We start from the raw sequence: 54,176 nt of genomic DNA, 5'->3' as shown, positions 1-54,176 counted from the left end.
AAACAGGGGAAAACATGTCAGGGAATTCCATGTCGATCATCAGCAGCTTGAGCCCCCGCGCTGTCTCCGCACCCGAGAGCGGGATCGTCGAGATCATCAATCACGCTCGCGGGCGGGAAGGCTTGATTCCGCTCTGGGCCGGCGAGGGAGACCTGCCGAGCCCGGATTTCATCAACCGCGCCGCGACCGGGGCGCTGATGGCCGGCGAGACGTTCTACACCTATCAGCGCGGCATTCCGGAGCTTCGCCAGGCGCTTTCGGACTACTATGCCCGGCACTTCTCCGTCGCGCTGCCGGTGGAGCATTTCTATGTGACCGGCTCCGGCATGCACGCGATCATGCTCGCCGTGCAGGCGGTCACCTCGCCGGGTGACGAAATGATCTATCTCTCGCCCACCTGGCCGAACATCATCTCCGCGATCGACATCTCCGGAGCCCGTTCGGTCGGCCTGCCGCTCGATTTCGTCGGCGGCCGCTGGTCGCTCGACCTCGCCAGGCTGGAAGCGAAAATCACGCCGAAGACCAAGGGCCTGTTCATCAACACGCCGGCCAACCCGACGGGCTGGACCGCCACGCCCGACGATCTCAGGAACATCCTGGCGCTCGCCCGCAAGCACGGCCTCTGGATCGTCGCCGACGAGATCTATGCCCGCTACTACTATGGCGGCGCGGCACGCGCGCCCTCCTTCCTCGACATCATGGAGGAGGGGGACCGGATCATCTTCGCCAATTCCTTCTCCAAGAACTGGTCGATGACGGGCTGGCGGGTCGGCTGGCTGGTCGCTCCGCCGGAAATGGGCCAGGTGATCGAAAACCTGGTGCAATATTCCAATTCCGGGGTCGCGCAGTTCCTGCAGCGCGGCGCCGTGGTGGCGTTGAACCAGGGCGACGACTTCGTCCAGGCGAATATCGACCGGGCGACCAGGGCGCGCGATATCCTCTGCGACGCCCTGATCGCTACCAACCGGGTCGAAACCCTGAAGCCCGATGGAGCTCTTTACGCCTTCGTCAAGGTGGACGGCATCACCGACAGCCGCAGGGCGGCGCTCGACATCGTCAACAAGATCGGCGTGGCACTGGCGCCGGGCTCGGCTTTCGGCAAGGGCGGCGAGCTTTTCCTGCGTGCCTGCTTCCTGCGCGATGCCGGGCAGGTCGAAGAGGCGGCTGCGCGCCTGTCCGGCTATATCCACCGTCTCTGAGCCTCTTCGGAACAGGATCGATAGGATTTTAGCGAATTTCTCAAGACCACGTTTGCCCTGATCGGAGATAAACCCGGCGGAGGCCGCGCCGGGTAAGCATTGTTGAAGTTCAGCCGTGTTTTCCTCCTGCCAACGATAAAAGGCAGGGAAGTGTGACATGGCGGTTCTGGTGACGGGTGGCGCTGGCTATATCGGCAGCCACATGGCCTGGGCCTTGCTCGACGCGGGCGAGGACGTCGTCGTTCTCGACCGGCTCTCGACCGGTTTCCGGTGGGCTGTGCCGGCCGATGCGCGTTTCTATCTGGGGGATGTCGGCGACCGCGCTATCCTCAAGCAGATCTTCGCCGAGAACGATATCGATGCGATCCTGCATTTCGCGGGTTCGATCGTCGTGCCGCAATCGATGGCCCAGCCCTTGGATTACTACGAGAACAACACCGGCAATACGCGCCTGCTGGCGGCGGCGGCGGTCGAAGCGGGCATCCGCCATTTCGTCTTCTCGTCCACCGCTGCAGTCTATGGCGACCAGAAGGACGATACCCCGGTTCTTGAAAGCACGCCGCCGCATCCGAAGAATCCCTATGGCCAGTCCAAGCTGATGTCGGAGATGATGCTGCGCGATGCCGCCCTGGCCCACGACTTCCGCTTCGTGGCGCTGCGTTACTTCAATGTCGCCGGCGCCGATCCGCTCGGCCGCGCCGGGCTGTCCACCGAGGGCGCCACGCATCTCATCAAGATCGCCTGCGAGGCCGAACTCGGCAAGCGGCGCGGCGTCGATGTCTACGGCACGGATTATCCGACGCCGGACGGCACCGGTATCCGCGACTATATCCATGTCACCGATCTCGTGAACGCGCATCTGAATGCGTTGAGCTATCTGCGCCGCGGCGGCGAACCCCTGATCGCCAATTGCGGCTATGGCCGCGGCTATTCGGTCCTCGAAGTGCTGGAAGCCGTGATGCGCGTCGGCGGGCGCAAGTTCGAAATCCGTTACGGGCCGCGCCGGCCCGGCGATGCAGCGAGCGTTGTCGCCAATTCGACGCTCGCCCGCCGGCTGCTCGACTGGAAGCCACGGCACGACGATCTCGATCTCATCGTCGAGACGGCGATCGCCTGGGAGAGGGGGCTGGCGGCACGCAAGGCCGAAGACCTCAAGTCCTTGCAGCACCGCCTCGCTTCGGTGCGCTTCTGACCTCCGCATCACAAAAGAATTTCAAGGGAACATCCTCCATTCCTTTCGGTTGGGTCGGTGTAGGCAAAACCAAACCGGCCGGCCAAGCCGGCCATGGAGGAATCCAGATGCATTCCAAGCTTATTACCGTAACCATTCTTTCCCTGGGTCTTGCGACGGGCGCTCTCGCCCAGACGGGCACCGGAAGCGGAGGAAGCAGTGGAAGCAGCGGAAGTGGTTCGCTGAACACCAATCCCGGCGCCCCCGATACCGGCGGCGACAGCAACGGGATGAACAACAACCGGGTTATCGATCCCAACCCAACCAACAGCACGACCGGCGGAGCGACCACGGACACCCGCACCAACTGCGCACCGAACATGCAGACGCAGGGTTCCGCCACCACTCCGGATGCCACGGGCAGCGCTTCGGCCCCCGCCGGCACTGCCGGCGCCAACACCAACGGTCAGTCGACCAACTGCTGAGGCAGCAGACCGGATTGCAAGAAGGCCGGCATCGTCCGGCCTTTTTCGTGTCCGGTCGCCCGGTCATTCGGTCGCATGGTGTCCTTGAAGGTTTAGCGGTAGACGAGCGACGTTTCGATACCGGTTTTCCATGCGACGTTTCCTCCTCTCCGCTTGTCTTGCGCTCCTGCCTCTGGCCGCCGGCGCTGAAAACATGCCCGCCCGCCAGAACGCGACATCTGCTCCCAAACTGGTCGAGCCGCGTCTGAATGGGGCGCGCTCGGAAAATGCGGGCCGCCCGCGGGTGGCGCTGACCTTCGATGCCTGCATGGGACAGGCGGACGAGCGGATCCTGTCGGTTCTTGTCCGGGAACGAATTCCGGCGACGATTTTCGTGACGGCCCGCTGGCTGAAGAAAAACCCGCAGGCGACGGCGGTCTTCCTGCGGAACCTCGATCTCTTCGAAATCGAGAACCATGGCCGCAACCATGTGCCTGCGGTCGATGCGCCGGCGCTGATCTACGGTATCGCCGCGGCCGGCTCGGCGGAGGCGGTGCGTCAGGAGGTCGTGGGCGGCGCGGAGGCCATGCTGGCTGCGGGTTTTGCAGCACCCCATTGGTTCCGCGGTTCGACCGCGAAATACGATCTCTCGGCAATCCGCCAGATCCGCGCCATGGGATACAGGATCGCCGGTTACTCGCTGAACGGCGACGGCGGCTCCCTGCTGGGCGCCGCCGTTTCGGAAAGGCGGATCGCCGCCGCCAAAGACGGCGATGTGGTGATCGCGCATATCAACCAGCCGACCCATGCGGCGGGTGAAGGCGTTGCCCGCGCCCTGCTTGCGCTGAAACGGAAGGGTGTGGAATTCGTGCGCCTTTCGGACGTGGACGACGTGGGCGACGAGGATACGACGCAATGACGGCTTGAGGAGCCGCCACGGCCTGCGTCCGGATGCCGGAAATACAGAGCCGAAGAAGGGAGAGCCGTGCCGGCCCTCCCTTCCCGATCAAGCCGGGATCGGATTTAGCGGACGATCTGCACGACTGTCCGGGTATCCGGATCGACGATCACCCGCTGCTGGTTCACGACGGCATAGGCGTATTCCGGGGCCTCCGGAACCGGCGTGAGCATGACGGTCGAAGGCACCGGTTTGCCGACGACGATCCTCTCCTGTACCACGACCGGGTCCGCCGGCATCGGAGCCTGTTCGACATAGCTTACGACACGCTGCGGCGGCGGATCGATGGCCGTGCCGGCGATGGCGCCCACGACGCCGCCGACCGCAGCACCCACCGGGCCGCCGACGATCGCGCCGGTGACGGCACCGCCGGCCGCACCGTTGACTGTGCCCTGCTGGGCGGAAGCAGCGGGGGCGAGGATGCCGAGGGCCGCGGCGGAAAGAATGATGATCTTGGTCTTCATGATGCTTCTCCTTTCAAGACTGGATGAGACGAGCGCGTGGGTTCACGCCGTCTCGCCGAATGGATCGAGGCGATTATTTCGTGACGGGTTGAGGCACCTCGACCTTGGGCAGGCTCACGTCGATATCGACGTTGCGGGTTCCGAGGTAACCGCCTTCGAAGAGGATGAGCCCGCCTGCGATGATGACGATCAGCAGGATGGCCGCGACGGCCCAGCCGCCGCTGCCGCCACCCGCATTGATCACCGTCGGTTCTCGGTCACTCATGGGTTTTACTCCTCTGGCTGGGGCATCAGCCGGCCAGGACATAGACGACCTCGTGGGTCGACGGTTCGACGATGATGATCCGGCCGTCCGCAAGGACGAAATATTCGTAGCCGCGATAGGCCGGCACGATTTCGACGATGCGCGGCGGCAGAGGATGAAGCTCTACCGTCGTCGGCACGGCCGCGCCGACGTTCACCTCGACGTCGACATCCACGGGCTCGACCCGGTTTTCGACGAAGACATTGCGGATTTCGGTCTGCTGTTCGGTCGAGATGTCGATGCTGCCGGTGGTTTCGCCCGACGGACGATCGCTGGCAGCCTGATCCGGGTTCTGCCGCTCCGCGCCGTCGTTCTGGCGGGCGCTGTCGCGCGTTGCCGACGGGTTGCGCGCATCCGTTCCCGAACCCGAGCCGCTGTCTGCGGCCGTCGAGCCGTCGGACTGATCCGACCGACCGGTCGGCTGCTGCGCGGTATCGTCGGTCTGCGGCTTCGCGCCAGGATCCGTGCTCTCGCGCTGGGCGTTCGTCGAGCCGTTGCCGGTGCTGGCATTAGGCTGCTGTTGCGCCGCGCCTCCCATATCCTGGGACGGCTGGGCCTGGTTTGCACCCGGCGTCATGGCGCCCGAGGAGCCTTGGCCACCGGAAGAGCCCTGACGGGGCAGGATGGGTGCGGCGGAACCGGCGCCGCCCTGGCTCCCCTGCGGCGCTTCATTTTGAGCGATAGCCGGCACGGCCGAGAGCGTCGATCCTGCAAGAAGCGCAATCGCGAGCGTCTGTTTCATCAGCGGTTTCATGATGTTTCCTCTACTGTTCTTGTCTCGCTTGCGAAGCTCTGCATGAGCCGCAATGCCTCCCTCGAACATCCCCGGAGAAGGCGCGTTCCGCCGTTTGGGCTTCAGTCCCGCCCGGGCCGGACTTCAGGCCGGCATTCTTTTGGGCATTTGGTCCGATGGAGGGGCGCAAAGGTCCAGGGGGGCTGGAATCGCGGAACCGTGAACGTAGAATACGGTTGATCCTGAAAGCTTTTCAGGAGGTTCGTCATGAGCGTCGGCGTTTTCCGGACCAAATGGTTTTTCAATCTCCGCCGTGGCCATGCCGCCGTGATGAGCGCAACCGAGACGCTCGCCACCTGACGGACTTACGGAAGCCGGATTCCTGCGCGATCATCGGTCCCTTTCAGCGCAGAACCTGCCCGCCGATCGTCGTGTCGATCGGCGGGCCTTTTGACCCGGAGCGGAACCATCGAGGAAATGTCCGGTTTTCCTCAGGAGATGGAGAGACGCGACAGATGCAGAACATCGCTACGTCGGGAGAACAGGATGCCTACACGTAGAATGCTTCTATTGGGCGGCGCGTTTACAGCGGTCGTCGCAGCCGTAACGCCCTTCAAGGTGGTGATCGATGCGGATGGCCTGCTACAGATCGCCTCGCCGACCGCTGCTGCCCAGGAGAGCGGCAGCTCCGGTAACGGTGGAGGCAATGGCGGCAGCGGGAGTTCCGCCGGAAACGGCGCCGGCAGCAGTGGCGGAAACAGCAGCGGTAGCGGCAGCAGCAACGGCGGCGGCAACTCCAACAGCGAAGGCGCCGGTGCCGGCAGCGGAAATGGAAGCGGCGCTGGGACCGGCGGAACCGGCGGTACAGATACGGACGGCAGCGATGCAGGCGGTGCCGGTACGGATGGAACGGATGCCGGCGGCGCAGGGACCGGCAATGCAGGCTCCGGCGCATCCGGAAACGGCAGCGATCCAGAGGCCGGTTCCGATACGGGCACCGACGCCGATGCGGATCCGGACGCAGATACTGGCGCCGAGGCTGGAAAGGGCTCTCCGGACGAAACCGGCAAGGGCTCCGTCTCGCGGTCGACCGGTCCCTCCTTGCGGGGTCGGCCCGCGGCACGCGCGGCTCCGGATGTCGAAGTCGACACGCGCGGGTCGTCGATCACCGTCCGCCATCGTAACGGCACCACGGAAAGGATCTCCCAGGGCCGTTACGAGATGCGCGATTCCCGCTCGCGAACCATCGTCAACCGGACGGCGACCCCTTCCGACGCCTCAAGATTGCGCTCGTTCGGCCGCTGACCGTTGATCGGCGGCATCGCGAAGGACGAGCGCCGCTTCCGTCCGGTTGGAGACCTTCAGCTTCGACAGGATGCGGGTCATGTGGTGCTTGACCGTTTTTTCGTGCAGATCGAGCTCGCGTGCGACACGCTTGTTGCTGAGACCTGACGCAACGAGGCGCAGCACGTCCTGTTCGCGATCGGTGAGCTCGGCCATCGGATCGGGCTTTTCCGCGGCCTCGACGGAAGCCGAAAGGCCGGCGATCAGCCGGGCCGACAGGGCAGGCGAGACATAGCTTTCGCCGGAGGCGACCGCCCTGACGATCTCCGCAAGGCCCCTCGAACCGACCCCCTTGAGCACGTAGCCCTTCGCACCGAGCTTGAGCGCCTTGGCGATGTCGTCGCTTGCTTCCGAAACCGTCAGCATGACGATCTTGAGATCGGGGCAATGCTCGAGCGCTTCGCCGATGGCTTCCAGGCCGTTTCCCGGCATGGAGATATCCATCAGCATGACGTCGGGGCACAGGTCCCGCACGATGCGGATCGCGTCGTCCCGGGATCCGCCTTCGCCGACGATTTCGAAATCCTCGATTTCGCCGAAGCTGCGGGTGACTCCCTCCCGGAACAGGGGATGGTCGTCCACGACCGCTATCTTGATGGCTGTCATTAGGCCTGCTCCATTTCCTGCACGTTCAGGGACATCCTCACCGTGGTTCCGTCTTTCGATGTGGAAATGTCGAACGTGCCGCCAAGGCTTTCGATCCGTTCCCTGAGGCCCGCGAGCCCCAGGCCCTCCGGGCGCACGGATGTGGGGTCGAAACCCGGGCCCCGATCGGCGACTTCGATGACGACATGGCCGTCGTCGAAGGTCTGCCGGACGCTCTGGTCGATGCCTCCGCCGTGCCGGAAACCGTTGTTGAGAGCTTCCTGCACGAACCGGTAGATGCTGATCTTGGCGGAAGGCGAGAGCGGTTGGGAAGCGTTGGACATCGATAGCGCGACATCGAGCCCCGTCCGCTGGCGATGCGCGTTGACGGCCCGCTCCAGGACGTCCGGCAGCTCGGCGGTTTCGATCTGCGGCAGCACCAGGCCGCTGCATATGCTGCGGATCTCGTCCATCGCCTCGTCCAGCCGCGATTTGATCGTCGAGACCTCCTTTTCGCGCGCCTTGGGCGGGGTCTTCGGATCGGTGAGCAGCCTGCTGTCCACCCGCAGCGCCGCATAGGCGACAAGCTGTGCGGGTCCGTCGTGCAGGTCCGCCCCGAGCCGGCGCAGGTAGCTTTCGTTGAGCGCCGTGGCGCGCTGCGAAGCACGCTGCGCCCGCGCATGGAGCGCCCTGTTCTGGGACAGGAGCTCGGAGAGTTCGGCGACGCGCTGCGTCAACGCCTGCCGCTGGCTGTCGATCGTCCGGCTGCCGCGGAAGACGATGGCGGACAGGATGAGGAAGAAGGCGAGCGTGGCTCCTGCCACCGCAAGCCAGCTTCGGAGCTGCGCCTGATGAAGGCTCTGCTGGAAATCGTCCGCGACCTCATAGAATTCCGAGACGGCGACTACCTCGCCTGACCAGGGCTGAAGGATGGGATTGTAGATTTCGAGAAGCGGGCTGTCCGTCGATTGTCCGGCTTCGCTTTCCAGATTGTCGGGGAGGCCGAACTGGGCGACCATCTGTCCGGAAAACGCCGTCTTCAGGTCGTCGCCCGGCTCGAATTGTTTGCCGACCATGCTCTTGTCGGTGGCGTAGAGAATGGTCCCGTCCTGGCGCCAGAGCCTGAAGGAGACGACCTTGCCGCCGAGCGCGCCCTGTCCGAATGTTTCGTCGAGCGCCCGGGTCGTCACGTCGTCGAGCGTCTTGTTGGTCTTCATATCGGGAAGCAGCGGCGCGATGATGCTGTCGACGTAGAGTGCGGTCGAGGCGGCCGAATTGCGGGTGACCGCCGCCTCGATGAGGCTGGTCACATAGGCGCCTATCAGCATCATGGCCGCGATGGAGACCAGTCCGCCCGCAATCAGGAATTGCCTGGCGAGCGATTGATTGTTCCATCGATCAAGAATTCCGCTCATCCGCACGAGAACCTGCAGTCGATTTCCGAAACCCGCGCAAAGCGCGCCGATGCCCGGCAACGCACAGAAGGGACAACCGTTGCATGAGCGGCTAAGATTATCTGCATCGTGGCAGCAATGAGACACGGGCGGAACGGAGGTCTGCGATCCGGCGCGGCTTTCGGGAAGGTTATCGCCGGGAAAGAATGGTGCTGCTAGAGAGATTTGAACTCTCGGCCTCTCCCTTACCAAGGGAGTGCTCTACCCCTGAGCTATAGCAGCTTTCGGCCGGCGCGAAGTCACCGCGTCGTCGGCAGCGGCCTATTGCCATAGCTTCACCGGGAGCGCAAGCCGCAAATTCCAAGTTCTTCGCCATGAACGGGGAAAACACCGCCTCCGCTTCCGCCGGAACGGCTTTTTGGTTATGGAAGGCTATGGCGAACGACGACAAGCTGCACGATCCTGAGGCCGAAGGCGAGAGCGAGACCCGCGGCGCCCGCGCCCGCAGGGCGGCCGAGGCGCGCGAGGCGCAGCGGAAGGCCCGTGCCGCGGCCAAGCTTCGCGAAAATCTCATGCGCCGAAAGACGCAGGCCCGCGCCCGCCGGGCCGGTGAAGCCGATTCCACGGAAGGATTGCCTGCCGCAAAAACGGACGAATCGTCGTAACTTATGCGCCAGGGCAGGCATTTCAGCCAACATTGAAGCTGCGGCGGATTTCGTTTAAAGACGCGTCCTTTCGCGCTCGCAGAAGGAAGAGTGACAACGTATGGATCGCATCAGAATTTCCGGCGGCAATGAACTTAAGGGCACCATTCCGATTTCGGGAGCGAAGAACGCCGCGCTGCCTTTGATGATCGCGTCCCTTTTGACGAGCGACACGCTGACGCTCGAAAACGTGCCGCATCTCGCCGATGTCGAGCTCCTGATGCGCATCCTCGGCAACCACGGCGTCGATATCGCCGTCAACGGCCGGCGCGAACGCCAGGAAGACGGCTATTCCCGCACCATCCATTTCACCTGCCGCACCATCGTCGATACGACGGCACCTTACGAACTGGTCTCGAAGATGCGGGCGAGCTTCTGGGTCATCGGGCCGCTCGTCGCCCGTGAGGGCAGGGCCCGCGTCTCGCTGCCGGGCGGCTGCGCCATCGGCACGCGTCCGGTCGACCTCTTTCTCGAAGGGTTGCAGGCGCTCGGCGCCGAAATCGAGATCGACGGCGGTTACGTCAACGTCACGGCCCCGCGGGGCGGACTCGTCGGTGCCCGCTACGTTTTCCCCAAGGTTTCGGTCGGCGCCACCCATGTGATGATGATGGCGGCGACGCTCGCCAAGGGCACCACGGTGATCGAGAACGCCGCCCGCGAGCCGGAGATCGCCGATCTGGCGAAATGCCTCAACGCCATGGGCGCGAGGATTTCCGGCGCCGGCACCAGGACGATCACCATCGAGGGCGTCACTTCGCTTTCCGGCGCCCGCCACCGCGTGCTGCCGGACCGCATCGAGACGGGCACCTATGCCATGGCGGTCGCCATGGCCGGCGGCGACGTGACGCTGGAGGGCACGGATGCCGCGCTGCTCGAAAATGCGCTGGATACGCTGCGGATGGCCGGTGCCCATATCACCGAGACCCAAACCGGGCTGCGCGTCGTGCGCAACGGCAACGGCATCCAGGCCGTCGACATCACCACCGAACCGTTCCCGGGCTTCCCGACCGACCTGCAGGCGCAGTTCATGGCGCTGATGACCCGTTCCCTGGGCGTTTCCAATATTACCGAGACCATCTTCGAAAACCGCTTCATGCATGTGCAGGAGCTTGCCCGCCTCGGCGCCAAGATCTCGCTCTCGGGCCAGAAGGCCCGCGTCGAGGGCGTGCCGCGGCTGAAAGGCGCGCCCGTCATGGCGACCGATCTGCGCGCCTCCGTTTCGCTCGTCATCGCAGGCCTCGCCGCCGAAGGCGAGACCATGGTGAGCCGCGTCTATCATCTCGATCGCGGCTTCGAGCGGCTCGAGGAGAAGCTCACGCGCTGCGGCGCCGTCGTCGAACGCGTCAGCGAATAATCGAACCCGAGCGCTGAGATTCCCGAAGGACGGCGAGGCATTGCCCTTGCCGTCCTTTTTCGCATTTCTATCTATTGAAAACATTCCATCGCCTTTCCCGCCTCATTCCCGATCCGGCTTCTTACGGAGATCCTCCCATGGCTGACGTTTCTTCTTTGCCCGTATGGTTCATCACCGGCTGCTCCACCGGCTTCGGCCGCGAGCTTGCCAGGCTCACGCTCGATCGTGGCTGGCCCACGGTCGTGACCGCCCGCGACAGGAGCCGCCTCGCCGATCTCGCGGAGGGCAGGGAGAACGCGCTAGCGCTCGCCCTCGACGTAACCGACGGAAAGCAGATCGCCGAAGCGGTGAAGGCCGCGGAGGAAAAGTTCGGCCGCATCGACGTTTTGGTGAACAATGCCGGTTACGGCTATCAGGCCGCGGTCGAAGAGGGCGAGGAGGATGAGATTCGTGCCATGTTCGACGCCAATGTCTTCGGCCTCTTCGCCATGACCCGGGCGGTGCTGCCGGGCATGCGGGCGCGCCGCAAGGGTCACATCATCAACATCACGTCGATGGCCGGCTTTCTCGGCCTCCCGAGCTCCGGTTACTACGCGGCCAGCAAGCACGCGGTGGAGGGCTTCTCCGATGCGCTCCGCCTGGAAGCCGGCCCGCTCGGCATCAGGGTCACCTGCGTCGAGCCCGGCCCGTTCCGGACCGATTGGGCGGGGCGCTCGCTGAAGCAGACGCCGAACAGGATTGCCGACTATGCCGAGACCGCCGGAGCCCGCATGAGCGCGACCGCGGGCTATAGCGGCAGGCAGCCGGGCGATCCCGTGCGCGCCGGGGAAGCGATGATCGCGGCGACGGAAGCCGATGAGGCGCCCCGTCATCTGGTGCTGGGAGCGGTCGCTTACAACGGCATCACGAATAAACTGAAGGAGCGGCTTTCCCAGATCGAACTTTGGGAGGAAATCAGCCTTTCGGCCGATTACCCGACCTGAGCCGCAGTTGCTTCTTGGTTCTCGGCATCCTATGTCCAGATAAGGAACTTCTGCGTGAAAACGCGACTCTGGATGGACATTCGAAGCGATGACCGAGCTGAAACTGCTTGCCCTTGACAAGGATGACTTAGGCGTCATTTCCGCCCATATGCAGGACGCCGTCTTCAAGGTGGGCGACGTCCACTGGTCGCCCGGCGAAAAGAGCTTTTCGCTCGCCGCCAACCGTTTCGTCTGGGAAAAGGCCGGAGAGCGGCGCAAGGGCTTCGAGCGGCGCCGTTCCGCCATGGTTTTGAAGCGTGTCGAAGCGGTGCGCTCGGCCGGCATCGACCGCAACAAGAAGGACGAAGTGCTTTCTCTGCTCGCGATCACCTTCGTGCAGAAGGGCGATGGCCCGGAAGGCACGATCGAACTGGTGCTGTCCGGCACGGCCACGATCGCGCTCGATGTCGAATGCATCGAAGTTGCTCTTGCGGATATCGGCGGCGCGTGGGAAACGGCGTCGAAGCCCCGTCATCCATAGGGGCTTGGATCCTGGTCGGGACCGCATCGCATTCAATTTGGAAGGGATATCCGCTTGGCAATCTGGCTGGAGCAGGGATCGCAGGATTTCGAGGCGAAGTTTTCCGCTTTTCTCTCGACGAAGCGTGAGGTCTCGGAAGATGTCAACGCCGTGGTGCGCGCCATCATCGATGACGTGCGCGCTCGCGGCGACGCGGCGCTTATCGACTATTCCGCCCGTTTCGACGGCATCGATCTTGCCAGGACAGGCATCCGGGTCAGCGAGGCGGATATCGATGCCGCCGTCGCCGAGACCGATCCCGAGGTTCTCGACGCGCTGAAGCTCGCTGCCGAGCGCATCGAAAGGCACCATGCCCGGCAGATGCCGAAGGACGATATCTACGAGGACGCGATCGGCGTGGGCCTGGGCTCCCGCTGGACCGCGATCGAGGCGGTCGGCCTCTACGTGCCGGGCGGCACCGCGAGCTATCCGAGTTCGGTGCTGATGAATGCCGTGCCGGCCAGGGTCGCCGGCGTCCCCCGCCTCGTCATGGTCGTGCCGGCGAGCGGCGGGAAAATCAACCCGGCCGTGCTGGCGGCTGCCCGCATCGCCGGCGTCACCGAGATCTACCGTATCGGCGGCGCCCAGGCCGTGGCCGCACTTGCCTATGGCACCGGGACGATCGCACCGGTCGCCAAGATCGTCGGTCCCGGCAATGCCTATGTCGCGGCGGCCAAGCGCCATGTCTTCGGCACGGTCGGCATCGACATGATCGCCGGTCCTTCGGAAGTGCTTATCATCGCCGACGGCGAAAACGATCCGGACTGGCTGGCCGCCGACCTGCTGGCGCAGGCGGAACACGATGCCGGCGCCCAGTCGATCCTCATCACCGACGATGCCGGTCTCGGCAAGGCGGTGGAAGGTGCGGTCGAGCGGCAGCTGAAAACCCTTTCGCGCTCCGAAACCGCGGCGGCAAGCTGGCGGGACTTCGGCGCCGTGATCCTCGTGCCCGACCTCAAGGCGGCGCTGCCGCTCGCCAACCGCATCGCCGCGGAACACCTGGAGCTCGCCGTCGCCGATCCGGACGCGCTGATGCCCGGCATCCGCAATGCCGGCGCGATTTTCATCGGCCGCCACACGCCGGAAGTCATCGGCGACTATGTGGGCGGTTCCAACCACGTGCTGCCGACGGCGCGCTCGGCGCGCTTCTCCTCCGGCCTCTCGGTACTCGATTTCGTCAAACGCACGTCGATCCTGCGCCTCGGACCCGACCAGCTTCGCCAGCTCGCGCCGGCCGCGATCACGCTTGCGCATTCCGAAGGGCTCGACGCCCATGCCCGTTCCGTCGCGATCCGCCTGAACGCTGCCCCTTTGAACGCCAGTCCTTTGAACAACGAGGACTGACGGATGGGGAAGGGGGACTTCCGGCTCTCCGATGTCGTTCTGGACGACTCGATCGGGCGCTCGACCCCCGATGTGGAACATGAGCGGGCAGTCGCCATCTTCGACCTCGTGGAGGAGAACTCCTTCGAACCGGTGGGCCATGCCGGCGGGCCTTACAAGCTCAGGCTCTCTCTGGTCGATTCCAAGCTGGTGCTCGGCATCGCCACGGAAAAGGGCGAGGAGGTCGCGACCCATATCCTCTCGCTCACGCCGTTCAGGCGGATCATCAAGGACTACTTCATGATCTGCGAGAGCTATTATGAGGCGATCCGATCCTCGACGCCGAGCCGCATCGAATCGATCGATATGGGGCGGCGCGGCATCCATAACGAGGGATCGCAGACCCTGATGGACCGGCTGGACGGCAAGATCCGCGTCGATTTCGATACGGCGCGGCGGCTCTTCACCCTGGTCTGCGTGCTCTACTGGCGCGGTTGAGCAGCCATTGCAAAAAGGCGCCCGGCACCCGATATCCACTTGCAGTAGGCCGGCATCGGCCGTACACGCTCAACGAACTTGGGGGCCATGTCTTCGGCCTTGCCGTCATCCCGACGCCGAGGTCCTGTCCGCGAGGTTCGCAGCCATCTCCGGCATCTGATCAGGGAGCGCCTTTCGGGAATGAACGGGCCTCCCGCCGGGACTGCCTGAAAGACATTGAGAATCGCTCCCAAGCGAGGTTCACAAAGCGGACATGATTGTGTAGTTTCCGCGCACATTTTTCGGGCGGGCGAAGAAGGCTTCCCCGTTCCCGATCCAAACACAGGAAGAAACCCTATAGATGGCTAAAGAAGAAGTCCTTGAATTCCCGGGCATCGTGACCGAACTTCTGCCCAACGCGACGTTCCGCGTGAAGCTTGAAAACGAACACGAAATCATTGCCCACACCGCCGGCCGCATGCGCAAGAACCGTATCCGCGTTCTCGCCGGCGACAAGGTGCTGGTCGAAATGACGCCCTATGACCTGACCAAGGGTCGCATCACCTACCGCTTCAAGTAATTTCCTCATCCGCGGCGGGCTCTCATGGCGCTGGAACAAAAGCTGATACTGGCCTCCGGTTCTCCGCGCCGACTCGACCTTCTCAATCAGGCCGGTATTGCGCCGGCGCGGCTGATGCCGACGGATATCGACGAGACGCCGAAGAAATCCGAACATCCGCGTTCGCTCGCCCGCAGGCTTTCGACGGAAAAGGCGGAAGCCGCGTTCGCAGCCGTAAAGGGCGATCCGGCGTGGCGGCACAGCTACATCCTCTCGGCCGATACGGTGGTCGCTGTCGGCCGCCGCATTCTCGAAAAGACCGAATATACGGAAGAGGCCTCCGCCGCCCTGCATCTGCTCTCCGGCCGCGGCCACTGGGTCTATACGGGCATCTGCCTCGTGACCCCCGGCGGCCAGTTCCGCCAGAAGGTCGTGCAGACGAAGGTGCGCTTCAAGCGGCTTTCCAGCCGCGAGATCGAGAACTATATCGCGTCCGGACAATGGCGCGGCAAGGCGGGCGCTTACGCGATCCAGGGGATCGCCGGCTCCTTCGTGCAGAAGCTCGTCGGCTCCTACACGAATGTCGTCGGCCTGCCGCTCTATGAGGTGACGGCGTTGCTGGCCGGCGAAGGTTTCGACGTGGCGGCGGCATGGCCGGAGGGCTGAGGCCTCGAGGCGGGCTTCTCCGGCGTCCCGCTGCCGGTTGACGTCACGCCGCCGAGAAACAGGAGTGCTTTAGAACCATGGCATCCGAACCCATCAAGACAGGCGGCAAGGTGGAGCCGCTCAGGAAGACCAGGCCTTGCCCGGAATGCGGCAAGCCCTCCTCGCGCGAACACTATCCCTTCTGCTCCGACCGGTGCCGCACGCTCGACCTGTCGCGCTGGCTGAACGGCTCCTATGCCATTCCGGTGGCGGAAGACGAAACCAAGGCGGACGGCTCGGATGAGCGCGAATAGGCGAGCGGTGCTGTCAAGCCTCTCGTCTTGCTGTTTTTGTTCGGGAATTTGCGATTTTTGCAAACCTGTCAAAAAAGTGGTCCGTGACGCTGGACATGGCCGAACAAGATGTTATAACCCCGCTCGCTTCCGGGGGACGTGACCCCCGCCGGCTCGGCCGGAAGGCTTTTGCGAAGCCTCGATGCCCGGATAGCTCAGTTGGTAGAGCAGCGGATTGAAAATCCGCGTGTCGGTGGTTCAAATCCGCCTCCGGGCACCATTATTCCCAATAGGTGTATGTCGCCCGTTACCGTTTTCGCCGGCTCGGGGAAGACGAGTATCCGTATGCCGTCTATGGTTGCCCCGGCATCATGTGACGGATTCCGGATTGCAAATGAACCAGCAGTTTTTCGATAGAAGCTCCGTTGCGGTCGCGCGTGATTTGATCGGCGCCGAATTCGATGTGGCGGGCGTCGGCGGCGTGATCGTCGAGACCGAGGCCTACGAGCCGGACGATCCGGCTTCCCACAGCTTTCGCGGTCCGAAACCGAGGAATGCGGTGATGTTCGGGCCGCCCGGCCATGCCTATGTCTATCGTTCCTACGGCATCCACTGGTGCCTGAACTTCGTCTGCCGGCCGGGCAGCGCGGTGCTGATCAGGGCTTTGCAGCCGGTCAGAGGCATCGGCGAGATGGAGAAGCGGCGCGGCCAGAACGATCCGCTGCTCTTGTGCTCGGGGCCGGGCCGCGTCTGCCAGGCGCTGGGGATCACCATCGAGCATAACGGCCTGCCGCTCTTCGAGCCGCCTATCGAACTCACCTTGCCGGAAACGCCGCCGATGGTCGCCGTCGGCCGGCGGATCGGCATTTCGCAAGCCGTCGACCTGCCCTGGCGCTTCGGGCTGTCCGGCTCCCTGCATGTCAGCAGGAAATTCACGGGAAAAGGCGGGCTGGCGCCATAAACCGCCGGCCGTCCGGTGCCGCCGGGCAAGCCGTGGAGGCCGCCTGCGCCGGCCGGCCGATCCTTCCACTACGGATTGCCGGAGAAGCCGCAATCCGTACGCTGCCAAAACAGCCCATGGTGTGCTGATCAATATGCGCTCTCCTGAAGCAATACGGGTATTCTTGCACCAACTATTAACCTTCAGGCAAGGAATTAACCATACATATTGGGAACCACGGCGAAATGGGACGACTGCGGTCTCTCACCAGGCATGAAGCCGCAAAGCCGTACCGGTGACAATCCGGTATCCGCTCATGAAAATCCAGGAAAGCCTGCGTTGACCGTGGTGCACATGCCCGGCGGATAGCGATCCGCCCTGGCGAGCGTTCCCCATTCATCTCCGGCACTTGGGCCTCAGGAGCCGCATGCCGCCGATCCCCACGAGGGGATTGGCTCGATGAAGTGGGGACGGTTTTGGTGCAGGAAACGCCATCGGATCAGGCGCGGCGGGGCCAGGCAGGCAGCCTGGGCGAGAGGCTGGCATTTGCCGGCCTCGACGGCGATCTGCGCGATCTGCTGCGACGCTGCCGCCCCGAGCTCGACCGTCATGTCAAAGCCGGTCTGCGCGACCTCTTCCATCGTTTCCAGTCCTCTCCGGAGGCAGCCAGGAATTTCGAAAGCGAACAGCAGGTCGAGCGCCTGCACGACCTGCAGGCTTCCCATTGGGGCGTGCTGACGGACGCCCGCTTCGATGCGCTTTACGCCGAGCGGGTGAAGCTGCTTTCCGATACCGAAAGCCGCATGGGTCTCGATCCGCGCTGGCATGTCGCCGGCCATGCGGTGATGCTGGAGCATCTGATTGCCGGCGCGATTGCCGACTTTTCTCCAAAGTCGCTGCTGCCGGGTGGTCGCAGGCGCGAGCGGGAACTGCTGGATCTCGTCGGCGCGATCACCCGCCTCGTGATGGTCGACGTCGAGATCGCCGTTTCGCTCCGGTTCAACGAACTGCGCCAGAGGCACCAGCGCGCGCTTGCCGAACAGCGCGAAGCCGATCATGCGCAGGCGATCGAAACCTTTTCCGGCGTCATCGCAGCACTTGCCGATCACGACCTGACGGCCTGTCTTCCCGCCGACGTGCCGGAGGCCTATCGCGAATTGGCCGCTCTTCTCAACCAGGCGATCGCCGGCATGCGGTCCTCGGTCGAAACGGCGGACGCTCATGGCCGGCAGGCCGGCGCATTGACGCTGGCGCTTGCCGAGGGCGCGCGTTCCGTCGCTGCCGCCTCGGAAGAACAGTCCGGCCGCCTGCAGGATGCGGTAAAAGCGCTCCTTGAGGTGGCGACGAAAGTCAAGGGCAGTGCCGCCGAGACGGCTGCGGCCGAAAAGGCCGCCGCCGAGACCCGCCGGTCGGTCGAGGCAAGCGGCGAAGTGGTCGGCCGCGCGATCAGCGCCATGGCCGATATCGAATCCTCCGCCGAGAAGATCGGCCAGATCATCGGCGTCATCGACGATATCGCCTTCCAGACAAATCTTCTGGCCCTGAACGCCGGCATCGAGGCCGCGCGCGCGGGCGAGACGGGGCGGGGCTTCGCGGTCGTCGCGCAGGAGGTCCGTGCGCTTGCCCAGCGTTCCGCCGAAGCCGCCTGCGAGATCAAGACGCTCGTCACCGGCACCAAGTCCCAGGTGGATGCCGGTGTCGAGATGGTCCATCGCACGCAGGATGCCATCGGCGGCATCGTCCGCCAGGTCTCAGACATCAACGATGCGATCGCCGGCATCGCCCGCAATGCGGACGAGCAGGCCGGCAGCCTCGACCGGCTGACCGCCGAAATCGGCGCGGTCGGCGAACGCGTGGCGTCGAATGCAGGCCTTGCAAACCGGACGGGCGAGGGGGCGGACGAACTTCAGAGCGTGATCCTGGAGCTCGGCCGCACGGTGCGCGAGTTCCGGATCGAGCGGCAGCAACGCTATGCGGACGACCATCGTCCGGCAGTGCCGCACGTTCAGCCGCCGCTCGTCTCGATCGCGGCGATCGCCGGCGACAGCCGGGCGGATGACGGCGAATACCTCTTTCACAAACGACAAGGAATGAGCTGATGGCAGCGAAGAAGGCTGGACCGGGAAGTTTGAAGCTGTCGGCGGTACTGGACCTCAACGAGGCTTCCGTCCTGCATGGCCAGCTGATGTCCATGCGCGGAAGCGATCTCGTGATCGACGCTTCGGGCGTCGAGCGAGTCGGCGTCCAGTGCGCGCAAGTCCTGGTCGCCGGCGTCAGGGCCTGGGAAGAAGACAGGAAGTCCTTTCTCGTCGGGAAGGCTTCGGATGCATTTCAGAAGACGATGCAACTCATCGGCATCAATATCGAAAATTTGGTTCCTAAGGAGATCTAGCAATGAAGAAAAAAGTGCTGACCGTGGATGATTCACGGACGATCCGGAACATGCTTCTGGTGACCCTCAACAATGCGGGGTTCGAAACCATCCAGGCGGAAGATGGCGTGGAGGGGCTTGAGGTTCTCGAAGACGCCAATCCGGATGTCATCGTCACCGATATCAACATGCCGCGCCTCGATGGCTTCGGCTTCATCGAGGGCGTCCGCCGCAACGAAAAATACCGCGCCGTCCCGATCCTCGTGCTGACGACGGAAAGCGACCAGGAAAAGAAGAACCGGGCGAGGCAGGCCGGCGCGACGGGCTGGATCGTCAAGCCCTTCGATCCTGCCAAACTGATCGATGCGATCGAGCGTGTAACCGCCTGAGCCAGGAATTCCTCCGATGGATATGAACGAAATCAAAGAGATCTTCTTTCAGGAATGCGAAGAGCAGCTCGCTGAACTGGAGTCGGGTCTTCTCAAGCTGAACGACGGGGATCGTGACCCCGAAACGGTGAATGCCGTTTTCCGTGCCGTTCATTCCATCAAGGGGGGCGCCGGCGCTTTCGGTCTCGACGATCTGGTCTCCTTCGCCCACGTCTTCGAAACGACGCTCGACTGCGTGCGCTCCGGCAAGCTGGAGCCGGGCCAGGACGTCCTAAAAGTCATGCTGAAATCGGCCGACGTGCTTGCCGACCTCGTCAGCGCCTCGCGCGACGGCGGCAGCGTCGACGAATCGCGCAGCCGCGGCCTTGTGAAGGAGCTCGAGGCGCTCGCGAACGGCGAGCTGCCGGCTTCTTCCGGCCCCGAGACACCCAGAGCGGTTTCCAAGCCGGCCGCCAAGGCTGCTCCTGTCCCCGTTGATGCGAAGGCGGAGGCTCCGAATCCGACCGACGAGAGCGGCTTCCAGCCGATCCCCTTCACCTTCGACGGCTTTGGCGAGGACGAGGAGCCGGCGCTCGAAGGCTCCGTCTACGACGTTATTTTCAAGCCGCGCCGGGAGCTCTATTCCAAGGGCAACGAGGCGGCTCTTCTGCTGCGCGACCTGTCGCGCCTCGGCGAGATGAGCATCGCCTGCGACATGGACGCCTTGCCCGCCCTCGACAAGATGGACCCGGAGGCTTCCTATTTCAGCTGGAAGATCTCGGTGAAGACCACAAAGAGCGAGGATGACATCCGCGCCGTCTTCGAATTCGCCGAATGGGATTGCGACCTCGAAGTGCAGCTCGCGGACGAGGCTTCTTCGGACGAAGAACAGCCGATGATCCCGGTACCCTTCGACCTCTCGATCCTCGACGGTGCTTCCGAAGCCGAGGAAGAGGACAAGGCCGTCGAGCCGGCTGCGGCTGAAGAGGCCGTTGCTGCAGCCGTATCCGCCGCCGAGACCGCCGCCAGCGTCGCCAAGGCCGCCGGCGCGGCTGCCCGCGCTGCCGAGAAGAAGGAGACCGCAGCCTCCGCTGCCGCCGCGGCGGCCCAGAACAATGCCGCGGCAGCAGCCGCCTCGGCGGGCCAGACGATCCGCGTCGATCTCGACCGCGTCGATCGCCTGATCAACCTCGTGGGCGAGCTCGTCATCAATCAGGCGATGCTGTCCCAGAGCGTCATCGAGAACGACACGACCGGCACGTCTTCGATCAACATGGGCCTCGAAGAGCTGCAGCAGCTCACCCGCGAGATCCAGGACTCGGTCATGGCGATCCGCGCCCAGCCGGTGAAGCCGGTCTTCCAGCGCATGTCGCGTATCGTCCGCGAAGTGGCCGACATGGTCGGCAAGCAGATCCGCCTGATCACCGAGGGCGAGAACACCGAAGTCGACAAGACGGTCATCGACAAGCTCGCCGAGCCGCTGACCCACATGATCCGCAACGCCGTCGACCACGGCATCGAAACGCCCGAGAAGCGCGAAGCCGCCGGCAAGAACCCGGAAGGCACCGTCCGCCTTTCCGCCAAGCATCGGTCCGGCCGCATCCTGATCGAGCTCGCCGACGACGGTGCGGGCATCAATCGCGAGCGCGTCCGCCAGAAGGCGATCGACAACGATCTGATTGCCGCTGATGCGAACCTCTCGGACGACGAGATCGACAACCTGATCTTCATGCCGGGCTTCTCCACCGCGGACAAGATATCCGACATCTCCGGCCGCGGCGTCGGCATGGACGTGGTCAAGCGCTCGATCCAGGCGCTCGGCGGCCGCATCTCGATTTCGTCCAGGCCGGGCCTCGGTTCGACCTTCACCATGAGCCTGCCGCTGACGCTTGCCGTTCTCGACGGCATGGTGGTCACGGTTGCGGGTCAGACGCTTGTCGTGCCGCTCACTGCGATCGTCGAAACCCTGCAGCCGGAAGCATCCGCCATCCATTCCTTCGGTGCGAACCAGCGGCTCATCTCGATCCGCAACTCGTTCTGCCCGCTGGTCGATGTCGGCCGCATCCTGAACTTCCGCGCCACCCAGGCGAATCCGGTCGAGGGCGTCGCCCTGCTGGTGGAATCGGAAGGCGGCGGCCAGCGCGCCCTGATGGTGGACGCCATCCAGGGCCAGCGGCAGGTCGTCATCAAGTCGCTCGAAGCGAATTACACTCACGTTCCGGGCATCGCCGCGGCCACCATCCTGGGTGACGGTCGCGTCGCGCTCATCCTCGATGTCGATGCGGTCGTCGCGGCCTCGCGCGGCCAATCGCTGAAACCTGAAATGTCACTTGCAGCCACGGGTTGATTGGTATGTCGTACGCCGTGAAAAACCTTGTCCAGGGTAGTCGGGAGCTGATCGCCTTCCGTATCGGTGATCAGGAATTCTGCGTGAACATCATGTCCGTCCGCGAAATTCGCGGCTGGACGCCCGCAACGCCGATGCCGCATGCACCGTCCTATGTTCGGGGCGTCATCAATCTGCGCGGCGCGGTTCTGCCGATCGTCGATCTTTCCGCAAGGCTCGGCATGAAGGATGCCGAGCCCACCCCGCGCCACGTGATCATCGTGGCACAGGTGAAGAACCGTGTCGTCGGTCTGCTCGTCGAGGCCGTTTCCGATATTCTTACGATTACCGACGAGAATATCCAGCCGGTGCCGGAAGTCTCTTCCGACCTGGAAAAGCAATATGCCCGAGGGATTCTCGCCATCGAGAAGCGGATGATCTGCATGATCGAGCTCGACGCCCTCTTCCCCGAAAAGGAAAGCGAAGCTGCATGAGGCCCATGGGCGCCATCGAAAGCCGACAGTCGCCGGATGAGGTGCTCGCCAGCGGGGAATATCCGCTGACGCGCCGCGACCTCGCCGACATCGCGGCGATGATCTATGCGGATGCCGGAATCTATCTCAACGATTCCAAGGCGTCGCTCGTCTACTCGCGCCTTTCGAAGCACATCCGGGCGCTCGGTCTGCGCGGCTTCAAGGATTACTGTGCGCTGGTCGCCTCGCCGGAAGGCGCGGTCGCCCGCCGCGAGATGCTTTCGCACCTGACGACGAACTTCACCCGCTTCTTCCGCGAAAATCATCACTTCGACCACCTGCGCGACGAGGTCCTGCCGGGGCTCGTCAACCGCGCCAAGAGCGGCGGGCGCGTGCGCATCTGGTCGGCCGCCTGTTCGGACGGGCAGGAGCCCTATTCGATCGCACTGACCGTCATGTCGCTGCTGCCGAATGCGGCCGATTACGATTTCCGCATCCTGGCGACCGACATCGACCCGAAGATCCTGGCTGCGGCCCGCGCCGGCACCTATGACGAAAATGCGCTGGAGACCATGACGCCGGCCATGCGCAAGCAGTGGTTCCGCGAAGTGGACGCGGGCGGCCGGCGTAAGTTCCAAATCGACGACCGGGTCAAGAAGCTCATCACCTTCAACGAGCTGAACCTGATGGCGCAATGGCCTTTCAAGGGCAATTTCGACGTCATCTTCTGCCGCAACGTCGTCATCTATTTCGACGAGCCGACACAGATGAAAATCTGGTCGCGGTTCGCCTCGCTGCTGCCAGAAGGCGGACATCTTTATATCGGCCATTCCGAGCGCGTCTCTGGCGACGCGAAAAACCTGTTCGATAACATCGGCATCACCACCTATCGTCATGCCGGTAAGAACGCGGGGAGGAAAGCATGAGCGCTCCGGCACGAGTCCTAGTCGTCGATGATTCACCCACCATGCGTGGCCTCATCACGGCTGTCCTGAATTCCGATCCGGAAGTGAGCGTCGTCGGTCAGGCCGGCGATGCCCTGGAAGCCCGGGCGGCGATCAAGCAGCTCAATCCCGATGTCGTCACCCTCGACATCGAAATGCCCAATATGAACGGGCTGGAATTCCTCGAAAAGATCATGCGCCTCAGGCCCATGCCGGTGATCATGGTCTCGGCCATGACCCATCAGGGAGCCAATGCGACGCTCGCGGCCCTTGAGATCGGCGCCTTCGACTGCGTCGGCAAGCCGGCCCCTGGCGATGCCCGTCCGTTTGTCGACCTGGCGGAAAAGGTAAAGGCCGCAGCCCGTTCGAGCCATCGGCGCGCGGAGCCCGTGTCGATCCCGGCGGCAACTCCTGCGGCGGAATATCGCGTGGGCCGCAAGGTTGTGGCGATCGGCTCTTCAACCGGGGGTGTGGAGGCGCTGATCACGGTGCTGCAAAAGTTCCCACAGAACTGCCCGCCGACCGTGATTACTCAACATATGCCTTCCACGTTTACCAAAAGTTTTGCTGAACGGCTTAATCGTATTTGCGCTCCTGTGGTGCAGGAAGCCACCGACGGTGCACGGCTGGAGATCGGCAAGATCTATCTCGCGCCCGGTGGCGAGCGGCATTTGCAGGTGGTCAATCCGTCGGCGCCATGTTGCCGGCTGATCGAAAAGGAGCCGATCAACGGTCACAGGCCTTCGGTGGATGTCCTTTTTGAATCGGTCGCCGACCTGGCCGGCCGCAATGCCGTCGGGGTCATCCTGACGGGCATGGGACGCGACGGAGCTGCCGGTCTGCTCAAGATGCGCAGCGCGGGCGCGCGCACCCTCGGGCAGAATGAAAAAACCTGTGTGGTCTACGGCATGCCGAGGGTTGCCTATGAAATGGGGGCCGTCGAGCAGCAGCTGCCGCTGGGCTCCATTGGAGAAGAAATATTGAAATTAACCGCCGCCCGAAAAGAAGGTACCGAATAAATGTCTCTCGCTGAAAAAATCAAAGTTCTGATCGTCGATGATCAGGTGACCAGCCGCCTGCTGCTCAGCGACGCTCTGACACAGCTCGGCTTCAAGCAGATCACTGCCGCCGGCGACGGCGAGCAGGGCATGAAGATCATGGCCGAGCAGCCGCACCACCTGGTGATCTCGGACTTCAACATGCCGAAGATGGATGGCCTCGGCTTCCTTCAGGCCGTCCGCAGCAATCCGAACACCAAGAAGGCGGCGTTCATCATCCTGACGGCTCAGGGTGACCGTGCGCTCGTGCAGAAAGCGGCCCAGCTCGGCGCCAACAACGTTCTCGCCAAGCCGTTCACCATCGAAAAGATGAAGGCCGCTATCGAAGCGGTGTTTGGAGCATTGAAATGAATGACGCCGCTGCAGCCAGGCGTGTCCATATCATTCAGGGGGAATACAAGGTCGTCAACGACCCGAACGTCGTTCTGTCGACGATCCTCGGCTCATGCGTGGCTGCATGTCTTCGCGATCCTGTCGCCGGTATCGGCGGCATGAACCACTTCCTGCTTCCGGGCTCCGGCGGCTCCAGCGCATCGGGCGGCGATGCGACGCGCTACGGCGTGCATCTGATGGAGCTTCTGATCAACGGCCTTTTGAAGCAGGGCGCCCGGCGCGACCGGCTGGAAGCGAAGATCTTCGGCGGCGCCAAGACGATTGCCAGTTTTTCGAATGTCGGCGAGCAGAATGCCGCATTCGCCATGCAATTTCTCAAGGACGAAGGCATTCCGGTGGTCGGTTCCTCCACGGGCGGGGAGCATGGACGCAAGCTCGAGTTCTGGCCCGTCAGCGGCCGGGCTCGCCAGTATCCGCTGACCGGCGCCGAAACCCAGCGGACCGTGGCGATGGAAGAGCGTCCCTTGCGCATGCCGCCGCCGAAGCCTGCCGAAAACTCCATCGAATTCTTTTGATTACGGGGAAAGCCATGAACGACATCGCCACGCCGCCGAGCGTTTCCCTCGAGGAGCCGCTTCCCGAAATACTGATGCGGCTGGTGTCGGAGCTCCACGACGTCGCCTATCTGATCGAGCGCGTCGAGCCGCAGCTCATCGAACTCGGCGGCTCGGCAGTTCTCCAGTCGCCCGACAGCATAAAGGTTCTGCAGGGCATCGATCTCGCCGTACAGAAAACCCGCGGCATCGCCGAATTCATCGATACGATCACCGGCACGATTCCGGAAAGCTGGATGGTCGATGTTTCCACCGCGCTCAATCTCGTCAAGCTGGCCGACATGCAGAAGGCCCTCGCCAATAACGGCCTGCGTCACGGCCATTCCCAGCCTCTGAGCAAGGCTGCCGGCGATTTCGACTTTTTCTGACGCCGTTCCTTCCGGCCGCCGGGATATAGAGCCTCTCCGTTCATAATCGTCAAAATCCCTTCGTCCGCGAAACGTTCGCACAAGCTTCGCTTTCTAGGGTCCGCCTGGGCATAGGCTCTATATCCTTGTTTGGCGATGCGGGAACAGAATGAATCTGTTGGCTCAATTTTCACAAGTCTTTAAAAATCTGGCCAATCTCGGCCGGACCCGACTTATTGCTTTAGGCGCCGTGGGCGCCGTTTCGATTGCGATTGTGCTTGCTGCGGCCATCTATGTGAACAGGCCTGCCTACGAGACGCTTTACGTCAATCTGGAAACTGCAGACATCAACCAGGTCAGCATGGCCCTTGCCGAAGCGAACATGGCTTTCGAGGTCAGCGCGGACGGAAGAAGCATTCAGGTTCCGGTCGGCACGACGAGCAGGGCGCGGCTCCTGCTCGCCGAACGCGGCCTGCCGAACAGCACCAATGCCGGTTACGAGCTCTTCGACAATGTCGGTTCGCTCGGCCTCACCTCCTTCATGCAGGAGGTTACCCGCGTTCGTGCGCTCGAAGGGGAAATTGCCCGGTCGATCCAGCAGATCAACGGCGTTTCCGCCGCCCGGGTCCATATCGTGATGCCGGATGTCGGCAATTTCCGCAGAGGCGAACAGAAGCCGACGGCGTCGGTGATGATCCGGGCAAGCTCGACGACCGGCCGCAAGGCGGCTTCGTCGATACGTCACCTGGTCGCATCGGCGGTTCCCGGTCTCGACGTCGACGACGTCACGATCCTCGATTCCACCGGCCAGCTGCTTGCCTCCGGCGACGAGTTCGGCGGCAGCGAAATGAACAAATCGCTCGGTATCGTCCAGAACGTGCAGCAGGAAATCGAGAACAATATCGACAAGGCGCTCGCGCCCTTCCTCGGCATGGACAATTTCCGTTCGAGCGTGACGGCCACTCTCAATACCGACAGCCAGCAGATCCAGGAAACCGTCTACGATCCGAATTCCCGGGTCGAGCGTTCCGTGCGCACCACCAAGGAAAACTCGCAGTCGCAGCAGAGGCAGGACGACAACGCCACGACCGTGGAGCAGAACGTGCCGCAGGCTGCCCCGCAGCAGGGCGGCGCGACCGGTCCGCAATCGTCCGACCAGTCCGACAAGAGGGAAGAGCAGACCAACTACGAGATCAATCAGAAGACGACCGCGACGACGCGCAACAGCTATCAGATCGAGAAGGTCTCGGTGGCGGTCGTCGTCAACAGGGGGCGGATCGCGAAGATGGTCGGCGAGCCCGTCGACCAGGCCAAGGTCGATGCCTATCTCGCCGAGATGCAGAAGATCGTCTCTTCGGCTGCAGGCATCAACGGGGAACGCGGCGACGTCGTGACGCTGACGGCCATGGACTTCCTGGAGAACCAGCTCCTGGACGAGGCTGCCAACGGCCCGGGCATGATGGAAATGCTGAACCGCAATATCGGCGGCATCATCAACTCGCTCGCCTTCGTCCTGGTTGCCTTCCTGGTGGTCTGGCTCGGTCTGCGCCCGCTCGTCCGCAGCGTCACCGGTACCGGCGTCACCAGCGAGGCGGCGACCGAGGGTGCCGGCCTCGAACTGCCGGATTTCTCTCCGGCAGGCGGCCCGGCGCTTATGGACGGTTTCGGCTCGGACTTCGGTTTCGACAGCTCGACCGACATGCTGGGCGGCGAGGACGGCGACGGCTTCAACCGCCGCGTCAAGGAAGGTCCGGAAAGGCGTCTCGCCCGCATGGTCGAGATATCGGAGGAGCGCGCCGCGAAAATTCTTCGGAAATGGGCGATCGAAAAGGCCGCCTGAGAAGGTATCACGAAAATATGATAGTGTTGGGCCGGGCTCTCCCGGCCCATTTCTTTTCAGCCCTGCCACACACTTGGCGAATTCGTCTGAATCACGAATCAATGAATGATGGCCTGCAACTGGGGAAATCCTGTCCACGGCGATGGTAATTCAGGAAGCGTCTCCTACAATGACTATGATTCGTATGGCAATTCCAACAGTCTGAGGCGGGTGGACCTGCGGCGGCACTCCGCTGAAGACGAGAAATGAAAGCGGCTGCGAAATGTGGCCCTTTCGTGATTTGCCGAAAAATCGGGATCGTTTCGCCGCAGGAATGGTTGTGCGTAGATGTGCCGCGATGTGTGCGTTCATGAGGAATGCACGACGTGGCGGGGAGCAGATAACGGATGGAGTTATCGGGGGCAGACGTGAAGGCGGAGGGGCGCTCCTACAAGGAGTCCGCCGGCTCCAGGGTTCTGTCGCGTGAGCAATTGGTCCGCCGACTCTCCCTGGCGACGAGTTCCAACAATGTCCAGGCAGTGATGCGCCTGCTTGCCGATTATGTCGGTGCTTCCCACTTCCTGCTTGCCCGCTACGACCTCATCCAGGAACAGGGTCTCGATTTCATCGTCACGTCCAACTGGCCCTTTGATCTCGTGCGGCGCCTGGGCTCCGAGCTTGCAAGCGGTTACGCGCGCTCCACCGAACTTGAGAAATGCCTGTCGCTGCTAACGCCCAGTTTCGCGCTGCTGCCGGACGACGTGGTTCCGCCGGACGATATCAGCCGGCAATATTGCTCGCTGACCTTCTGCGTCGGCAGGACACGGTTCTCGCTGATGCTGCTCTTTCTGGAAGGCATCATCCTTTCGCAGGAGCGCCTGAAAGAGGTGGGTCTGTTTGCCGCCTATGGTGCGAGCTTCACGGAAGGGGCGGATGCGAGGACCGAACGCGATTTCGAACTGACGGAGCGCGAATTGGAATGCCTCTTCTGGATCGCGGAGGGAAAGACCAGCGATGAGATCGCGGTGATTCTGGGCATATCGCGCAATACGATCAACAACTACATCACCAGCGTGATGCGCAAGACGGCGACGAAGACACGCTCGGAGGCGATCGCCTACGCGGTCCGGAACAATCTGGTATAGGGACAGAATTTCGATGGGGTATTCGCGCAGCGGCACGGCGGACGGACCTGGAAGCATCCAGTATCTGCGCCTGCAGCGCGCTTCGAGCCGGTCGGACATCTTCCCCAAGCTCATCGCCATGCAGAAGAACCTGAAGGCGCGTAATTTTGCGGTTTTCCGGATTACGGGGGCGGGGCTGCCCAACAAGCGCAAGCTCGTGTGCGAGCTGGAGAATTGGGGAACCGGCGCGGCTGAAAACGGCAACCGCTTCATCAACGGATACGGGGAAATCCTGCTCGACCATATCGAGGTCTCTCTTCTGCCGCTGATATGGAACGGTTCGGAGAATGCCAGCTTTGCCGATGCCGGAGAGTTCTCGTCGCTGACGCGCCGGCTGGAGCCCAACGTCGTCCCTTTCTCCGGCGTTGCGTTTCCGGTCCGGCTCGGCGCTCTCGGCAATGGCTACGTGACGTTCCTCGCGACGTCCATGGAGCTTGGAAGCGACGCCATCATCGATCAGCACGTGAGAAGCTGCCAGGTGATGATGGACCTGCTCGCGCTCGACGAACGCCGCAGCGTACCGGCCGAATCGTTGAGCGAACGGGAGATTGCCTGTCTGCAGCTCGCCGGCGACGGGCGCATCAGCGAAGAGATCGCCGAAAAGCTCGGCCTCTCCGTCCATACCGTCAACGCCTATCTCGGCTCGGCCACCATCAAGCTCGATTCGGTCAACCGCATCCAGGCGATCGCCAAGGCGATCAGGCTCGGTTACATCCACTGATTTTCTGAAGAGGCCGTATGTCGCTCCGGCAGTGCCTTACATCTGGGAGGCGCTGGTCCTGACGAACTTGGCTTCCTGCAGGCTTCTTGCCAGGAATGCCGTGTTGTCGTCCGGATTGTCCGAAGGCTCATGGAAGGCGATGTGGTCGATTTCCACCCCCGCCTGGCTGTCGGCAAGCTTCAGGCGGGCGTAGACGGAAACCCCCCGTGGCTTGATTTCGAGATCGAGGACGACTTCCGGCGCGCCGTCCCATTCGAGCTTGTAGTCGCCGCCGGCGCCGAAGCTCACGGTACCCGGATGGAAATAGAGTTCAGCCGCCGAGGAGACGAGATCGGCCAGGCTGCTGTGGCATTCCAGGCGCAGAAGTGCGATGAGGTCACCGGCATCGAGCAGGCGAAGTTCCGATGCCACCGGGCTGATTGCTTGCGCGACGATCTTTTCCCGTTCGGTGGAATAGCTGCATTTCTTCATGACGCTCAGTGTGTCCGTTTCTTGAGCGACCGGGATGCGTAGACCCGGTGCACGAGTTCTGCCACAGCCTTGTAGAAGACTGATGGGATGACACTATCCACCGAGACTTGCGCAAACATGGAGCGTGCCAGAGGCGGATCTTCAAAAACGGGGATGCCGTTCGCTTCGGCGATTTCGCGGATCTTGAGCGCAATCAGGTCCTGTCCCTTGGCGACGACGACGGGGGCGTCGTTCTCCTCGCGCACGTAGCGCAACGCGACGGCATAGTGGGTGGGGTTGGCGATGACCAGCGTTGCGCGCGGCACGTTGTTGATCATGCGCCGGCGGGCACGATCGCGCGCCACGGACTTCTGGCGCGATTTGACGATCGGGTCGCCTTGGGCCTGCTTGTACTCGTCCTTGACCTCCTGCTTGGTCATCTTGAGCTGATTGTACCAGTGGCGGCGCGTCCACAACACGTCGACGATCGCAAGGAGCGCGGTCGAGACGACAACGACGATCACCATCTTCCGCACGATCGCGTCGAGCTTCACGAGAATGACCTGCGGATCGGAGAACATTGCGTCGAGCGAGGCGAAAAATTCGCCGCGCAGCACGAAGTACATGATGAGCGAGACGACCAGGATCTTGAACAGCGATTTGCCGAACTCGACGAAGCCGGGAACGCTGTAGATGCGTCCGAAGCCTTTCATCGGCGAGATGCGCGAGATCTGCGGCCTTACGCGCTCGAGCACCATGGAAGGCATGTTCTGCGCGAAAGACGAACCGAGGCCGAAGATGATGAAGAGCAGCATGGCGGGAACCAGGAATGCCGCAACCGCCCAGGCAAGATGGACGCCGAGCGAGATGACGTCCGGCGTATTTTCGAGCCGCCATTGATCCGGCTGCTCGAAAAGGTCCTTCAGCGTCTCGCCGATCCGCGCCACACCGGAGGGCAGGAAGAAGACGAGGAAGACGTAGAACGCCAGAATCGAGGCGAAAAGCGGCACTTCGCGCGAGAAGGGAACGTTGCCCTTCTCTGCCGCGTCGGTCATTCGTTTGGCGGTCGGGTTCTCTGTCTTGCTGTCTTTATCTTCGTCCGCCACGGCTCAGCACCAATCGACGTTCGGGTTGCGCGGTGTGGCTCCAGCGAATCGAGCCGCCTCGATGTTATCGTATCGCCCGCCAACCGCTAATCGGGCCGGCAAAAAGATCGGGGGACAGGCGGTCTTTGAATGCGGGGCCGAAACGGAAACGGAGCGGAATTCGCCCGCTCCGTTCCTTCCTCGTGCAGTGTCGCGGATGTCAGGCGGCTTGCGCGGGCGCTTCGCCGTCCTTCTTCTCTTCCTTGAGAATGATCTGGCCGGCATTCGCAAGCCGGATCGCTTCCTGGGCGACGGCGCGCCGGGCCATCGCCACCTCGCGGGGATTGAGGTTCGGGCTCTGAACCGCGAGATCGCTTTCGATCATGCGGCGCTGGCGCGGGCTGATCGCCGAAAGCACGCATTCCTTGATCTCGTTGCTTGCGCCGCGCAGCGCCATCGTGAGGATGTCGGAGGCAACGTCGTTGAGCAGCATGACGCGGCTGCGCTGCGGCATGTACATGAGGTCTTCGAAGAGGAAGATCTTCGGGCGGACCTTGTTGACCGATTCCTTGCTGATCGTCTCGAGCGACCCGAGCAGCGTATCGACCTGGTTCTTTTCGAGCTCGTTCATGAGCTCCGCGACCTTGTTCGAGCCGTTGGAGTTGCGCTCCGCCTCGATCGCATTGATCAGTTCGATCACCCGGTTCTCGATGATCTGCGCAGCCTTGGGGCTGACTTCCTTCATGTTGACGGCGCGGTTCATGATGTCGGCGCGGCGGCTCTCGGGAAGCTGGAGCAGCACTTTCGCACCGAAGTTGGACGGCATCTGCGAAAGGATGTAGGCGATGGTCTGCGGATGTTCGCGCGACAGGAACTTGCCCACGAACGCAGGATCGGCGTCCTGCAGGCGATCCCATATGCTGGCCTGGTAGGTTTCGAAAGCGGTGCGGCGGCCGAGCAGGCCGTCCACTTCCTCCGGCGTCAGGCCGGCTTCGAGAATGCCCTCGATCGCCGCCGCGTTGTCCATCAGGCCGGTGCCTTCGGTGAACAGGTCCTCGAACTCGTTGACGAGCTGGAGGAGCTCGTCCGGCGGGATTGCGCGGAGCGTCTGGGCCGAGGCGATGATGTTCTGCAGCTCGCTCTGGGTGAAATACTTGAGAAGCTTGCCGGCGACGCCCTTGCCCATGGCCAGCAGAACTGCCGCCGCCTTTTCGGCCTGGGACAGCGGTTTCGTAGAGAGCGCGCCGCCGCCGAAATCCTCAAAGTCCATCATGGTCTTCCTTCTCTGTCCCAAACCGGGATCAGGTTCTTCTCGTGCTCAGTACTTCCGTCAGCCTCACGCCGAAGCGGGTATCGTCGTTCTCCAGGACGGTGATCTCACCCTTGCCGATGCGGCGGCCGTTGACCATGATCTCGACCGGCTCGCCGATCTTCTTGTCGAGTGCGATCGTGGCGCCTTCTTCCAGGCTCATCAGGCCGGACACCTGCATCCGGCTCGTTCCGAGCACGATCTCGACGTCGATCGGGATATCCATGATGAGGTCGAGATTGGCGTTGAGGGCGCTGCCCGGCTCCTGATAGGCGGTGCTGCCCGCCGAAGCGCCGAAATCGCTGCCACCGAAATCGCCGCCGCCGAAGCTAGCGTCTCCGGCAAAGCTTTCGGCCTGCGCCTCGAAGCCGCCGCCGAAGGAGGAGGCATCGGCCGTAAAGTCGCTGGTTGCCGATGCGCCGAAATCGGCGTCGAAGCCCGGCACGCCGCCATCGGCATCGGTCTTCAAGACGCCGCGCAGATCGTCGATGGCCTGATCCAGCTCGACTTCATTGCCGAGGGGCATCAGCGCGTCGTCTTCGGTGAGAGGTGTCTTCTTCGTAGCCATACGGTCATTATTCCTGTTGAAACTTGTGTCAGCCTGCCTTGCCGAAGCGCCTGCCGACTAACCTATCAGGTGTCTGAGGATCTCGTCGTCGGTACTGATGTTATCCTTTACGCGGACTGTATAATTCTCGCCGGAGCGTCCGAATTCGCACGCATACATGTCCTTGCCGTTGGCGCTGACCTGAACCTGGACATCCTGCTTGTCCTGGAAGGCGATCACATCGCCGGCGGCGAGCCGCGAGATCGTTCCGAGCGTCAGCTTCTGCAGGCGGATTCGGGCCTCCAGCGTGACATGCGAGCGGCGGACCTGGTCGTTCATGCGGTCCGCCCATTCCTGCTTGGCCTTGGATACCTGGCCCCTGGCCTTCGGCGCCGTGACTTTGGTCTTCAGGAATATGCTTTGCGGAATGACGAGGGCAAATTCCGAAACGACGGGGCCAAGCTCGAGCGCCATGCGGACCGCCACGCCGAATTCCGGGCGGGCGAGTTCGTCCGGCTTCGGCCTGTCTTCGGCATTGTGAGGCCGTTCGAGGCTTGCCTCGAAGCCGCCCGGCGCGTTGACGCCTGAACGGAGCACGTTGGCGATCCGGTCGAAAACCATCACCGCAAGGTCGAGTTCGATATCCGAGAGCGGGCGTTCAATGGGCTGCGCGATCGCTTCGGCCGCGGCCCCGAGCATCGATTCCATCAGCGCGATGACGAAGCTGTTGCCGCAGGCGAGCACGAAGTTCGGGCACCAGTTGCGCAGCGCGCCGTCGCAGAGCGCAAACCCGTCGCCGAGATCGGCGATGAGATCGTTCATCAGGCCGGAGGTGCAGCTCAGATAGGAGACGCCGATCCGGATGCCGGTCTCGCTGTGGAAGACGTCCGGCAGGAACTCCGTGTAGAGATGGGCGAATTCGCCGCTGATCCTCTCGACCGTTCTCTTGTCGCCGAGGCCGCCGGTCAGCTTGGCGAGAAGCGCCAGGTCCATCTTCGGCGCGTTTGTTTGGTTCGCTTGATTGGTGGTCATCATGCCGCCTTTTCACCGCCAGGATTCATCATCTCCTGCTCGACCGAATCGATCGAGGGGCGTTCTTTGTTGGAAATCGTCTTGCGTCCGTATTCCAGCGCTACCTGCGGCACGGAGCCGTTCATGTAGGCGAGCAGCGTCTGCTTGACGATGATGTAGAGGCGGTGCTGCTTGGTCCGGACGACCTTGATCTGCGAGCAGAGCGGGTTGCAGACCGAGTAGGACAGGACGATGCCGAGCATCGTGCCGACGAGGGCCGCACCGATGAGGCCGCCGAGAACTTCCGGCGATTCGTTGATCTTGCTCATCGCCTTGATGACCCCGAGCACGGCCGCGACGATACCGATGGCCGGGAAGGAATCCCCCATGGCGGTCATCGCGTGATAGGGCTTCATCTTGTCCTGGAACATCGTGTCGAGTTCCTCGTCCATCAGCGCCTCGATCTCGTGGGAGCGGGCATTGCCGATGATGATCAGCCGCACGTAGTCGCAGATGAAGGCGGTCAGCTCCTTGTTCTTCAGGACCGTCGGAGCTGTCTGGAAGATCGAGGATTCCTCGGGATTGTCGATATGCGCCTCGATCTCGTTGCGCGACTTGGTTCTGAGATCGCGCATCAGGGAATAGAGGACGCCGAGCACGTCGAGATAATGGCGCTCTTTCGGAACGGTATTCCTGAAGGCCTCGCCGAGCGCCTTGCCGGAATCCTTCACCACCTTCATCGGGTTCGCCATGATGAAGCCGCCGAGACCGGCGCCGCCGATGATCAGCAGCTCGAAGGGTTGAACGAGAACGTCGATGTGGCCGCCCATGGCCATGAAGCCGCCGAGAATACAGCCAACGGTGATGACCAATCCGATAATAATATTCATCGCGTACCTGTGCCCGATCGTTTTCGTATGGCCTTGGGATACGGCCCCTGGCTTGCGTGAGGCTGGTTGTGAAGGCGCTAATGGAAGGCGGGCCGGGACAGCTTCGCACAAGTCTTCCCGCATAGTTTTCGCCAGGATCGGACCGGATTGCCCGTTCCGTAGCGATGTTCGCCGCTTCCGCGGACCTTGGGTAAGCCAACGTGATCACGACCTATGCAAGCTATGCCATGATCAGCCGCGACCTCCCGAAGTCGCTGGCACGCGTGGCGGAAAAGCCGGATGTCGCACGCGAGAGCGAATATTATCTTTCAAAGATAGGCAGCATCAAAACCGTCGATGACTTCATGGCCGACACGCGCATCTACAATTATGCGCTGAAAGCCCACGGTCTCGAGGACATGGCCTATGCCAAGGCTTTCATCCGCAAGGTGCTGACGGAGGGCGTCGCCGACGAGAACGCCTTCGCCAACAAGCTTTCCGACAGCCGGTATGCGTCGCTGGTGGAATCGCTGAACTTCGCCGCTTACGGCTCGACCGCCACGGCTTTCGAGAAAGCGCAGAAAGGCGTCGTCGACAAGTTCCAGCGCCAGACACTCGAAGAGGAGGCCGGCGCCGACAACATGGGTGTGCGGCTGGCGCTCTATTTCGAACGCATGGCGCCCACGATCAAATCGGGCATGGAAATCCTCGCCGACGATGCGCTCTCTGAGGTCATCCGCACCACGCTGCAGCTGCCGGACGAAATTATCGGCGCCGATCTCGACCGTCAGGCCGCATATATCGAGGATGCGGTCAACATCGAGGACTTCCAGGACCCGACCAAGGTGAACAAGTTCCTCGAACGGTTCACCGCCATGTGGGAGATCGAGAACCCATCGGACGCCTACGATCCCCTAGCTCCCTTCAACGCTCCGTCGAGCGGGATCTCCACGGACCTTCTGATCTCCATCAATAATCTGAAACTCGGAGGCAAATGATATGCAATCCGGACTTTACGTCGGCATTTCTTCGCAGATCGCGCTCGAGCGCCGCTTGAACACGCTCGCCGACAACATGGCCAATATGAACACCGTCGGTTTCCGGGCGACGGAAGTCAAGTTCGACGAGGTCATGAGCAGGACCCAGAACGATATCAACGCCAAGGTCGCTTTCGTCACTCAGGGCAACGATTACCTGTCGACCCGCACGGGCGAGCTTCAGCGGACGGGCAATCCGCTCGATTTTGCCATCAAGGGCAATGCCTGGTTTGCGATCGACACGCCGGCGGGCCAGGTACTGACCCGCGACGGCCGTTTCACGATGGATGAGACCGGCCAGCTTCGCTCGATCCGCGGCTATCCCGTGCTGGACGCCGGCGGCGCGCCGATCCAGCTCAACCGCGAAGCCGGTCCGCCGACCGTCGGCGCCGACGGCATCATCATGCAGAACAACCAGCCTGTCGCCACACTCGGCCTTTTCACGGCCGACGTCACCAGAGGCTTCACCCGTTACGAAAACGAAGGCGTGATCGTCGTCGACAACCCGCAGCCGGTGGTCGAGGGCTTCGAGAACTCCATCGTCCAGGGCTATGTCGAGCAGTCCAACGTCAACGGCATCGGCGAAATGACCCAGCTCATCCAGGTCAACCGCGCCTTCGAAAGCATTTCGGCGCTGATGCGCGACAGCGAGTCCTCCATGAGCGAGGCCATCAGGGTTCTCGGCGGCTCCAACAGCTAACAGTAAGGAAGACGGCCCACCATGATGGAAGCGGCTATCCTCGATGCGGTCAACGGCGGCAGGCTGGCGCAGCTGGCGGGCCTTGCGGCCCGTTATGCCGATCCCGCGTTCTCGGTTGCCCACGGCGGTCATGTCAGGACCATCGCGGCAGGACACTATACGGTCGCCGGTCTCTCGAAACATGTGCGGCTCGGCGAATTCGTCGCCCATCGCAGCGCGACCGGCATTCACCTCGGCGAGGTCGTCCGGGTGGAACCGGACGTCGTCTACGTCTGCCCCATCGAGCCCGGAGAGCCGATCGGCATCGGCGACACGGTCATTCGCAAGGGCGCATTCCGGGTCTCGCCCGACGATAGCTGGTGCGGCCGCACGATCAATTCGCTCGGCGAGCCGATCGACGGCAAAGGTCCGATCACGAAAGGCCTCGCTCCGCGCTCGATCGCCAATACCGCGCCGCCGTCCATGACGCGCAGCCGCGTCGAAAAGGGCTTCAAGACCGGTGTGCGGGCGATCGACATCTTTTCGCCGCTCTGCCTCGGACAGCGTCTCGGCATTTTCGCCGGTTCCGGCGTCGGCAAGTCGACGCTTCTTTCGATGCTCGCCAGAGCCGATGCCTTCGACAAGGTGGTGATCGCACTGGTCGGCGAGCGCGGCCGCGAAGTGCGCGAATTCATCGAGGACACGCTCGGCGACAACATGGCCAAGTCGATCGCCGTCGTCGCGACCAGCGACGAAAGCCCGATGCTGCGCAAGATGGCGCCGCTGGTGGCGATCACCATAGCCGAGCATTTCCGCGATCAGGGCGACAACGTCCTGTTCATCGCCGACAGCGTCACCCGTTTCGCCCATGCGATCCGCGAGGTGGCGGTTGCATCCGGCGAGCCCCCGATCGCCCGCGGCTATCCGGCTTCGGTCTTCACCGAGTTGCCGCGCCTGCTCGAGCGCGCCGGTCCGGGCGTCGAGGGTACGGGCACGATCACCGCGATCATCTCGATCCTCGTCGACGGCGACAACCACAACGACCCTATCGCCGACTCGACCCGCGGCATTCTCGACGGCCATATCGTGCTCGACCGCTCGCTTGCCGAAGAAGGGCGATATCCGCCGATCAATCCGCTCGCTTCGATTTCGCGTCTCGCCCGCAAGGCCTGGACCGAGGATCAGGAGAAGCTGGTGTCCCGCCTGAAATCGCTGGTGCACCGTTACGAGGAGACGCGCGACCTGCGCCTGATCGGCGGTTATCGCGCCGGTTCCGATCCGGACCTCGACATGGCGATCAAGCAGGTGCCGGTCATTTACGAAGTCCTCAAGCAGACGCCGGGGGAGAAGCCCGCGCTCGATGCCTACACAGACCTTGCGAACGCGCTGAGAGCGGCGGCCGGACAGGGCAATCCGCCGCCGGCCATGGCAAGAAGGTGATGATTCGATGAGCGATCACAAGAACACGGCAGACGTGACGTGGCCCAAGCCGGAAGTGCCGCCCTCGCGGCTGGGCGACAAGATGCTGACTGCGGCGGGGATTACCCTTGCGGCGGCATCGGCCTTCTTCCCGTGGTATGTCTTCCTCAACGCCGACAAGTTCGGCATCCGGACGGAATCGCTGGGCCGGACGCGCGACCTGCCGCCGGGCATCATCCGTCCGGTCGTCAGCGTCTCGCCTCTGGCCATGACCGACAGTTCCAAGGAAGATTGGCCGGTTCCGCCCGAGCCGATGGACGCGCTGGCCACGGCTACCACCTCTTCGGTGGGCGAAACGCGCAATGGCGGCGGCTTCCGGGAGGAGCAGCCGTTTCCGGGCAATGGCAGCTTCCGCCTGCTGCATGTCGCCAACGGACGGGCGCTCATCGAGAACAGTTCCGGCATGTATATGGTCCAGGTCGGTTCGACCCTGCCCGACAACAGCAAACTTGCAAAGTTCGAACAGCGTGACGGCAAGTGGGCGATCGTGACGTCCAGCGGAGAAGTGTATCAGGACACGGGCTCGGCGCGTCCGTAAGTCCGACGCAAGGTTATGGGCCTAGGCTTCAGACAAACGATGGAGAGAAGCCTATGCAACCGATTCAACTGTTCGAGATGGCATCGCGTCAGGCCGAGTGGCTCTCGGTGCGTCAGGAAGTCGTTGCAGGCAACATCGCGAACGCCAACACGCCCAAATACAAGTCGAAGGACGTAACCCCCTTCGAGGCGGTCCTGGACCGGACCTATGTCCCCTTGGCCCGCACCCATCCGGCCCATTTCGCCGGCAACGGCCTCAGCGACGAGGTTGAGATCAAGGAATCGGAACTGAACGAAGAAATCGGCGTGCAGGAATCCGGCAATACCGTCTCGCTGGCTCAGGAGCTGTCGAAGACGGGCGAAATCAAGCGTCAATACGAATTGAGCACAGGTCTGGTGAAGTCGTTTCACAGCATGATGCTGATGACAGTAAAGAGGTAAGCAAATGGATCCGCTTTCAGCCTCCCTGAAGATCGCAGGATCGGGAATGGAGGCGCAGGCAACGCGTCTGCGCATCGTTTCCGAAAACATCGCCAACGCCCGTTCCACCGGCGACACGCCCGGTGCGGACCCCTACCGCCGCAAGACCATCACCTTCGGCGCCGAACTGGACAAGGCAAGCGGCGTGGACCTCGTCGAGGTCAAGAAGCTCGGCGTCGACAATTCCAAATTCATCCAGGAATACGATCCGGATCATCCGGCCGCCGACGAGAAGGGCATGGTGAAGACGCCGAACGTCAACATGCTGATCGAGATGGCCGACATGCGGGAAGCCAACCGCTCCTATGAAGCCAATATCCAGACCATCAAGCAGACGCGTGAGCTGATTGCCGCGACGATCGATCTTCTGAAGGCCGGACAATGATCGACAAGATTCAGAACGTAAGCTCCCTTTCGCTCTCCAACGGCCTCGACGAAATCGGCTCGGAAAGCACCTCCGTCTTCGGCGCGCGGGCTTCGACGCCCGGTCAGAACACCGGCATGGATTTCGCCAGCGTCATCGGCGAGATGGCGACCGACACGATGAACAGCCTGAAGGGCGCCGAATCGATGTCCTTCAAGGCCATTCAGGGCAAGGCGAATACCCGCGAAGTCGTCGATGCGGTTCTGGATGCGCAGCAGTCGCTCCAGACGGCCATGGCGCTGCGCGACAAGATCGTCTCCGCCTATCTCGAAATCACGAAAATGCAGATCTAAAATTTTGAGGACGAAGACATGAGAGCGCTTTCCGTCGCGGCAACGGGCATGGATGCCCAGCAGACCAATCTCGAAGTCATCGCGAACAACATCGCCAACATCAACACGACGGGCTACAAGCGTGCCCGCGCCGAGTTTTCCGATCTGCTCTATCAAAGCGAGCGCGCCCAGGGCGTGCCGAACCGGGCGAACCAGGCGATCGTGCCGGAAGGCGCCAATATCGGTCTCGGCGTGCAGACCTCGGCGGTGCGCAACATCCATACCCAGGGTGAGCTGACCCATACCGAAAACGACCTCGATCTCGCGATCGTCGGCCGAGGCTGGTATCAGATCCAGACGCCGGACGGCACGACGCTCTACAGCCGCGCCGGCGCCTTCAACAAGAATGCAGACGGCCAGCTCGTCACCATCGACGGCTATGCCGTCGTGCCGAACATCACCTTCCCGGCCGATGTCAGCGAAACGCAGATCACCCGCACGGGTCAGGTCATGGTCCGTATCGGAAACGACGCCGATTTCACCGAGATCGGCCAGCTCACCATCGCCAATTTCGTCAACGAAGCCGGCCTCCAGCCGCTCGGGGACAACCTGTTTGCGCAGACCGCGGCATCCGGCGAGCCGATCGTCGCGGTGCCGGAAGACCCGGGCTTTGGCTATCTGAAGCAGGGCTACTTGGAAAGCTCGAACGTCGACGCGGTCAAGGAGATCACCGATCTGATCTCGGCCCAGCGCGCCTATGAAATGAATTCCAAGGTCATCACCACAGCAGATGAGATGGCTCAGATCGTCAGCAAGAACCTGAAGTAAAACAGGAGACGGGCAGACATGACGTTTCGCCGGAAAAATGTGATTGGCGCCAGATTGGCCATGCCTGTCCTGGCAGCCTTCCTTGCCGGAATGGGCTCGCCGGTGCTTGCTCAGATGGGCACGGCGGTCGTGCCGACGTCGACCATTTATCCGGGGGAGGAGATCACCCCGAGCAGGGTCGAGGAGGTCGAGGTCACCAATCCGAATCTGGCCGGGGATTACGCCCGAAAGTCCAAGGAAGTCGTCGGCATGGTGGCGAAGCGCACCTTGCTGCCGGGGCGCACCATTTCGGTTTCGGCGCTCCGCGAAGCCTTTGCGGTGACCCGCGGCTCGGCGATCCGCCTGACGTTCACGATCGGGAATCTGACGATCTCCGCGGGCGGCACACCCCTCGAGAACGCGGGAGTGGGCGACCTCATCCGTGTGCGCAACACAGATTCGGGCGTCACGGTAAGCGGCACCGTCATGGCCGACGGCACGGTACAGGTGATGGCGCGATGAGAACGAGCCTCTTCCTCACCGCGCTCGTGCTGCTGGGCTCTCTCCTGGGTGCCGCGCCGGCGCTTGCCGATTCGGCCCGCATCAAGGACATCGCCTCGCTGCAGTCCGGCCGCGAAAACCAGCTCATCGGTTACGGCCTCGTGGTCGGCCTGCAGGGCAGCGGCGACAGTCTGCGCTCGTCGCCCTTCACCGACCAGTCCATGCGGGCGATGCTGCAGAACCTCGGCATCTCGACCCAGGGCAGCCAGTCCAACGCCAAGAATGTCGCGGCCGTCATGGTCACGACCAATCTCCCGCCTTTCGCAAGCCCCGGCAGCCGCATCGACGTGACCGTCAGCTCGCTCGGCGACGCGACCTCGCTGCGCGGCGGCACGCTGGTGATGACGTCGCTTTCGGGCGCCGACGGGCAAATCTACGCCGTCGCCCAGGGCGCGCTGATCGTCTCCGGCTTCTCGGCTCAGGGACAGGCGGCGACCCTGACCGAGGGCGTCACGACGGCGGGGCGTGTTCCGAACGGCGCCATCATCGAGCGCGAGCTGCCTTCCAAGTTCAAGGATTCGGTCAATCTGGTCCTGCAGCTCCGCAACCCGGACTTTTCGACGGCCGTACGTGTCTCCGACGTCGTGAATAGCTTCGCCGCCCGCCGCTATGGCGGCCTGATCGCGGAGCCCCGGGACAATCAGGAAGTGATCATTCAGAAGCCGAAGAGCGCCGACCTCACCCGCCTGATGGCCGAGATCGAGAACCTTGTGGTCGAAACCGACACGCCGGCCAAGGTGGTGGTCAACGAACGCACCGGAACGATCGTCATCGGCGCGGATGTGAAAGTATCCCGCGTCGCGGTCAGCTACGGCACGCTGACGGTGCAGGTCACGGAAACCCCGCAGATCATCCAGCCGGAACCGTTCTCGCGCGGCGAGACCGCGGTTCAGCCCCAGACGGACATCATGGCGATGAAGGACGGCGGCCAGGTCGCGATCCTCAACGGACCGGACCTGCGCACCCTCGTCGCCGGCCTCAACAGCATCGGCGTCAAGCCGGACGGCATCATCGCCATCCTGCAGGGCATCAAGTCCGCCGGCGCCCTTCAAGCGGAGCTCGTCCTGCAATGACCGAGACCCTGTTCACCATTTCCGTATCCAAGACGTTAGCGCGCCGCGTCCTTGCAGCCGCCGCAGTCCTGACGCTGGTCTCCCAGGTGGGAGCGCAGCAGCCGGCGGTGGTTTCGGAAACCTCGACGAGCGACGAGATCCAGAGGTTCTGCACCAATATCGCCGATGCGGCGCGCGACCAGCGTTATCTCCTGCAGAAACAGGAGCTTGAAAAGCTGCAGTCGGATGTCGACGGGCGCATCCAGACGCTGGAGGAGCGCACCGCGGAATATCAGGACTGGTTGAAGCGCCGCAACGATTTCCTGGCACGTGCCCAGGCTGGCCTGGTCGACATCTTCAAGACGATGAAGCCGGACGCAGCGGCGCCGCAGCTCGAAGAGATGCGGATGGAGATCGCGGCGGCGATCATCATGCAGCTTCCGCCGCGCCAGTCCGCGCTCTTCCTGAGCGAGATGGATCCGCAGAAGGCCGGCATGATCTCGACGATCATCTCCAGCGCTTCCGATCCCAATACCTCGAAAGCACCTTCCAATATTCCGAAAGCGCCCTCATGACGAAACGCATTCCCGCCATCATGGCTGTTCTCCTTCTGGCCGGATGCCAGAGCCAGACCATCAGGGAGATCGGCAATGCGCCGGCGATGAGCCCGATCGGCAGCGGCCTGCAATATGCGCAGACGCCGCAGATGTCCTCCTACCCGAAGCAGCCGCGGCACCTCGCCAGCGGCTATTCGCTCTGGAGCGACACCCAGGCGGCGCTCTTCAAGGATGCCCGTGCCCTGAATGTCGGCGACATCCTGACGGTCGACATCCAGATCAACGACCGCGCCTCCTTCGACAACGAGACGGAGCGCACCCGCGACAACTCCACGGGGCTCTCCTGGCAGCTCGGTGTGAGCAATCTTTTCGGCTGGACGCCGGAAGCCGAGGCAACGGGCGATCTCGGCTCGGATTCCGCCACGGCTTCGCATGGCAAGGGCTCCACGGAACGCTCCGAGCGGTTGAAGCTGCTCGTCGCGGCAGTCGTTACCGGCATCCTGGAGAACGGCAACCTCCTGATCAGCGGTTCTCAGGAGGTCCGCGTCAACCACGAAATCCGCATCCTGAACGTGGCGGGTATCGTCCGTCCTCAGGATGTCGATGCCAACAACATGATTTCCTACGAGAAGATCGCCGAAGCCCGCATCTCCTACGGCGGCCGCGGCCGTCTGATGGAAATCCAGCAGCCCCCGGTCGGTCAGCAGGTCGTCGATCTGTTCTCGCCCTTCTGACGAAACCGGGCGCAGGTCTCTTGATTTGAAGGTTTGAAGACCATGGCGGATGAAGCACAGGCGGCCGACGCCGGCAAAAGGAAGAACACCGTGATGGTGCTCGCGGGCGTCGCGATCCTGACGCTGGTCGGCGCAGGCGGCGGCTGGGTCCTCGGCGGCATGATCGCGCCGCCGGCGCCGCAGCCGGAACAGGCGGTAGCGAGTGGCGAAGGCGCCAAGGAGGAGGGGATTCCGCATATCTCCACCCCGGAGAAAGGCGTCGTTCTCCTCGAGCCGATTACCACCAATCTCGCCTATCCCTCCGAGAACTGGATCCGGCTCGAAGTGGCGCTTGCTTTCAAAGGGCAGCCGGAACTGCCTCTCGCGGAAGACATTCACCAGGATATCCTGGCTTATATGCGCACCGTCTCGCTGCAGCAGATCGAGGGGCCGCGCGGCTTTCAATACCTGAAGGACGACATCCAGGAACGGATCGACCTTCGCTCGCAGGGCAAGGTCGCCAAGGTGATGTTCAGGACATTCGTGATCGAATAACGCCTGACAGGCATCGGTCCGCAAAAGAGGCGGCAGCTTCGCTTGCCGCCTCCAGGCTGCTGACAAAGGTGAGAATTTCTCTTGGTACAAGGCCAAGGATGACCCTGAGCAAGGCCGGAGGGTTGTCGACAAGCTGGAGGCGGCAAGCGAAACTGCCGCCTCTTTTGTTGCGATGATTGGCTCGAAGCCTGATGCAAGCCGTCCAGAGCCGGTACCGACGGTATCCCGACATCCGGCGCGCCCATGACACACGCCGGATCAGGCTCCTGCAATTTGCCTATCGCACTCTCTTGAGATAGCCGTCCGGATTGACCGTGATCAGCAGCTTGTGTTCGGTGAACTTGTCTATCTCGAATTCCGGATGGGTTTTCAGGTATTCGAACACGGCGGTCTTTGGATTGTCGCCAGGCCCCCAGGGACGATCGTTCGACAGTTCCTCCGGCATGTGCTCCACGATCGTATCGAACACCACGCAATAGCTTCCGACGCTGGTCAGCGGCGCATAGAGATCAAGCTCCCTGAGCACGTGCTCATGGGTATGGTTGCTGTCGAGGCACACGAGGATCTTCGAGTATTGCGACGCGACCTTGCGCACCTGGTCGATGATCTCGGGCGCAATGCTCGATCCCTGGATCATCTCGATGCGCGGATAGAAGGGATGGGCCTCGATCGCAGCCCGGTTGTGCGCCCGGATGTCGATGTCGATGCCGAGGACCTTTCGCTTCGGCTTGGCGGGATCGACCGTCTCGCCCTTTTCAGCCGCTTCGGCCATGTCCAGCAGGGCCAGAATGGAGGCGCTGAGGATCAGGGACCCGCCATGGGCGATACCCGTCTCGATGACGAGATCCGGCTTCACCGTCCAGATCAGTTCCTGCATCGCCACCATGTCCTGGGGGTACTGGATGATCGGCCGGCCCAGCCAGAAGAAGTTGTAGGAATATTTGGACGCGACGGACGATCGCATGAATCTTGCGGCGTCTTCCTTCAGCTCGTTGTTCCCGGCGACGGCTTCGACGCGCGCTTCGACTTCCTGTTGGAAATCACTCATGATGGGTCCTCTGTCTGTGAGCGTTGCAAACCTTGTTTCAATTCCGGCGGCGGGAAAGCTTTACCGGCCATTTCCTACCCCTTCAGCCCCACGACGCAAGGCGGGTCCACGAGGTTGTCGGGGCGCGCGCCGAAGCGCAGCAGATCGCGCCGGCCGTACTCGTCGGCTATCCGTTCGGCCATCTGCCGCACGGTGACCGGGATGCCGGAGCAGATGTTCGCCGGCCCCATCCTATTGCCAAGCGCGACCTCCGTGATTTGCCGGCCTGCCTCGCGGACATCCAGGAAGTCGCGGATCTGGTTGCCGCTGGTCAGTTCGACGGGCTTGCCGGCGGCGAGCTGGGCGCGCAGATAAGGCACCAGCCGGCGTTCGTCCTCCCCCTCGCCGAAGAGATAGAAGAGACGGCACCATGCGAAATCGATCTGGTGCAACGGCAGCCATTGCGACAGGGCCAGAAAAGCTGCGGCTTTTGCCCCCGCATAGGGGCTGACGGGGCGCAGGGGCGTATCGGTCGCCAGCATGCCCGCGGAAATGTCGTATTCGAAACACGTGCCCACCCCGACGAACCGTTTCACGCCGGCAAGCGCTGCCGCCTGCGCCATGCGCAGCGTGCCTTCCAGGCATGTGATGTTTTCCGGAGACTGCAGATATTTGCCGGATTCCACATACCAGGCGACATGAATGACGGTTTCGACGCCATCGAGCGCTTTCGCCCACCATTCGACGGGCTCGCGGAACAGGTCCTTCGTGCGGATCATGCCCTCGACGGCGGAACGGTCGGCGAGCCGGCCCTCGGACCCTTCGCGCACGACAAGGCGAACGCGTGCGCCCGTGTCGGTCAGTGCCCGGAGGACCTGCCGGCCGACGAAGCCGGTGCCGCCTGTCAGGAGAACGACCCCGGTCATGCGATCTGCAGCCTCGGTACGGCGGTTACGAACCTGGTGCCCTGTTCGGCCAGCGATGCGAGCTGCTGGCGGACTTCCGCCGCGATGTTCCAGGGAAGGATCATCACGTAATCCGGCCGGCGTTCGACGATTGCGTCGGGATGAAGGATCGGAATATGGCTTCCGGGCATGAACTTGTCCTGCTTGGCCGTCGCCGCATCGCAGACGAAGGGCAGAAGATCGGGTTTGACGCCGGCGAAGTTCAGAAGCGTGTTGCCCTTGGCGGCCGCGCCATAGGCGGCCACGGTTTTGCCCTCGCGCTTTGCCTCAAGCAGGAAGGCGAGCGCATCGTTCTTGACCTGCTCCGCCTTGGCCTGGAATCCGGCATAGAGCGCGGATGCGCGCAGGCCGCGGCGCTCTTCTTCGGCAAGCAGCGACGTCACCGCGTCGGTCGTCTCTCGCGGATCGCCGGCATGGCAGCCGTAGACGCGCAGGCTTCCGCCATGGGTCGGCAATTCCTCGACATCGAAGACGCGCAGGCCCGCGCTCTCGAAGATCTTTCCGACGGTGTAAAGGGAAAGATAGGAGAAATGCTCGTGATAGACCGTGTCGAACTGGTTCTCCTCGATCAGCCGCATGACATGCGGGAATTCCAGCGTGATCGTGCCGCAGGGCTTCAGCGCCGCCTTCATGCCGCGCGTGAAGTCGTTGATGTCGGGGACATGGGCATAGACGTTGTTGCCGAGGATGAGGTCGGCGCTCTTGCCCTCGGTGGCCAGCGTCCTCCCGAGCGCCTCGCCGAAGAATTCCCGCCGCACCGGAATGCCGAGCGCTTCGGCGGCCTCGGCCGTGCTGGCCGTCGGCTCGATCCCCAGGCAGGGAATGCCGGCGGCGACGAAATTCTTCAGGAGGTAGCCGTCGTTCGAGGCGATCTCGACGACCATGCTCTTCCGATCGAGGGCAAGCCGTTTGGTGATCGTCTCGACGTAGCGGGACGCGTGCGCCAGCCAGCCCTTCGAGGCACTGGAGAAATAGGCGTAGTCGGCGCTGAAGAGCGATTCCGCGGATGCATAATCCTCCGTCTGCACGAGCCAGCATTCTTCGCAGACCTTCAGCCGCAGCGGGAAGTATAACTCCGGCTTCGAGAGATCCTCGGCGGTCAGATAGGCATTGGACGGCGGTGCGAAGCCGAGGTCGAGGAAGTCGCAGCGGAGCGCGCTGCCGCAGTGGCGGCAATTCATGGCGTCAGTCCCGTAAATTCGTCTGTCAGATGTGGATGGCGGCGATCCCGCTCGGAGATTTCGGTGATGTCCAGGGGCCAACTGACGCCGAGCCTCGGATCCTGCGAATTTAATGCGCCTTCCGCGCCGGGTGCGTAGGGCGCCGAGTGCAGGTAAAGGAGCTCGCAATCGTCGGTGAGCGTCTGGAAACCGTGTGCGAAGCCTTCCGGTATCAGCAGCGAGCGGCGGTTTTCCGCCGAAAGCTCTTCGGCATGCCATTTCAGGAAGGTGGGCGAACCGGCCCTGAGATCGACGGCGACATCCCAGACCCTGCCGCGCAGGCAGTTCACGAGCTTCATCTCCGCATGCGGCGGATGCTGGAAATGCATGCCGCGCACCGTTCCCTTTTGCGCAGTCATCGTAAGGTTGATCTGCGCGATCGGCTTTGCCCAACCCGCGGGAGCGAGCTCCTCCGCGCAGAACATGCGCGAGAAGAAACCGCGCGAATCACCGAGGTTCTGGCGTTCGACGAGCTTGAGGCCGGCAAGCGGCAGGTCGGTGACCGTGAAGCGGCTCAAGTGTGGGCCTCGTAGTCGGCGATTTCAGATTCGCAGAGCGCTGGGGCATCGGCTCCGTCACGTTGCGCACGATACCATTTCATCGTCCGGTCCACGGCTTCCGCCAGCGACCAGCGTGGTGCGATGTTCAACATATGCCGCGCCTTGGCGGTTTCCAGCGCAAGCCAGCCCGCTTCGTGCGGTCCCTCGGTTCCGTCGCCATACCGTACCTCGCCGCCGCCATAGGAGGCGAGGGCGATATCGATCACCTGACGTACCGGGGCGGCCTCATGGCTGACCGGGCCGAAATTGTACGCATCGGCCAGTGCCGGATCGCTCCATAGCCGCTCGGCAAGCACGAGATAGGCGGAAAGCGGCTCCAGAACGTGCTGCCAGGGGCGTTTCGCTTCGGGCCTGCGCACATGCAGGACCTTGCCGGATTGCCAGGCGCGCACCGCATCCGGCAGAAGCCTGTCCGCCGACCAGTCGCCGCCGCCGATCACGTTGCCGGCGCGGGCGCTTGCGACCGCGACGCCTTTCTCGCGCAGAAACGAATCGCGATAGCAGGAAATGACGATCTCGGAAGCCGCCTTGCTGGCGCTGTAGGGATCATATCCGCCGAGAAGATCGGTCTCCCGGTAGGGAAAGACGTGCTCGAGGTTGCGATAGACCTTGTCCGTCGTGACCGCCACGACGACGCGCACCGACGACACCGAACGGACGGCTTCGAGGAGGTTGGCCGTGCCGAGCACGTTCGTGGCGAACGTGCCGAGAGGATCGTGATAGCTCTGCCGCACCAGGGCCTGCGCGCCGAGATGCAGGACGATGTCCGGTGATGCGGACCCGACGAGTTCGGCGAGCTTCGTTGCGTCGCGGATATCCTGGAAATGGCTTGCCGCCAGGTCAGGGCGCGCGAGAGCGAAAAGGCTTGGCTCGGTCTCCGGCGGCAGCGAAATGCCGGTGACTTCGGCGCCGAGGCGTCTGAGCCAGATGGAAAGCCAGGCGCCTTTGAAACCGGTATGTCCCGTCAGCAGGACGCGCTTGCCCGCCCAGAAATCGGATTTCGGCCGAACGCCGGCCGTCACTGCCAGATCTTCCATGGTGCCTGTCCCGACGCCCAAAGATCTTCGAGCAGATTCTTTTCACGCAGCGTGTCCATCGGCTGCCAGAAGCCCTCGTGTTCATAGGCCATCATCTCGCCCATCGTGGCGAGGGTCGTCATGGGAGCGGCTTCCCACGGAGTGCTGTCTGCCTCGATGAGCTCGATGGACTTCGGCGACAGGACGAAGAAGCCGCCGTTGATCATGCCGCCGTCGCCGCGCGGCTTTTCCGCAAAGCCGGTGACCTTGATGCCGTCACGCTCCAGCGCCCCGTATCGGCCCGGCGGGTGGACGGCGGTCACCGTCGCCAGCTTGCCATGGGCCTGATGGAATTTGATCAGTTCGTTGATGTTCACATTGCTCAGGCCGTCGCCGTAGGTGAAGCAGAAGCAATCCTCGTTTCGCAGATAGTCTGCGACGCGTTTCAGGCGGCCGCCCGTCATCGTGGCCTCGCCGGTATCTATCAGCGTGACCTTCCACGGCTCGGCCGTGCGGCGGTGAACCTGCATCTCGTTATAGGCCATGTCGAAGGTGATATCCGACATGTGCAGGAAGTAGTTCGCGAAATACTCCTTGATGACGTAGCCCTTGTACCCGCAGCAGATGATGAACTCGTTCACGCCGTGGGCGGAGTAGAGCTTCATGATATGCCAGAGGATCGGCCGACCGCCGATTTCGATCATCGGTTTCGGCCTCAGATGGGTTTCCTCGGAGATGCGGGTTCCGAGCCCGCCGGCGAGAATCACAGCTTTCAATTTGGTCTCTCCACTATGGACAGCCGCCTGCCAGGACCGGAGCGCGGTGCGAGCCGCATGAATCCGAGAAGGAACCGTGTTGCGAACATGTTCGGAGGACCTAAAGCAGGACGGTCTGAATCAGGTCCTCCTGGCTGAACACCAGGTTGGGCAGATAGCCCAGCGCCAGGAAGCGTTCACGGTGTTCGGGCGAAGAGACCAGGACGGCCGCATTCTCGACCAGATCCGAGACATGCTCTGCGGGCTCATCGACAATGTCCACCTTGGTGGGGAAATTGACCTTGTGAAGCCGCTCTTTGATGGTCCACGGATCGGGAAACCCGGATATGATGAGGCGACTGACGCCGGCTGTGGCATTTACCTGCCACGCGAGCGTCTGCAGGGCAACCGCCAGCATCAGACCGTCGCGTATGGCCGCGACCTGCGGATGGTCTCCCATGCCGCCGAATTCCATTCGGGTGTAGAGCTCATAGCTCTTCAGGTATTCTCGCTGGCCCACCAGCAGGCGTATGGCGACCGCCATGCGCTGGAGGGTGAATTGTCTGCACAGATGTTCCTGGGTATATCTGTCGTCGGTTGACGTGCCGATCTTCCCGCGTTTGGCGGCGAAATAGAGGAAATATTCCAGGCCGCCGCGATATTGGTCCCAGCCGGACATCGCGATCTCGTGTCCTCCCTGCGGACGGTCGCGGCCCAGTGCGGATCGGATGACCTGCCGGTAGAACGGTTTTTGCCGGAATGCGACATCGCCCTGGTCGAGGAAGTGGGCAAGCATCGGAAACGGGAAGAAGCAGACCTCGCGGGGGACCCATGACGCGCGGAAAGCGGAACTCCGATAGATTGCGATTTCGGGGAAAATATGTCCCCTCAACATGAAATTGAAGATATCGGCAAAGCTTCTTTTCGGAAAGACCTTGTCTTCCGCGATCGTGTAGAACTGCTGGGTATCCTTTTCGGCCACGCCGTCGAAGATAAACCAGGGGGCATGGCAGGCGGTTACTTCTTTATTCTCGTCCAGATAATCGACGATATTGGCGACTTCTTCCGGAATGAGCCGGTCGTCGTCCGCGAGGTACAGGAGATATTCGCCACGACCGAGCCGGAAGGCGCTGTTCATGTTGGGGATCATCCCGACATTCTCTACGCCTTTGAAGTAACGGATCGGCGCCCCCCTATCGATGAACTCCCGAACCACCTCGCCGGTGTCGTCGGTCGAGGCATTGTCGGAAATGACGATTTCGAAGGGAAAATCGAAGTTGAAATCCCGCAGGCACCGTTCCAGGCAATCGCGCAGGTATTTCGCCCGGTTATAGGTGGGAATGCAGATGCTGAGCTTGATGGAATTCACCGAAATTTCCTCGAATGGGTCCTGCGACGGCTTTGCGATACTGACGGGACCTACGATATCCGCCGAGACTTGTGTAAAGCTGAAGCGGCTTGCCGCCGGCGAACCTCCTCAAGGCATCCTGAGGAAGCGATGCCGATACTTCCTGTTCACGACCTTCCGTATCGCTCGCTATTGTGTTGACCGCGGTTCGCGAGGGTGACTATCGAAGGTGACGTAAAGGACCTTCGTGACCGCATGATTCGGCTGATCTACTTGCTTATCGCCTTGGTTGCGACACCTGGGCTCGCGCTCGCCCAGCAATCGCCTGCGGATCTTCTCAATCTGCCGGTCGACGGCTCCGCCGCCGCGTGGATCATCCGTACCTTCGGTCTGCTGACGGTCCTCTCCGTCGCGCCCGGCATCCTGATCATGGTCACGAGCTTTCCGCGCTTCGTGATCGCTTTTTCGATCCTCCGGTCCGGCATGGGGCTTGCGACGGCACCCTCGAACATGGTGCTGATCTCGATGGCGCTGTTCATGACGTTCTATGTCATGGCGCCGACCTTCGACCGCGCCTGGAACGAAGGCGTTCAGCCCCTCCTCCAGAATCAGGTGACGGAGGCGGAAGCGGTGCAGCGCATCGCGGAACCCTTCCGGGTCTTCATGTCGGCCAATACGCGCGACAAGGACCTTCAGCTTTTCGTCGAGATCGCCCGCGAGCGTGGCCAATCGGTCGGAACGCCGGAGGCCATCGACTATCGCGTGCTGATTCCGGCCTTCATGCTGTCGGAGATCAGGCGGGGCTTCGAGATCGGCTTCCTGATCATCCTGCCCTTCCTGGTGATCGATATGATCGTTGCGGCGATCACCATGGCGATGGGCATGATGATGCTGCCGCCCACCTCGATCTCTCTGCCCTTCAAGATTCTCTTCTTCGTGCTGATCGACGGCTGGAACCTGCTGGTCGGCAGTCTCATTCGGTCGTTCGGCTGACGGCGGACTTGCCAAGCGAAAACGGCCGGTGAGGCCGGCCGTTCCGGGTTGGCTTTAGGCCTCGCGGGAAATGAAGGGGCCCTTCCGCGGTGGCAAGGCCGGCACGTCGAAGTGATCGGGCATCTGCTTCGACTTTGCCCGGTCCGCCATCATCTCGTAGGCCTTTTCCAGATGGCGGCAGTAACGGTCGGCGTCGAACAGCGGGTGCGTGAAGCGATTTGCCTCCAGCCGCTTTCTGATCTCCGCCAGCTCTTCCCTGTTGTTGTAGAAGTGAACCGCGCGCCGGACGTAGTCCTCCGGATCGTCGGCGATCATTTCCGGCAGGCCGAGGGCATTCAACAGGCTTTCGCTGACCCGCGAGGCGAAGTTCTTGCCCTTGTAGGTCAGCATCGGCAGGCCCGCCCAGAGCTTTTCCGAAGTCGTCGTGTGACCGTTATAGGGATAGGTATCCAGGCCGAGGTCTGTAAGCGCGACGCGATCGAGATAAGCGGCATAATCGTTAACGCGGCTCCCGAACAGGAGACGATCGGCAGAAATTCCCGCTTCGGTGAGGGCCTTGATCAGATTTTTGCGTGCCCCGAATCGTTCGCGGCAGATGAGGAAGAGATAGCTCCCGGGGGTCTCCTGGAGAATGCGTATCCACAGGTCGATGGTCGTGCGGGTGAATTTCCAGTGGCTGTGGAAGCAGGAAAAGATGAAAGCGTCCTTCGGCATGCCGCAGGCTGACCGGTCGATCTGCCGCGGAAGCGGCCGATGAATGGCGTCGTTCGGAAAGAAGGTCTCCGGCATCCAGCAGAGCTTCTCGTAATAATTCGGAATGGAAGTTTCAGGCACCACCGTGCGGTCGCAGATCAGGTAGTCGATATCGGCGTTGCAGACGGTGCCCGGATAGCCGAGCCAGGTGGCATGGACGGGAGCGGTGAAGCGGTTCATTACCCACACGCGGTTGTCCGCGGTATGTCCCTGCAGATCGACGAGGACATCGATGTTTTCGGCTTTGATGGTCTCCGCGGCTTCATCGTCGGTCATGTTGCGAATTCTGATGATCTTGCCCCACTCCTCGCGGTTGGCGCTGTTGTGCTTCTCGAGGTGTATCGGATCGGCATTGCAGAAAATGGTGATTTCGAAGCGATCCTTGTCATGCGCCTCCAGAACGCCGCGAAAGGCTTTCATGACGGCGTGTTCCGTCCAAAGGTCGGCGGAGAGATAGCCGATGCGGAGTTTGTCTCCCCATGTGTGGGGCATGGAGAGCCTTTTCGAAGGTCCGTTCCGCGGCTTGCGCTCGCCGCGGCCTGCACCCGCCAGCGCGTTCACCTTTTCGTCGTCGCACCATCGGAGATTGTAAAGGGATACCTCGTCCAGGACCGCTTCAAAGTCGCCGGCTGCGATTTCGCTTTTGAGAATCGCGTCGTATTCCGCGACCGCATCGTAGTCGAGGCTGTCGCGCATGGCGGCAAGGAAGAAATTGCGGACAATCCTGTCGTCGCGATCCTTGTCGAAGACATCCAGGATGAATTGATTTTCTTCATCGGTGCGCTCCATGAATTTGACCGACTGGACCGCGAGCCGTCGGTGTGGCCGCTCGCTGCTCTCTCCCAGGGTCTTCCGGAATGCTCCTATGCCCTCCATGTTCTGTCGCATCAGTGCGGTGGACATCAGGAGGGCCATGTCCGGATCGGCAAGCGCCTCGTTGAGCATTCGCCCGCCGAGACGCAGCAATTCTATGTCGTTTCCGTTGACCAGATGCAGGCGCATGGCTTCCCGCAAATATTTGATGCGATGGGGAGAAGACTGCGCGCCGGCAAGCTGAAACGCTTGCGCAGCCTCGGTTTTCATCTTGAGCTTCACGAGCGTCGCACCCAGCAGAGCGTAATGCCTCGGGTCTTTCTGAACATCCAGCAGTTTGTTCAGGATGGCCAGGACATCGTGGTATTGGGCTTTGTCGAAGTGCTTTTGGGCGGCTACGTATTGCCGTTTCAACTTTATGCTGTTCACTCGTCCGACTCCAAAATAAAGCTAAGCCGGGCATGTGCAGAGGCCGGCCTTCCAGCCCATCGTGACAAGCCAAGCTTGCATGAAGCCGACGTCGGTAAAGTCCATGTCGCCGTCAACCGTTGATTAACCATGCCGCCAGGACATTTGCGGCCCGGCCTTCACTTAAAGAACTTGGCAAGGATTGGCTGCCAGATTTTGGCTCACACGACGGGTTTGGTATCTCTTCCGAGGCGAAGGAACCGATTGGCATGATGCCGGACCGGAGTGACCGGTAAAGTATTCAGTCCGGTATGTCCCCCCAAAAGTATTTCGTTCAAAGGGACAATCAATTATGGCAAGCATTCTCACCAATGTTAACGCTATGGCTGCGCTCCAGACGCTGCGCGGCATCAGCAACGATATGCAGACGACGCAGGACCGGATTTCCTCCGGCATGCGCGTCGGCACCGCTTCCGACAACGCCGCCTACTGGTCGATCGCAACCACCATGCGTTCCGACAATGCGGCTCTTTCGTCCGTTCAGGATGCCATGGGCCTCGGCGCCGCCAAGGTCGACACCGCTTATGCCGGTATGGAATCGGCGATCGACGTCGTCCAGGAAATCAAGAACAAGCTCGTCACCGCCGCTGAAGGCAGCGCGGACAAAAAGAAGATCCAGGAAGAAATTTCCCAGCTTCAGGATCAGCTGAAGAGCATTGCATCCTCGGCTTCCTTCTCCGGCGAAAACTGGCTGCAGGCCGAAATCGGCGGTTCCGCCAACGCAACGACCGGTGTCATCGAGGCTGGCGCCGCGATCACCAAGCAGATCGTCGGCTCCTTCACCCGTGATGCCGACGGCAATGTCGCGGTCAAGACCGTCAAC

General features: G+C 62.4%; 63 protein-coding genes and 2 tRNA genes. 45 read left to right on the top strand and 20 right to left on the bottom strand.

Translation table 11 applies throughout. The annotated features are described in order from the left end of the window. The first annotated feature begins 29 nt into the window (after positions 1-29). From ACMGE0_RS24865 to ACMGE0_RS24850, 4 genes are all read left to right on the top strand, one after another. Positions 30-1,199, top strand: coding sequence for a pyridoxal phosphate-dependent aminotransferase (locus ACMGE0_RS24865; protein WP_436818574.1), 1,170 nt, complete (start codon positions 30-32; stop codon positions 1,197-1,199). A gap of 157 nt (positions 1,200-1,356) precedes the next feature. Next, on the top strand, positions 1,357-2,391 hold the full coding sequence (gene galE, locus ACMGE0_RS24860; RefSeq protein ID WP_436818573.1) for a UDP-glucose 4-epimerase GalE: 1,035 nt from the start codon (positions 1,357-1,359) through the stop codon (positions 2,389-2,391). Between the two features lie 107 nt (positions 2,392-2,498). Next, entirely contained in the window at positions 2,499-2,855 is a 357-nt protein-coding gene (locus tag ACMGE0_RS24855) for a hypothetical protein (protein ID WP_436818572.1), read from the top strand. Positions 2,856-2,985: 130 nt separating this feature from the next. Further along, positions 2,986-3,753: a polysaccharide deacetylase family protein gene (locus ACMGE0_RS24850; protein WP_436818571.1), complete on the top strand. Its 768-nt coding sequence runs from the start codon at positions 2,986-2,988 to the stop codon at positions 3,751-3,753. Between the two features lie 104 nt (positions 3,754-3,857). Here ACMGE0_RS24850 and ACMGE0_RS24845 read toward each other — a convergent pair whose 3' ends face one another. From ACMGE0_RS24845 to ACMGE0_RS24835, 3 genes are all read right to left on the bottom strand, one after another. Next, positions 3,858-4,256: a DUF1236 domain-containing protein gene (locus tag ACMGE0_RS24845; RefSeq protein ID WP_436818570.1), complete on the bottom strand. Its 399-nt coding sequence runs from the start codon at positions 4,254-4,256 to the stop codon at positions 3,858-3,860. Positions 4,257-4,329: 73 nt separating this feature from the next. Then, the gene (locus ACMGE0_RS24840) at positions 4,330-4,521 is read right to left on the bottom strand and encodes a hypothetical protein (RefSeq protein ID WP_436818569.1); all 192 of its coding nucleotides are present in this window, start codon (positions 4,519-4,521) and stop codon (positions 4,330-4,332) included. A 25-nt stretch (positions 4,522-4,546) separates the two neighbouring features. Further along, the gene (locus ACMGE0_RS24835; RefSeq protein WP_436818568.1) at positions 4,547-5,314 is read right to left on the bottom strand and encodes a DUF1236 domain-containing protein; all 768 of its coding nucleotides are present in this window, start codon (positions 5,312-5,314) and stop codon (positions 4,547-4,549) included. A gap of 525 nt (positions 5,315-5,839) precedes the next feature. Here ACMGE0_RS24835 and ACMGE0_RS24830 point away from each other — a divergent pair. After that, positions 5,840-6,598 (top strand): hypothetical protein, encoded by a 759-nt coding sequence (locus tag ACMGE0_RS24830; protein WP_436818567.1) that lies wholly within the window; start codon positions 5,840-5,842, stop codon positions 6,596-6,598. On the opposite strand, the gene ACMGE0_RS24825 is transcribed toward ACMGE0_RS24830, so the two are convergent. The 3 genes from ACMGE0_RS24825 to ACMGE0_RS24815 form a co-directional block, all read right to left on the bottom strand. Then, a complete protein-coding gene (locus ACMGE0_RS24825; RefSeq protein WP_436818566.1) occupies positions 6,572-7,243 on the bottom strand; it encodes a response regulator in 672 nt (223 codons plus the stop codon). The two genes, ACMGE0_RS24830 and ACMGE0_RS24825, sit on opposite strands and share 27 nt — an antisense overlap. Further along, positions 7,243-8,637, bottom strand: coding sequence for a sensor histidine kinase (locus ACMGE0_RS24820; protein ID WP_436818565.1), 1,395 nt, complete (start codon positions 8,635-8,637; stop codon positions 7,243-7,245). The genes ACMGE0_RS24825 and ACMGE0_RS24820 overlap by 1 nt, the downstream gene beginning before the upstream one ends. Positions 8,638-8,823: 186 nt before the next feature. Next, positions 8,824-8,898: transfer RNA gene (locus ACMGE0_RS24815), tRNA-Thr, on the bottom strand. A 152-nt stretch (positions 8,899-9,050) separates the two neighbouring features. On the opposite strand from ACMGE0_RS24815, the gene ACMGE0_RS24810 reads away from it, so the two are divergent. The 24 genes from ACMGE0_RS24810 (at position 9,051) to visR (ending at position 29,011) form a co-directional block, all read left to right on the top strand. Beyond that, positions 9,051-9,281, top strand: a complete 231-nt coding sequence (locus ACMGE0_RS24810) for a hypothetical protein (RefSeq protein ID WP_436818564.1) — start codon at positions 9,051-9,053, stop codon at positions 9,279-9,281. Between the two features lie 100 nt (positions 9,282-9,381). Further along, a complete protein-coding gene (gene murA / locus ACMGE0_RS24805; protein ID WP_436818563.1) occupies positions 9,382-10,674 on the top strand; it encodes a UDP-N-acetylglucosamine 1-carboxyvinyltransferase in 1,293 nt (430 codons plus the stop codon). A gap of 137 nt (positions 10,675-10,811) precedes the next feature. Next, a complete protein-coding gene (locus ACMGE0_RS24800) occupies positions 10,812-11,657 on the top strand; it encodes an oxidoreductase (RefSeq protein ID WP_436818562.1) in 846 nt (281 codons plus the stop codon). A gap of 88 nt (positions 11,658-11,745) precedes the next feature. Beyond that, a complete protein-coding gene (locus ACMGE0_RS24795; RefSeq protein ID WP_436818561.1) occupies positions 11,746-12,177 on the top strand; it encodes a DUF2948 family protein in 432 nt (143 codons plus the stop codon). Positions 12,178-12,231: 54 nt separating this feature from the next. Continuing rightward, positions 12,232-13,560 carry a histidinol dehydrogenase gene (hisD, locus tag ACMGE0_RS24790; protein ID WP_436818560.1) on the top strand — a complete coding sequence of 443 codons (1,329 nt, stop codon included), beginning with the start codon at positions 12,232-12,234 and terminating at the stop codon, positions 13,558-13,560. Between the two features lie 3 nt (positions 13,561-13,563). After that, positions 13,564-14,037: a UPF0262 family protein gene (locus ACMGE0_RS24785; protein WP_436818559.1), complete on the top strand. Its 474-nt coding sequence runs from the start codon at positions 13,564-13,566 to the stop codon at positions 14,035-14,037. 340 nt (positions 14,038-14,377) lie between these two features. Beyond that, positions 14,378-14,596: a translation initiation factor IF-1 gene (infA, locus tag ACMGE0_RS24780; RefSeq protein WP_007759621.1), complete on the top strand. Its 219-nt coding sequence runs from the start codon at positions 14,378-14,380 to the stop codon at positions 14,594-14,596. 24 nt (positions 14,597-14,620) lie between these two features. Further along, the gene (locus ACMGE0_RS24775; protein WP_436818558.1) at positions 14,621-15,241 is read left to right on the top strand and encodes a Maf-like protein; all 621 of its coding nucleotides are present in this window, start codon (positions 14,621-14,623) and stop codon (positions 15,239-15,241) included. 77 nt (positions 15,242-15,318) lie between these two features. Continuing rightward, complete coding sequence (yacG, locus tag ACMGE0_RS24770; RefSeq protein ID WP_436818557.1) at positions 15,319-15,534, top strand: DNA gyrase inhibitor YacG; 216 nt, start codon at positions 15,319-15,321, stop codon at positions 15,532-15,534. Between the two features lie 183 nt (positions 15,535-15,717). After that, a tRNA-Phe gene (locus ACMGE0_RS24765) sits at positions 15,718-15,793 on the top strand. 114 nt (positions 15,794-15,907) lie between these two features. Then, positions 15,908-16,474 (top strand): DNA-3-methyladenine glycosylase, encoded by a 567-nt coding sequence (locus tag ACMGE0_RS24760; protein WP_436818556.1) that lies wholly within the window; start codon positions 15,908-15,910, stop codon positions 16,472-16,474. Positions 16,475-16,929: 455 nt separating this feature from the next. After that, entirely contained in the window at positions 16,930-18,552 is a 1,623-nt protein-coding gene (locus ACMGE0_RS24755) for a globin-coupled sensor protein (protein WP_436818555.1), read from the top strand. Next, positions 18,552-18,845 carry an STAS domain-containing protein gene (locus ACMGE0_RS24750; RefSeq protein WP_085422315.1) on the top strand — a complete coding sequence of 98 codons (294 nt, stop codon included), beginning with the start codon at positions 18,552-18,554 and terminating at the stop codon, positions 18,843-18,845. Before ACMGE0_RS24755 ends, ACMGE0_RS24750 begins: the two co-directional genes overlap by 1 nt. Before the next feature lie 2 nt (positions 18,846-18,847). Beyond that, on the top strand, positions 18,848-19,213 hold the full coding sequence (gene cheY1, locus ACMGE0_RS24745) for a chemotaxis response regulator CheY1 (RefSeq protein ID WP_037158833.1): 366 nt from the start codon (positions 18,848-18,850) through the stop codon (positions 19,211-19,213). 16 nt (positions 19,214-19,229) lie between these two features. After that, positions 19,230-21,539 carry a chemotaxis protein CheA gene (locus ACMGE0_RS24740; RefSeq protein ID WP_436818554.1) on the top strand — a complete coding sequence of 770 codons (2,310 nt, stop codon included), beginning with the start codon at positions 19,230-19,232 and terminating at the stop codon, positions 21,537-21,539. Positions 21,540-21,544: 5 nt separating this feature from the next. Continuing rightward, complete coding sequence (locus ACMGE0_RS24735; RefSeq protein WP_436818553.1) at positions 21,545-22,012, top strand: chemotaxis protein CheW; 468 nt, start codon at positions 21,545-21,547, stop codon at positions 22,010-22,012. Then, positions 22,009-22,917 carry a protein-glutamate O-methyltransferase CheR gene (gene cheR / locus ACMGE0_RS24730; protein ID WP_436818552.1) on the top strand — a complete coding sequence of 303 codons (909 nt, stop codon included), beginning with the start codon at positions 22,009-22,011 and terminating at the stop codon, positions 22,915-22,917. Before ACMGE0_RS24735 ends, cheR begins: the two co-directional genes overlap by 4 nt. Then, positions 22,914-23,954 carry a protein-glutamate O-methylesterase CheB gene (gene cheB, locus ACMGE0_RS24725; RefSeq protein WP_436818551.1) on the top strand — a complete coding sequence of 347 codons (1,041 nt, stop codon included), beginning with the start codon at positions 22,914-22,916 and terminating at the stop codon, positions 23,952-23,954. Before cheR ends, cheB begins: the two co-directional genes overlap by 4 nt. Further along, the gene (locus tag ACMGE0_RS24720) at positions 23,955-24,344 is read left to right on the top strand and encodes a response regulator (RefSeq protein ID WP_085422320.1); all 390 of its coding nucleotides are present in this window, start codon (positions 23,955-23,957) and stop codon (positions 24,342-24,344) included. Continuing rightward, positions 24,341-24,901 carry a chemoreceptor glutamine deamidase CheD gene (gene cheD, locus ACMGE0_RS24715; protein WP_085422321.1) on the top strand — a complete coding sequence of 187 codons (561 nt, stop codon included), beginning with the start codon at positions 24,341-24,343 and terminating at the stop codon, positions 24,899-24,901. The genes ACMGE0_RS24720 and cheD overlap by 4 nt, the downstream gene beginning before the upstream one ends. Before the next feature lie 14 nt (positions 24,902-24,915). Further along, the gene (gene cheT / locus ACMGE0_RS24710; RefSeq protein ID WP_436818550.1) at positions 24,916-25,308 is read left to right on the top strand and encodes a chemotaxis protein CheT; all 393 of its coding nucleotides are present in this window, start codon (positions 24,916-24,918) and stop codon (positions 25,306-25,308) included. 148 nt (positions 25,309-25,456) lie between these two features. Beyond that, the gene (fliF, locus tag ACMGE0_RS24705; RefSeq protein ID WP_436818549.1) at positions 25,457-27,127 is read left to right on the top strand and encodes a flagellar basal-body MS-ring/collar protein FliF; all 1,671 of its coding nucleotides are present in this window, start codon (positions 25,457-25,459) and stop codon (positions 27,125-27,127) included. Between the two features lie 386 nt (positions 27,128-27,513). Beyond that, positions 27,514-28,251: a transcriptional regulator VisN gene (gene visN, locus ACMGE0_RS24700; protein WP_436818548.1), complete on the top strand. Its 738-nt coding sequence runs from the start codon at positions 27,514-27,516 to the stop codon at positions 28,249-28,251. 13 nt (positions 28,252-28,264) lie between these two features. Next, positions 28,265-29,011, top strand: coding sequence for a transcriptional regulator VisR (visR, locus tag ACMGE0_RS24695; protein ID WP_436818547.1), 747 nt, complete (start codon positions 28,265-28,267; stop codon positions 29,009-29,011). Positions 29,012-29,047: 36 nt separating this feature from the next. Here the strand turns inward: visR and ACMGE0_RS24690 are convergent, their stop codons facing one another. The 6 genes from ACMGE0_RS24690 to motA all read right to left on the bottom strand — a co-directional run bounded on the left by ACMGE0_RS24690 (position 29,048) and on the right by motA (position 34,303). Next, a complete protein-coding gene (locus ACMGE0_RS24690) occupies positions 29,048-29,482 on the bottom strand; it encodes a BspJ family T4SS effector nucleomodulin (protein WP_436818546.1) in 435 nt (144 codons plus the stop codon). A gap of 5 nt (positions 29,483-29,487) precedes the next feature. After that, positions 29,488-30,567, bottom strand: a complete 1,080-nt coding sequence (gene flhB / locus ACMGE0_RS24685) for a flagellar biosynthesis protein FlhB (protein WP_436818545.1) — start codon at positions 30,565-30,567, stop codon at positions 29,488-29,490. Between the two features lie 199 nt (positions 30,568-30,766). After that, positions 30,767-31,819, bottom strand: coding sequence for a flagellar motor switch protein FliG (fliG, locus tag ACMGE0_RS24680; protein ID WP_436818544.1), 1,053 nt, complete (start codon positions 31,817-31,819; stop codon positions 30,767-30,769). Between the two features lie 28 nt (positions 31,820-31,847). After that, positions 31,848-32,423: a flagellar motor switch protein FliN gene (gene fliN / locus ACMGE0_RS24675; RefSeq protein ID WP_436818543.1), complete on the bottom strand. Its 576-nt coding sequence runs from the start codon at positions 32,421-32,423 to the stop codon at positions 31,848-31,850. Between the two features lie 57 nt (positions 32,424-32,480). Further along, on the bottom strand, positions 32,481-33,434 hold the full coding sequence (locus tag ACMGE0_RS24670; protein ID WP_436818643.1) for a FliM/FliN family flagellar motor switch protein: 954 nt from the start codon (positions 33,432-33,434) through the stop codon (positions 32,481-32,483). Further along, on the bottom strand, positions 33,434-34,303 hold the full coding sequence (motA, locus tag ACMGE0_RS24665) for a flagellar motor stator protein MotA (RefSeq protein ID WP_436818542.1): 870 nt from the start codon (positions 34,301-34,303) through the stop codon (positions 33,434-33,436). Before motA ends, ACMGE0_RS24670 begins: the two co-directional genes overlap by 1 nt. A gap of 200 nt (positions 34,304-34,503) precedes the next feature. Here motA and ACMGE0_RS24660 point away from each other — a divergent pair, with 200 nt between their 5' ends. The 13 genes from ACMGE0_RS24660 to ACMGE0_RS24600 are packed head-to-tail and all read left to right on the top strand — an operon-like array spanning position 34,504 to position 43,435. Next, on the top strand, positions 34,504-35,280 hold the full coding sequence (locus tag ACMGE0_RS24660) for a DUF1217 domain-containing protein (RefSeq protein ID WP_436818541.1): 777 nt from the start codon (positions 34,504-34,506) through the stop codon (positions 35,278-35,280). A gap of 1 nt (position 35,281) precedes the next feature. Further along, positions 35,282-36,019, top strand: coding sequence for a flagellar basal-body rod protein FlgF (gene flgF / locus ACMGE0_RS24655; RefSeq protein WP_436818540.1), 738 nt, complete (start codon positions 35,282-35,284; stop codon positions 36,017-36,019). A gap of 21 nt (positions 36,020-36,040) precedes the next feature. After that, positions 36,041-37,438, top strand: coding sequence for a flagellar protein export ATPase FliI (gene fliI, locus ACMGE0_RS24650; protein ID WP_436818539.1), 1,398 nt, complete (start codon positions 36,041-36,043; stop codon positions 37,436-37,438). Positions 37,439-37,445: 7 nt separating this feature from the next. After that, positions 37,446-38,015 (top strand): flagellar protein, encoded by a 570-nt coding sequence (locus tag ACMGE0_RS24645; protein WP_436818538.1) that lies wholly within the window; start codon positions 37,446-37,448, stop codon positions 38,013-38,015. 53 nt (positions 38,016-38,068) lie between these two features. After that, complete coding sequence (gene flgB, locus ACMGE0_RS24640) at positions 38,069-38,455, top strand: flagellar basal body rod protein FlgB (RefSeq protein WP_436818537.1); 387 nt, start codon at positions 38,069-38,071, stop codon at positions 38,453-38,455. 4 nt (positions 38,456-38,459) lie between these two features. Then, positions 38,460-38,879 (top strand): flagellar basal body rod protein FlgC, encoded by a 420-nt coding sequence (gene flgC, locus ACMGE0_RS24635; RefSeq protein ID WP_085422336.1) that lies wholly within the window; start codon positions 38,460-38,462, stop codon positions 38,877-38,879. Beyond that, positions 38,876-39,211, top strand: coding sequence for a flagellar hook-basal body complex protein FliE (gene fliE, locus ACMGE0_RS24630; protein WP_085422337.1), 336 nt, complete (start codon positions 38,876-38,878; stop codon positions 39,209-39,211). Before flgC ends, fliE begins: the two co-directional genes overlap by 4 nt. 18 nt (positions 39,212-39,229) lie before the next feature. Further along, a complete protein-coding gene (gene flgG / locus ACMGE0_RS24625; protein WP_436818536.1) occupies positions 39,230-40,018 on the top strand; it encodes a flagellar basal-body rod protein FlgG in 789 nt (262 codons plus the stop codon). Positions 40,019-40,036: 18 nt separating this feature from the next. Then, on the top strand, positions 40,037-40,519 hold the full coding sequence (gene flgA / locus ACMGE0_RS24620; RefSeq protein WP_436818535.1) for a flagellar basal body P-ring formation chaperone FlgA: 483 nt from the start codon (positions 40,037-40,039) through the stop codon (positions 40,517-40,519). Continuing rightward, positions 40,516-41,631: a flagellar basal body P-ring protein FlgI gene (locus ACMGE0_RS24615; RefSeq protein ID WP_436818534.1), complete on the top strand. Its 1,116-nt coding sequence runs from the start codon at positions 40,516-40,518 to the stop codon at positions 41,629-41,631. The genes flgA and ACMGE0_RS24615 overlap by 4 nt, the downstream gene beginning before the upstream one ends. Beyond that, positions 41,628-42,185, top strand: a complete 558-nt coding sequence (locus ACMGE0_RS24610; protein ID WP_436818533.1) for a MotE family protein — start codon at positions 41,628-41,630, stop codon at positions 42,183-42,185. Before ACMGE0_RS24615 ends, ACMGE0_RS24610 begins: the two co-directional genes overlap by 4 nt. Continuing rightward, positions 42,182-42,901: a flagellar basal body L-ring protein FlgH gene (flgH, locus tag ACMGE0_RS24605; protein WP_436818532.1), complete on the top strand. Its 720-nt coding sequence runs from the start codon at positions 42,182-42,184 to the stop codon at positions 42,899-42,901. The genes ACMGE0_RS24610 and flgH overlap by 4 nt, the downstream gene beginning before the upstream one ends. Positions 42,902-42,943: 42 nt before the next feature. Then, on the top strand, positions 42,944-43,435 hold the full coding sequence (locus tag ACMGE0_RS24600; RefSeq protein WP_436818531.1) for a flagellar basal body-associated FliL family protein: 492 nt from the start codon (positions 42,944-42,946) through the stop codon (positions 43,433-43,435). Between the two features lie 277 nt (positions 43,436-43,712). Here the strand turns inward: ACMGE0_RS24600 and ACMGE0_RS24595 are convergent, their stop codons facing one another. The 7 genes from ACMGE0_RS24595 to ACMGE0_RS24565 form a co-directional block, all read right to left on the bottom strand. After that, positions 43,713-44,483, bottom strand: coding sequence for a cephalosporin hydroxylase family protein (locus ACMGE0_RS24595; protein WP_436818530.1), 771 nt, complete (start codon positions 44,481-44,483; stop codon positions 43,713-43,715). A gap of 74 nt (positions 44,484-44,557) precedes the next feature. Continuing rightward, on the bottom strand, positions 44,558-45,388 hold the full coding sequence (locus tag ACMGE0_RS24590; RefSeq protein WP_436818529.1) for an NAD-dependent epimerase/dehydratase family protein: 831 nt from the start codon (positions 45,386-45,388) through the stop codon (positions 44,558-44,560). Continuing rightward, entirely contained in the window at positions 45,385-46,608 is a 1,224-nt protein-coding gene (locus tag ACMGE0_RS24585) for a class I SAM-dependent methyltransferase (protein ID WP_436818528.1), read from the bottom strand. The genes ACMGE0_RS24590 and ACMGE0_RS24585 overlap by 4 nt, the downstream gene beginning before the upstream one ends. After that, on the bottom strand, positions 46,605-47,165 hold the full coding sequence (gene rfbC / locus ACMGE0_RS24580) for a dTDP-4-dehydrorhamnose 3,5-epimerase (protein WP_436818527.1): 561 nt from the start codon (positions 47,163-47,165) through the stop codon (positions 46,605-46,607). Before rfbC ends, ACMGE0_RS24585 begins: the two co-directional genes overlap by 4 nt. Next, entirely contained in the window at positions 47,162-48,244 is a 1,083-nt protein-coding gene (gene rfbG, locus ACMGE0_RS24575) for a CDP-glucose 4,6-dehydratase (protein ID WP_436818526.1), read from the bottom strand. Before rfbG ends, rfbC begins: the two co-directional genes overlap by 4 nt. Further along, positions 48,226-48,999: a glucose-1-phosphate cytidylyltransferase gene (gene rfbF / locus ACMGE0_RS24570; protein ID WP_436818525.1), complete on the bottom strand. Its 774-nt coding sequence runs from the start codon at positions 48,997-48,999 to the stop codon at positions 48,226-48,228. The genes rfbG and rfbF overlap by 19 nt, the downstream gene beginning before the upstream one ends. 100 nt (positions 49,000-49,099) lie before the next feature. Then, positions 49,100-50,347: a glycosyltransferase family 2 protein gene (locus ACMGE0_RS24565; protein ID WP_436818524.1), complete on the bottom strand. Its 1,248-nt coding sequence runs from the start codon at positions 50,345-50,347 to the stop codon at positions 49,100-49,102. A gap of 234 nt (positions 50,348-50,581) precedes the next feature. Between ACMGE0_RS24565 and fliP the strand changes: the two genes are divergently transcribed. Beyond that, the gene (fliP, locus tag ACMGE0_RS24560; protein ID WP_436818523.1) at positions 50,582-51,319 is read left to right on the top strand and encodes a flagellar type III secretion system pore protein FliP; all 738 of its coding nucleotides are present in this window, start codon (positions 50,582-50,584) and stop codon (positions 51,317-51,319) included. Positions 51,320-51,373: 54 nt separating this feature from the next. On the opposite strand, the gene ACMGE0_RS24555 is transcribed toward fliP, so the two are convergent. Next, on the bottom strand, positions 51,374-52,492 hold the full coding sequence (locus ACMGE0_RS24555) for an O-linked N-acetylglucosamine transferase, SPINDLY family protein (RefSeq protein ID WP_436818642.1): 1,119 nt from the start codon (positions 52,490-52,492) through the stop codon (positions 51,374-51,376). Between the two features lie 342 nt (positions 52,493-52,834). Here ACMGE0_RS24555 and ACMGE0_RS24550 point away from each other — a divergent pair, with 342 nt between their 5' ends. Then, the gene (locus tag ACMGE0_RS24550) at positions 52,835-53,437 is read left to right on the top strand and encodes a hypothetical protein (RefSeq protein ID WP_436818522.1); all 603 of its coding nucleotides are present in this window, start codon (positions 52,835-52,837) and stop codon (positions 53,435-53,437) included. A 208-nt stretch (positions 53,438-53,645) separates the two neighbouring features. After that, positions 53,646-54,176 (top strand): flagellin N-terminal helical domain-containing protein (locus ACMGE0_RS24545; RefSeq protein WP_495885024.1); only part of this gene is annotated, 531 nt, incomplete at its 3' end.

The sequence above is a fragment of the Neorhizobium descurainiae genome (assembly GCF_051400715.1).
In the GTDB taxonomy this organism is placed as follows: Bacteria; Pseudomonadota; Alphaproteobacteria; order Rhizobiales; family Rhizobiaceae; genus Neorhizobium.
Note: the sequence above shows the minus strand (reverse complement) of the source record. Positions and strands in the feature narration are given on the sequence as shown.

What these genes read in the sequence shown, in the direction of transcription:
- ACMGE0_RS24845 (WP_436818570.1), bottom strand. Translation starts at nt 4,256, where the DNA reads ATGAAGACCAAGATCATCATTCTTTCCGCCGCGGCCCTCGGCATCCTC.
- ACMGE0_RS24645 (WP_436818538.1), top strand. Translation starts at nt 37,446, where the DNA reads ATGAGCGATCACAAGAACACGGCAGACGTGACGTGGCCCAAGCCGGAA.
- ACMGE0_RS24760 (WP_436818556.1), top strand. Translation starts at nt 15,908, where the DNA reads ATGAACCAGCAGTTTTTCGATAGAAGCTCCGTTGCGGTCGCGCGTGAT.
- ACMGE0_RS24835 (WP_436818568.1), bottom strand. Translation starts at nt 5,314, where the DNA reads ATGAAACCGCTGATGAAACAGACGCTCGCGATTGCGCTTCTTGCAGGA.
- ACMGE0_RS24800 (WP_436818562.1), top strand. Translation starts at nt 10,812, where the DNA reads ATGGCTGACGTTTCTTCTTTGCCCGTATGGTTCATCACCGGCTGCTCC.
- ACMGE0_RS24585 (WP_436818528.1), bottom strand. Translation starts at nt 46,608, where the DNA reads ATGAATTGCCGCCACTGCGGCAGCGCGCTCCGCTGCGACTTCCTCGAC.
- flgA (WP_436818535.1), top strand. Translation starts at nt 40,037, where the DNA reads ATGACGTTTCGCCGGAAAAATGTGATTGGCGCCAGATTGGCCATGCCT.
- rfbG (WP_436818526.1), bottom strand. Translation starts at nt 48,244, where the DNA reads ATGGAAGATCTGGCAGTGACGGCCGGCGTTCGGCCGAAATCCGATTTC.
- ACMGE0_RS24720 (WP_085422320.1), top strand. Translation starts at nt 23,955, where the DNA reads ATGTCTCTCGCTGAAAAAATCAAAGTTCTGATCGTCGATGATCAGGTG.
- ACMGE0_RS24555 (WP_436818642.1), bottom strand. Translation starts at nt 52,492, where the DNA reads ATGAAAGCCTTTCGCGGCGTTCTGGAGGCGCATGACAAGGATCGCTTC.
- flgH (WP_436818532.1), top strand. Translation starts at nt 42,182, where the DNA reads ATGACGAAACGCATTCCCGCCATCATGGCTGTTCTCCTTCTGGCCGGA.
- flgB (WP_436818537.1), top strand. Translation starts at nt 38,069, where the DNA reads ATGCAACCGATTCAACTGTTCGAGATGGCATCGCGTCAGGCCGAGTGG.
- fliN (WP_436818543.1), bottom strand. Translation starts at nt 32,423, where the DNA reads ATGGCTACGAAGAAGACACCTCTCACCGAAGACGACGCGCTGATGCCC.
- ACMGE0_RS24590 (WP_436818529.1), bottom strand. Translation starts at nt 45,388, where the DNA reads ATGACCGGGGTCGTTCTCCTGACAGGCGGCACCGGCTTCGTCGGCCGG.
- cheY1 (WP_037158833.1), top strand. Translation starts at nt 18,848, where the DNA reads ATGAAGAAAAAAGTGCTGACCGTGGATGATTCACGGACGATCCGGAAC.
- cheT (WP_436818550.1), top strand. Translation starts at nt 24,916, where the DNA reads ATGAACGACATCGCCACGCCGCCGAGCGTTTCCCTCGAGGAGCCGCTT.
- ACMGE0_RS24595 (WP_436818530.1), bottom strand. Translation starts at nt 44,483, where the DNA reads ATGAGTGATTTCCAACAGGAAGTCGAAGCGCGCGTCGAAGCCGTCGCC.
- ACMGE0_RS24825 (WP_436818566.1), bottom strand. Translation starts at nt 7,243, where the DNA reads ATGACAGCCATCAAGATAGCGGTCGTGGACGACCATCCCCTGTTCCGG.
- motA (WP_436818542.1), bottom strand. Translation starts at nt 34,303, where the DNA reads ATGAATATTATTATCGGATTGGTCATCACCGTTGGCTGTATTCTCGGC.
- fliE (WP_085422337.1), top strand. Translation starts at nt 38,876, where the DNA reads ATGATCGACAAGATTCAGAACGTAAGCTCCCTTTCGCTCTCCAACGGC.
- ACMGE0_RS24600 (WP_436818531.1), top strand. Translation starts at nt 42,944, where the DNA reads ATGGCGGATGAAGCACAGGCGGCCGACGCCGGCAAAAGGAAGAACACC.
- ACMGE0_RS24840 (WP_436818569.1), bottom strand. Translation starts at nt 4,521, where the DNA reads ATGAGTGACCGAGAACCGACGGTGATCAATGCGGGTGGCGGCAGCGGC.
- cheD (WP_085422321.1), top strand. Translation starts at nt 24,341, where the DNA reads ATGAATGACGCCGCTGCAGCCAGGCGTGTCCATATCATTCAGGGGGAA.
- ACMGE0_RS24785 (WP_436818559.1), top strand. Translation starts at nt 13,564, where the DNA reads ATGGGGAAGGGGGACTTCCGGCTCTCCGATGTCGTTCTGGACGACTCG.
- ACMGE0_RS24865 (WP_436818574.1), top strand. Translation starts at nt 30, where the DNA reads ATGTCGATCATCAGCAGCTTGAGCCCCCGCGCTGTCTCCGCACCCGAG.
- ACMGE0_RS24740 (WP_436818554.1), top strand. Translation starts at nt 19,230, where the DNA reads ATGGATATGAACGAAATCAAAGAGATCTTCTTTCAGGAATGCGAAGAG.
- ACMGE0_RS24810 (WP_436818564.1), top strand. Translation starts at nt 9,051, where the DNA reads ATGGCGAACGACGACAAGCTGCACGATCCTGAGGCCGAAGGCGAGAGC.
- galE (WP_436818573.1), top strand. Translation starts at nt 1,357, where the DNA reads ATGGCGGTTCTGGTGACGGGTGGCGCTGGCTATATCGGCAGCCACATG.
- visR (WP_436818547.1), top strand. Translation starts at nt 28,265, where the DNA reads ATGGGGTATTCGCGCAGCGGCACGGCGGACGGACCTGGAAGCATCCAG.
- murA (WP_436818563.1), top strand. Translation starts at nt 9,382, where the DNA reads ATGGATCGCATCAGAATTTCCGGCGGCAATGAACTTAAGGGCACCATT.
- ACMGE0_RS24615 (WP_436818534.1), top strand. Translation starts at nt 40,516, where the DNA reads ATGAGAACGAGCCTCTTCCTCACCGCGCTCGTGCTGCTGGGCTCTCTC.
- cheR (WP_436818552.1), top strand. Translation starts at nt 22,009, where the DNA reads ATGAGGCCCATGGGCGCCATCGAAAGCCGACAGTCGCCGGATGAGGTG.
- yacG (WP_436818557.1), top strand. Translation starts at nt 15,319, where the DNA reads ATGGCATCCGAACCCATCAAGACAGGCGGCAAGGTGGAGCCGCTCAGG.
- ACMGE0_RS24670 (WP_436818643.1), bottom strand. Translation starts at nt 33,434, where the DNA reads ATGACCACCAATCAAGCGAACCAAACAAACGCGCCGAAGATGGACCTG.
- fliF (WP_436818549.1), top strand. Translation starts at nt 25,457, where the DNA reads ATGAATCTGTTGGCTCAATTTTCACAAGTCTTTAAAAATCTGGCCAAT.
- fliG (WP_436818544.1), bottom strand. Translation starts at nt 31,819, where the DNA reads ATGATGGACTTTGAGGATTTCGGCGGCGGCGCGCTCTCTACGAAACCG.
- ACMGE0_RS24690 (WP_436818546.1), bottom strand. Translation starts at nt 29,482, where the DNA reads ATGAAGAAATGCAGCTATTCCACCGAACGGGAAAAGATCGTCGCGCAA.
- cheB (WP_436818551.1), top strand. Translation starts at nt 22,914, where the DNA reads ATGAGCGCTCCGGCACGAGTCCTAGTCGTCGATGATTCACCCACCATG.
- ACMGE0_RS24820 (WP_436818565.1), bottom strand. Translation starts at nt 8,637, where the DNA reads ATGAGCGGAATTCTTGATCGATGGAACAATCAATCGCTCGCCAGGCAA.
- fliI (WP_436818539.1), top strand. Translation starts at nt 36,041, where the DNA reads ATGATGGAAGCGGCTATCCTCGATGCGGTCAACGGCGGCAGGCTGGCG.
- ACMGE0_RS24735 (WP_436818553.1), top strand. Translation starts at nt 21,545, where the DNA reads ATGTCGTACGCCGTGAAAAACCTTGTCCAGGGTAGTCGGGAGCTGATC.
- ACMGE0_RS24855 (WP_436818572.1), top strand. Translation starts at nt 2,499, where the DNA reads ATGCATTCCAAGCTTATTACCGTAACCATTCTTTCCCTGGGTCTTGCG.
- fliP (WP_436818523.1), top strand. Translation starts at nt 50,582, where the DNA reads ATGATTCGGCTGATCTACTTGCTTATCGCCTTGGTTGCGACACCTGGG.
- flgC (WP_085422336.1), top strand. Translation starts at nt 38,460, where the DNA reads ATGGATCCGCTTTCAGCCTCCCTGAAGATCGCAGGATCGGGAATGGAG.
- ACMGE0_RS24795 (WP_436818561.1), top strand. Translation starts at nt 11,746, where the DNA reads ATGACCGAGCTGAAACTGCTTGCCCTTGACAAGGATGACTTAGGCGTC.
- ACMGE0_RS24750 (WP_085422315.1), top strand. Translation starts at nt 18,552, where the DNA reads ATGGCAGCGAAGAAGGCTGGACCGGGAAGTTTGAAGCTGTCGGCGGTA.
- ACMGE0_RS24775 (WP_436818558.1), top strand. Translation starts at nt 14,621, where the DNA reads ATGGCGCTGGAACAAAAGCTGATACTGGCCTCCGGTTCTCCGCGCCGA.
- ACMGE0_RS24830 (WP_436818567.1), top strand. Translation starts at nt 5,840, where the DNA reads ATGCCTACACGTAGAATGCTTCTATTGGGCGGCGCGTTTACAGCGGTC.
- infA (WP_007759621.1), top strand. Translation starts at nt 14,378, where the DNA reads ATGGCTAAAGAAGAAGTCCTTGAATTCCCGGGCATCGTGACCGAACTT.
- flgF (WP_436818540.1), top strand. Translation starts at nt 35,282, where the DNA reads ATGCAATCCGGACTTTACGTCGGCATTTCTTCGCAGATCGCGCTCGAG.
- flgG (WP_436818536.1), top strand. Translation starts at nt 39,230, where the DNA reads ATGAGAGCGCTTTCCGTCGCGGCAACGGGCATGGATGCCCAGCAGACC.
- ACMGE0_RS24850 (WP_436818571.1), top strand. Translation starts at nt 2,986, where the DNA reads ATGCGACGTTTCCTCCTCTCCGCTTGTCTTGCGCTCCTGCCTCTGGCC.
- ACMGE0_RS24610 (WP_436818533.1), top strand. Translation starts at nt 41,628, where the DNA reads ATGACCGAGACCCTGTTCACCATTTCCGTATCCAAGACGTTAGCGCGC.
- visN (WP_436818548.1), top strand. Translation starts at nt 27,514, where the DNA reads ATGGAGTTATCGGGGGCAGACGTGAAGGCGGAGGGGCGCTCCTACAAG.